Source organism: Providencia sp. PROV261 (assembly GCF_028477945.1).
Classification (GTDB): Bacteria; Pseudomonadota; Gammaproteobacteria; order Enterobacterales; family Enterobacteriaceae; genus Providencia; species Providencia stuartii.
Genome location: NZ_JAMPMC010000014.1, coordinates 1 through 57671, shown reverse-complemented (window position 1 = coordinate 57671; position 57671 = coordinate 1). Strand labels below are relative to the sequence as shown.

The 57671-nt window shown below is 44.9% G+C and carries 53 protein-coding genes (1 of these 53 running past the window's edge); 19 read left to right on the top strand and 34 right to left on the bottom strand.

Annotation, left to right across the window (positions count from 1 at the left end; translation table 11 throughout):
- On the top strand, nucleotides 1-711 hold the 3' portion of the coding sequence (gene robA, locus PR675_RS09900) for an MDR efflux pump AcrAB transcriptional activator RobA (protein WP_004926707.1). 186 nt of this gene lie to the left of the window's left edge; only the last 711 of its 897 coding nucleotides appear in the window; the start codon falls outside the window, past its left edge; it ends in the stop codon at nucleotides 709-711.
- Nucleotides 712-884: 173 nt separating this feature from the next.
- Here the strand turns inward: robA and gpmB are convergent, their stop codons facing one another.
- Nucleotides 885-1532 (bottom strand): 2,3-diphosphoglycerate-dependent phosphoglycerate mutase GpmB, encoded by a 648-nt coding sequence (gpmB, locus tag PR675_RS09895; protein ID WP_060560955.1) that lies wholly within the window; start codon nucleotides 1530-1532, stop codon nucleotides 885-887.
- Between the two features lie 52 nt (nucleotides 1533-1584).
- Here gpmB and yjjX point away from each other — a divergent pair, with 52 nt between their 5' ends.
- On the top strand, nucleotides 1585-2121 hold the full coding sequence (yjjX, locus tag PR675_RS09890) for an inosine/xanthosine triphosphatase (RefSeq protein ID WP_004926699.1): 537 nt from the start codon (nucleotides 1585-1587) through the stop codon (nucleotides 2119-2121).
- A 182-nt stretch (nucleotides 2122-2303) separates the two neighbouring features.
- On the opposite strand, the gene trpR is transcribed toward yjjX, so the two are convergent.
- Nucleotides 2304-2624, bottom strand: a complete 321-nt coding sequence (trpR, locus tag PR675_RS09885; RefSeq protein ID WP_004926695.1) for a trp operon repressor — start codon at nucleotides 2622-2624, stop codon at nucleotides 2304-2306.
- 70 nt (nucleotides 2625-2694) lie between these two features.
- The gene (gene sltY / locus PR675_RS09880) at nucleotides 2695-4611 is read right to left on the bottom strand and encodes a murein transglycosylase (protein ID WP_060560954.1); all 1917 of its coding nucleotides are present in this window, start codon (nucleotides 4609-4611) and stop codon (nucleotides 2695-2697) included.
- Nucleotides 4612-5399: 788 nt separating this feature from the next.
- Here sltY and PR675_RS09875 point away from each other — a divergent pair.
- Nucleotides 5400-5927 (top strand): bactofilin family protein, encoded by a 528-nt coding sequence (locus PR675_RS09875; RefSeq protein ID WP_014656822.1) that lies wholly within the window; start codon nucleotides 5400-5402, stop codon nucleotides 5925-5927.
- Nucleotides 5928-6850: 923 nt separating this feature from the next.
- The gene (gene ettA, locus PR675_RS09870) at nucleotides 6851-8518 is read left to right on the top strand and encodes an energy-dependent translational throttle protein EttA (protein WP_060560953.1); all 1668 of its coding nucleotides are present in this window, start codon (nucleotides 6851-6853) and stop codon (nucleotides 8516-8518) included.
- Between the two features lie 81 nt (nucleotides 8519-8599).
- Here ettA and nadR read toward each other — a convergent pair whose 3' ends face one another.
- The 3 genes from nadR to serB form a co-directional block, all read right to left on the bottom strand.
- A complete protein-coding gene (nadR, locus tag PR675_RS09865; RefSeq protein ID WP_004926682.1) occupies nucleotides 8600-9832 on the bottom strand; it encodes a multifunctional transcriptional regulator/nicotinamide-nucleotide adenylyltransferase/ribosylnicotinamide kinase NadR in 1233 nt (410 codons plus the stop codon).
- 79 nt (nucleotides 9833-9911) lie between these two features.
- Nucleotides 9912-11300 carry a DNA repair protein RadA gene (gene radA, locus PR675_RS09860; protein WP_004926679.1) on the bottom strand — a complete coding sequence of 463 codons (1389 nt, stop codon included), beginning with the start codon at nucleotides 11298-11300 and terminating at the stop codon, nucleotides 9912-9914.
- 134 nt (nucleotides 11301-11434) lie between these two features.
- Nucleotides 11435-12412 carry a phosphoserine phosphatase gene (gene serB / locus PR675_RS09855; protein ID WP_004926677.1) on the bottom strand — a complete coding sequence of 326 codons (978 nt, stop codon included), beginning with the start codon at nucleotides 12410-12412 and terminating at the stop codon, nucleotides 11435-11437.
- 96 nt (nucleotides 12413-12508) lie between these two features.
- Here serB and PR675_RS09850 point away from each other — a divergent pair, with 96 nt between their 5' ends.
- Nucleotides 12509-13288 carry an AhpA/YtjB family protein gene (locus PR675_RS09850; protein ID WP_004926675.1) on the top strand — a complete coding sequence of 260 codons (780 nt, stop codon included), beginning with the start codon at nucleotides 12509-12511 and terminating at the stop codon, nucleotides 13286-13288.
- A 43-nt stretch (nucleotides 13289-13331) separates the two neighbouring features.
- On the opposite strand, the gene PR675_RS09845 is transcribed toward PR675_RS09850, so the two are convergent.
- Complete coding sequence (locus PR675_RS09845) at nucleotides 13332-14114, bottom strand: energy transducer TonB (protein WP_272582734.1); 783 nt, start codon at nucleotides 14112-14114, stop codon at nucleotides 13332-13334.
- Between the two features lie 179 nt (nucleotides 14115-14293).
- Between PR675_RS09845 and PR675_RS09840 the strand changes: the two genes are divergently transcribed.
- From PR675_RS09840 to PR675_RS09815, 6 genes are all read left to right on the top strand, one after another.
- Nucleotides 14294-14830 carry an RNA polymerase sigma factor gene (locus PR675_RS09840; RefSeq protein ID WP_036941906.1) on the top strand — a complete coding sequence of 179 codons (537 nt, stop codon included), beginning with the start codon at nucleotides 14294-14296 and terminating at the stop codon, nucleotides 14828-14830.
- A complete protein-coding gene (locus PR675_RS09835) occupies nucleotides 14830-15816 on the top strand; it encodes a FecR family protein (RefSeq protein ID WP_004926667.1) in 987 nt (328 codons plus the stop codon). Before PR675_RS09840 ends, PR675_RS09835 begins: the two co-directional genes overlap by 1 nt.
- Nucleotides 15817-15933: 117 nt before the next feature.
- Nucleotides 15934-18702, top strand: a complete 2769-nt coding sequence (locus PR675_RS09830; RefSeq protein WP_036941908.1) for a secretin and TonB N-terminal domain-containing protein — start codon at nucleotides 15934-15936, stop codon at nucleotides 18700-18702.
- A 48-nt stretch (nucleotides 18703-18750) separates the two neighbouring features.
- On the top strand, nucleotides 18751-20457 hold the full coding sequence (locus tag PR675_RS09825) for an ABC transporter ATP-binding protein/permease (protein ID WP_004926661.1): 1707 nt from the start codon (nucleotides 18751-18753) through the stop codon (nucleotides 20455-20457).
- Complete coding sequence (locus PR675_RS09820) at nucleotides 20447-23236, top strand: M16 family metallopeptidase (RefSeq protein WP_060560952.1); 2790 nt, start codon at nucleotides 20447-20449, stop codon at nucleotides 23234-23236. Before PR675_RS09825 ends, PR675_RS09820 begins: the two co-directional genes overlap by 11 nt.
- 159 nt (nucleotides 23237-23395) lie before the next feature.
- The gene (locus tag PR675_RS09815) at nucleotides 23396-23899 is read left to right on the top strand and encodes a GNAT family N-acetyltransferase (protein WP_169342152.1); all 504 of its coding nucleotides are present in this window, start codon (nucleotides 23396-23398) and stop codon (nucleotides 23897-23899) included.
- A gap of 92 nt (nucleotides 23900-23991) precedes the next feature.
- On the opposite strand, the gene deoD is transcribed toward PR675_RS09815, so the two are convergent.
- The 10 genes from deoD to PR675_RS09765 all read right to left on the bottom strand — a co-directional run bounded on the left by deoD (nucleotide 23992) and on the right by PR675_RS09765 (nucleotide 35677).
- The gene (deoD, locus tag PR675_RS09810) at nucleotides 23992-24708 is read right to left on the bottom strand and encodes a purine-nucleoside phosphorylase (RefSeq protein WP_004926652.1); all 717 of its coding nucleotides are present in this window, start codon (nucleotides 24706-24708) and stop codon (nucleotides 23992-23994) included.
- A gap of 157 nt (nucleotides 24709-24865) precedes the next feature.
- A complete protein-coding gene (gene deoB, locus PR675_RS09805) occupies nucleotides 24866-26089 on the bottom strand; it encodes a phosphopentomutase (RefSeq protein ID WP_014656829.1) in 1224 nt (407 codons plus the stop codon).
- Nucleotides 26090-26150: 61 nt separating this feature from the next.
- A complete protein-coding gene (gene deoA, locus PR675_RS09800) occupies nucleotides 26151-27473 on the bottom strand; it encodes a thymidine phosphorylase (protein WP_004926646.1) in 1323 nt (440 codons plus the stop codon).
- 53 nt (nucleotides 27474-27526) lie between these two features.
- A complete protein-coding gene (gene deoC / locus PR675_RS09795; protein ID WP_004926644.1) occupies nucleotides 27527-28306 on the bottom strand; it encodes a deoxyribose-phosphate aldolase in 780 nt (259 codons plus the stop codon).
- A 477-nt stretch (nucleotides 28307-28783) separates the two neighbouring features.
- The gene (locus tag PR675_RS09790; protein ID WP_169342151.1) at nucleotides 28784-30058 is read right to left on the bottom strand and encodes a NupC/NupG family nucleoside CNT transporter; all 1275 of its coding nucleotides are present in this window, start codon (nucleotides 30056-30058) and stop codon (nucleotides 28784-28786) included.
- 304 nt (nucleotides 30059-30362) lie between these two features.
- Nucleotides 30363-31145 carry a TatD family hydrolase gene (locus PR675_RS09785; protein WP_060560950.1) on the bottom strand — a complete coding sequence of 261 codons (783 nt, stop codon included), beginning with the start codon at nucleotides 31143-31145 and terminating at the stop codon, nucleotides 30363-30365.
- Nucleotides 31138-32292, bottom strand: coding sequence for a patatin-like phospholipase family protein (locus tag PR675_RS09780; protein WP_036941918.1), 1155 nt, complete (start codon nucleotides 32290-32292; stop codon nucleotides 31138-31140). The genes PR675_RS09785 and PR675_RS09780 overlap by 8 nt, the downstream gene beginning before the upstream one ends.
- A gap of 201 nt (nucleotides 32293-32493) precedes the next feature.
- On the bottom strand, nucleotides 32494-32904 hold the full coding sequence (locus tag PR675_RS09775) for a BON domain-containing protein (RefSeq protein ID WP_004926633.1): 411 nt from the start codon (nucleotides 32902-32904) through the stop codon (nucleotides 32494-32496).
- 279 nt (nucleotides 32905-33183) lie between these two features.
- Complete coding sequence (prfC, locus tag PR675_RS09770; RefSeq protein WP_040132808.1) at nucleotides 33184-34773, bottom strand: peptide chain release factor 3; 1590 nt, start codon at nucleotides 34771-34773, stop codon at nucleotides 33184-33186.
- A gap of 256 nt (nucleotides 34774-35029) precedes the next feature.
- Nucleotides 35030-35677, bottom strand: coding sequence for a LexA family protein (locus PR675_RS09765; protein ID WP_000854920.1), 648 nt, complete (start codon nucleotides 35675-35677; stop codon nucleotides 35030-35032).
- Nucleotides 35678-35794: 117 nt separating this feature from the next.
- Between PR675_RS09765 and PR675_RS09760 the strand changes: the two genes are divergently transcribed.
- The 7 genes from PR675_RS09760 to eexS are packed head-to-tail and all read left to right on the top strand — an operon-like array spanning nucleotide 35795 to nucleotide 39470.
- Entirely contained in the window at nucleotides 35795-36046 is a 252-nt protein-coding gene (locus PR675_RS09760; protein ID WP_024015942.1) for a helix-turn-helix domain-containing protein, read from the top strand.
- A gap of 55 nt (nucleotides 36047-36101) precedes the next feature.
- Nucleotides 36102-36971, top strand: a complete 870-nt coding sequence (locus PR675_RS09755; RefSeq protein ID WP_024015941.1) for a hypothetical protein — start codon at nucleotides 36102-36104, stop codon at nucleotides 36969-36971.
- Nucleotides 36958-37620 carry a DUF6475 domain-containing protein gene (locus tag PR675_RS09750; RefSeq protein WP_024015940.1) on the top strand — a complete coding sequence of 221 codons (663 nt, stop codon included), beginning with the start codon at nucleotides 36958-36960 and terminating at the stop codon, nucleotides 37618-37620. Before PR675_RS09755 ends, PR675_RS09750 begins: the two co-directional genes overlap by 14 nt.
- A gap of 28 nt (nucleotides 37621-37648) precedes the next feature.
- The gene (locus tag PR675_RS09745) at nucleotides 37649-38155 is read left to right on the top strand and encodes a lytic transglycosylase domain-containing protein (RefSeq protein WP_430442094.1); all 507 of its coding nucleotides are present in this window, start codon (nucleotides 37649-37651) and stop codon (nucleotides 38153-38155) included.
- Nucleotides 38152-38451 carry a flagellar transcriptional regulator FlhD gene (locus PR675_RS09740; protein WP_000210563.1) on the top strand — a complete coding sequence of 100 codons (300 nt, stop codon included), beginning with the start codon at nucleotides 38152-38154 and terminating at the stop codon, nucleotides 38449-38451. The genes PR675_RS09745 and PR675_RS09740 overlap by 4 nt, the downstream gene beginning before the upstream one ends.
- Nucleotides 38448-38981, top strand: coding sequence for a FlhC family transcriptional regulator (locus PR675_RS09735; protein WP_000566755.1), 534 nt, complete (start codon nucleotides 38448-38450; stop codon nucleotides 38979-38981). The genes PR675_RS09740 and PR675_RS09735 overlap by 4 nt, the downstream gene beginning before the upstream one ends.
- 57 nt (nucleotides 38982-39038) lie before the next feature.
- Nucleotides 39039-39470, top strand: a complete 432-nt coding sequence (gene eexS, locus PR675_RS09730) for an entry exclusion protein EexS (protein ID WP_024015938.1) — start codon at nucleotides 39039-39041, stop codon at nucleotides 39468-39470.
- 32 nt (nucleotides 39471-39502) lie between these two features.
- Here eexS and PR675_RS09725 read toward each other — a convergent pair whose 3' ends face one another.
- From PR675_RS09725 to PR675_RS09645, 17 genes are all read right to left on the bottom strand, one after another.
- Nucleotides 39503-43072, bottom strand: a complete 3570-nt coding sequence (locus PR675_RS09725; RefSeq protein WP_064497034.1) for a conjugal transfer protein TraG N-terminal domain-containing protein — start codon at nucleotides 43070-43072, stop codon at nucleotides 39503-39505.
- Between the two features lie 3 nt (nucleotides 43073-43075).
- Entirely contained in the window at nucleotides 43076-44464 is a 1389-nt protein-coding gene (locus tag PR675_RS09720; protein ID WP_064497420.1) for a conjugal transfer protein TraH, read from the bottom strand.
- A 2-nt stretch (nucleotides 44465-44466) separates the two neighbouring features.
- A complete protein-coding gene (locus PR675_RS09715; RefSeq protein WP_053410251.1) occupies nucleotides 44467-45411 on the bottom strand; it encodes a thioredoxin family protein in 945 nt (314 codons plus the stop codon).
- 92 nt (nucleotides 45412-45503) lie between these two features.
- Nucleotides 45504-46208 (bottom strand): hypothetical protein, encoded by a 705-nt coding sequence (locus PR675_RS09710; RefSeq protein WP_024023022.1) that lies wholly within the window; start codon nucleotides 46206-46208, stop codon nucleotides 45504-45506.
- An 89-nt stretch (nucleotides 46209-46297) separates the two neighbouring features.
- Entirely contained in the window at nucleotides 46298-47371 is a 1074-nt protein-coding gene (locus PR675_RS09705) for a DUF7146 domain-containing protein (RefSeq protein WP_024023024.1), read from the bottom strand.
- Nucleotides 47372-47462: 91 nt separating this feature from the next.
- Nucleotides 47463-47804 (bottom strand): hypothetical protein, encoded by a 342-nt coding sequence (locus PR675_RS09700; RefSeq protein WP_024023025.1) that lies wholly within the window; start codon nucleotides 47802-47804, stop codon nucleotides 47463-47465.
- On the bottom strand, nucleotides 47804-48301 hold the full coding sequence (radC, locus tag PR675_RS09695; protein WP_000797298.1) for a RadC family protein: 498 nt from the start codon (nucleotides 48299-48301) through the stop codon (nucleotides 47804-47806). Before radC ends, PR675_RS09700 begins: the two co-directional genes overlap by 1 nt.
- Nucleotides 48302-48383: 82 nt before the next feature.
- On the bottom strand, nucleotides 48384-50039 hold the full coding sequence (locus PR675_RS09690; protein WP_053410252.1) for a VWA domain-containing protein: 1656 nt from the start codon (nucleotides 50037-50039) through the stop codon (nucleotides 48384-48386).
- 69 nt (nucleotides 50040-50108) lie between these two features.
- Complete coding sequence (locus PR675_RS09685) at nucleotides 50109-50549, bottom strand: hypothetical protein (protein WP_024023027.1); 441 nt, start codon at nucleotides 50547-50549, stop codon at nucleotides 50109-50111.
- A gap of 61 nt (nucleotides 50550-50610) precedes the next feature.
- Nucleotides 50611-51564: a DUF3150 domain-containing protein gene (locus tag PR675_RS09680; RefSeq protein ID WP_000027441.1), complete on the bottom strand. Its 954-nt coding sequence runs from the start codon at nucleotides 51562-51564 to the stop codon at nucleotides 50611-50613.
- Between the two features lie 98 nt (nucleotides 51565-51662).
- Complete coding sequence (locus PR675_RS09675) at nucleotides 51663-52292, bottom strand: hypothetical protein (RefSeq protein WP_425288171.1); 630 nt, start codon at nucleotides 52290-52292, stop codon at nucleotides 51663-51665.
- A 137-nt stretch (nucleotides 52293-52429) separates the two neighbouring features.
- Nucleotides 52430-53389: an AAA family ATPase gene (locus PR675_RS09670; protein WP_024015927.1), complete on the bottom strand. Its 960-nt coding sequence runs from the start codon at nucleotides 53387-53389 to the stop codon at nucleotides 52430-52432.
- Nucleotides 53390-53598: 209 nt separating this feature from the next.
- A complete protein-coding gene (locus tag PR675_RS09665) occupies nucleotides 53599-54615 on the bottom strand; it encodes a YqaJ viral recombinase family nuclease (RefSeq protein WP_024015926.1) in 1017 nt (338 codons plus the stop codon).
- Between the two features lie 60 nt (nucleotides 54616-54675).
- Nucleotides 54676-54819: a hypothetical protein gene (locus PR675_RS09660; protein ID WP_015066581.1), complete on the bottom strand. Its 144-nt coding sequence runs from the start codon at nucleotides 54817-54819 to the stop codon at nucleotides 54676-54678.
- Between the two features lie 82 nt (nucleotides 54820-54901).
- Nucleotides 54902-55720 (bottom strand): phage recombination protein Bet, encoded by an 819-nt coding sequence (bet, locus tag PR675_RS09655; RefSeq protein WP_000414662.1) that lies wholly within the window; start codon nucleotides 55718-55720, stop codon nucleotides 54902-54904.
- Nucleotides 55721-55799: 79 nt separating this feature from the next.
- Nucleotides 55800-56219, bottom strand: coding sequence for a single-stranded DNA-binding protein (locus PR675_RS09650; protein WP_012368368.1), 420 nt, complete (start codon nucleotides 56217-56219; stop codon nucleotides 55800-55802).
- A 15-nt stretch (nucleotides 56220-56234) separates the two neighbouring features.
- Nucleotides 56235-56561, bottom strand: a complete 327-nt coding sequence (locus tag PR675_RS09645) for a hypothetical protein (protein ID WP_048608521.1) — start codon at nucleotides 56559-56561, stop codon at nucleotides 56235-56237.
- A 366-nt stretch (nucleotides 56562-56927) separates the two neighbouring features.
- Here PR675_RS09645 and PR675_RS09640 point away from each other — a divergent pair, with 366 nt between their 5' ends.
- Complete coding sequence (locus PR675_RS09640; RefSeq protein ID WP_048608523.1) at nucleotides 56928-57530, top strand: hypothetical protein; 603 nt, start codon at nucleotides 56928-56930, stop codon at nucleotides 57528-57530.
- Nucleotides 57531-57671 lie beyond the last annotated feature (141 nt).

Genomic DNA, 57671 nt, shown 5'->3' with positions numbered 1-57671 from the left:
GCTGTAGCTTTACGACTGACCAGCCGTCCGATTCTTGATATCGCGTTACAATATCGCTTTGACTCACAGCAAACTTTTACCCGCGCGTTTAAGAAACAATTTAACATCACCCCTGCTTACTATCGTCGTAGCGATGAGTGGTGTGCCACGGGTATTTGTCCACCTATTATTTTAGATGAACATAAACATTTAGATTATGAGTTCGTCGAGATGCAGGAGCAGCCTTTAGTGGGGCTTGAGCAAAGCTGTTCTTATGCGCTAGAAGAGTGGTCAACCGCCTGTTCACAGATGCGCCAAACTTTCTGGCACTACTATTTAGAACATACAACCTCGATTGCCTCTGAGGTCTTCGGCTTACACCACGCGATTCATAACGCCGATAAAGAAGATGAGCAGACGGTGTTCTATACCACCGCAGTAAAACCTGAAGATGCAAGTTTTAACAATGCAGAATATAGCCATCTCACTATTCCCGCTGGAGAATATGTGAAGTTTAGCTTTAGCGGTGAAGCAACGCGCGCAGCAATGCAAGAGTTCTTATATCAGATTTATGGCGTCTATCTGCCTAAGCTCAATATCACGCGCCGACCTGGCTATGATATCGAACACTATAAACTCAAAAATGTTGAGTTACGTCATATAGACCATAAAAATGATGACCCGAAATCGCATGTTGCGGCCTTTGATTACTATGTGCCGATAAAACGTTAATAATTTGGAGTTTCAATGGCTCGTTATCTTTCCAAGCTGTGGCATCATGGACTGTCCTAGCTAGCCGAGTCACATATTATTTATGTTCCCGACTATCTCCGTTAGTCTCCTAGCTGCAACTCGAATAAGTTAGAATCTATCATTGTTGGAACTCCAAATTTACACGGTCTCAACTACGCTTGCTGTTCATCTAACGCAGGCTGAGTAAGGTGGGTAACCTCACCAGTACTTTCAACGATCCAACCATTTGCGAGCCAAGGGCTGTTTTGGTAATCCACGCGTGAAATTGAGCAATTACGTAAGCGCAAGCGGCGTTCTGAATAAGCAGGAACCCCTAAAATACGGCTAACTAGCGTACTCAATGCGATCCCGTGGCTGACTAAAAGTGGTCGACTCCCTTTTGGTAGATCGAGGCAACTGTTGAGAGCGGCATACATGCGCTGATACAGCTCTTCCATCGATTCACCGTTTGGAATACGCCCGCCTTCTGTGCCATCAATAAGGCTTTTACGCCACTGCTCTTCTTGCTCTGTCAGGCTTTCTATTTCGCGCTGTTCCAGAATCCCCATATTTAATTCACGAAGACGAGGTTCTATGATAATTTCACAACGGCAAACATCCGCAATTATTTGTGCAGTTTCGCGTGTGCGTCCCATATCACTAGTGATAATATGAGTAATGCCTTCTGATTTCATCCTTTCGGCAACTTGCCTTGCTTGCAGACGTCCAGTGGCCGTGAGTGGGCTATCAGATTGGCCCTGTATACGACGTGCCACGTTCCATTCGGTTTCACCGTGGCGAACAAGATAAACCTGTAACATAGATGTGTTCCGTTATTACTTTGCGAAATATGTGTTCAAAGGAAAATAATTAATGTACCAAGTTATAGCTGCAACGACTAATCCTGCCAAAATTAAAGCGATTCATCTTGCTTTCGATGCTGTTTTTGGGCCAGGCACTTATCAAGTAGAAGATATTAACGTTGATAGCAGCGTTCCACAGCAACCTATCGGTAATAATGAAACCCGCACAGGCGCAAGGCAACGTGTAATGGCATCAAGGCAAGTTCGCCCAGAGGCCGATTTTTGGGTCGGGATTGAAGCTGGCATTGATGAAGATATGACCTTTGCATGGATTGTTATTGAACATAAACAGATCCGTGGTGAATCACGTTCAGCGAGTATCATGATCCCAGAAAAAATCCTTGCGGGTATCCGTGAAGGGCGTGAGCTTGGTGACGAAATGGCAGATTTAACTGGCATCGATAACATCAAACAACAAGGCGGTGCCATCGGCTTTTTTACTAACGGGGTACTAACACGTACCAGTGTCTACCAACAAGCACTGATACTGGCGCTGGTTCCCATTAAGCATGAAATTTATAAAGAGCTAAACCAGATAGAAGATTAATTATAACGAAAAAATAACAATAGGGGCAGTCTTTGCCCCTATTTGTCTATATTAATGACACAAATCACACAATTAACACTGACAACTCATCATCTTGAGTCAGTATGGACTGATGCTCAACTCGGCTCCCTGTCATGGAGTAACGTGTATAGAGTGCTCTGTGTTCAATGAATATGCAGTGGCTATTTTAGCAATTGCGCTTCTAACCACTCTTTTACAGGCTGAGGTGCCGATTTTAAACTATTTGAGCCGCGTGTGATGGTAGCGATACCCACCCCAAGTTCATTTTTTAATTCCCTTTGGCTCATTTCACCACGCATCAACTCTTGCACAATTCTGACTCGAGTCGCAAGCGCCGTTCGTTCATCGGGTGTCAGCAACAATTGTAATATGGGATGTTGTAAGTCTTGCTCAAACGCAAGCTGTAGCAATTTAACAAAGCGTTGCCAATCATCGTTCTCATCGGTAGTGAGTGCTGGGTCATTCAGGTGATTTGCAGTCATGTTATCCAACCATACTATTTAACTAGTACAAATGATAACACACTATATGGCAAATCACCTGTAAAACCTACTAATACTTCATTAACCACTCGTTATCGGTCAATACAGGCCCATGTTGCCCCATAAAGTAACGGTAGAATACGTCATAAGAGAGCACATTTTTCACATAGCCTCGTGTTTCTGAAAAAGGAATACTCTCGACAAAGGCAACAGCATCAAGACGACCGCTACTATTACCTAACCAACGCGTGACCCTTGATGGCCCAGCGTTATAAGCCGCACTTGATAGGATACGGTTATTAGAGAACTGCTGATAAACATCATCTAAGTAAGCCGTACCGATTTCAATATTCTTAACTGGGTTCACCAATTGGCTGGTATTGACATAACCATCAATTCCTTGCTTCTGTACCGTATGCTTCGCCGTCGCTGGCATGAGCTGCATTAGCCCCGTCGCCCCAACAGGGGATTTGGCTTGTGGGTTCCATGCACTCTCTTGACGAGCAATCGCCATGGCATAACTTTTAGAAATCGTTTTACCTTTTGTGTAGTGTTCAAACTCTTTTTCCCACGCTAATGGGAAACGTTCTTCTAAATGATTCCACAACTTCGCTTGGATAGTTGCTTGCACACTTAAATCCGCCCAATTGTTATCAAACGCATAACGGGCAAGCTGCTCTTGCTGATTTGGTGGTAGTGAAGCGACTAAACTTACCCATTCGGTACGAGCAAGATTGTCCATTTCCCAATACATTAATTCACGTACACGCTGGATTTCCGCTAACTTATCTAGCTGTTGGCTATCCGGTTTTTCAGCCGTTTTTATATACAGAGGGTATTCCGTGTTTAATTTTTGTGCTGCCACCATTGGGTAGAAGCCTCTGCCCTCGATGAGTTTGCGTAGAATAGCTTCACCTTCTGCTTTTTTGCCTTCATTCATTAAGGTGATGGCCTGCCAATATTGCCACTCATCTTTATGCCGTGCATCAGCGGGAAGCTGTTTCAGCCATTTTGCCACTCCTGCTTTATCCCCAACACCAAGTGCTAAGCGAATACGGCGCTCTTTTAGGGCTGTTGAATCAGTTTCACTGATCACCTCATCGCGCCAGTTTTCTTGCTCAGGTGTGACCGCCCCCATATATTGCCAAGCAACACTATCTTTTAATTTTTGAGTTTCGGCAAAATTCATTTTTTGCGCGTTACTGATCCCCTTTAACGCGGCTCGAGCCTGATCTGGCGATTGGCGCGCATAACGGCTAAATGCAGCTATCGTGGCTTGACGTGAAAAATCGGTCGGTGTCATCGTCTTAGCAAAAGTGGTAACCGATGCTGGATCATTTTGCAGCTTCACTAATGCATCACCAATCGTCCTATAACTTGGTGGCAGACGCTTCGCTAAATAGGTAGCCATTGAGGTATTACCTGCATCAATGGCAAGGTGGATCCGTTCAAGGATCATTTCCGGTGTTAAATGGCCGGCTTTTTCCCACTCATTAAACAATTTATCGCAAGCGGCAGGCATTGAACGCCCATTAAGCCAAGATTTCTCCGCCCCTTGCCAAGCGAGCGTTTTATTGCCTGTAGCCCAATTAGCATAGAAATAGTTACATTTCGCCTCCGCAGGCATAGGCTCTTTAGGGCTGAATGCCAGCAAAGATTGCCACTCTTGGCGACGAGCAAGTTCATTCACAAAGCGATTTTTTAACGTTTTTGCGACTGGTAATGTCGGGTGAGCGTCAATAAATGCTTGTACTTGACTCGGCGAAATAATATCGAGGTCTTGCGTTAACTCTCGATATTCTAAATAAGGGTACAATGGATACGTTTGTAATGTCGGCAATAAACGTTCAACTTCATCCATTTGCTTGGCATCCCAAGCTTGTTTGATGGCTTGATAACGCTCTCGTTGAGCCTGTAAAGAGTCTGCCCATACCGTCGTCGATACCAACATCATGGCAATCGGCACTGCCATCAAGAATTTTTTCATACTGACTATTTCCCTATTCCCGCGCTGCTCTAAATTTTTCGCTTCTATAACTATACTCGAAATTATTCGAGTTGCATGTAGGTGTTCAGTGAAGTTTTCCCAAAAGCCCCCATCAACTCATCGGTTTGAGTCACTAAACACAACTTGTATTGATATGGCCTGAAATATAACGCGTATCAGGTGGATACAACTTTGTTAAACGATTTTTATCAATATAAAATCTTTAGGTTGAAAGCAACAGGAGTGTTCTTGAAATTAACGCCTTGATAGAGAGCAGCCTCTTTCTATACGTCAAAACACCTAGTAAAATAGTGGTTAATCCACCGAATAGACTACGCTGAATCACGTAAAATGATGGATTTGATAATCGTCGGCTTTATGGCACATCGTTGAATAACATGATGAGTTATCTATAAAAATGGTTGTTAAATAGATAAAAATCAGTGAGCCATGTTTATTAATAGGTATGAATGCTTAAATTACTCAATATTGATGTATTATTTTCAGTAAAAATAGACAAATCTTGATCTTTACTGTTAAATAATATCAGTGGATGTAAAAACTATTTAATTTTGTCAATATGATGAAGCTCATTTGGAATAATCTAAACTCCCTTTAAAATGAGATATGATATGGATTTCAAAAATTTATTTTTTTCTATTCTTGGGTGCGGATGGGCATATCTTTTAATATACACATTAACAGATATTCACTCTTCTCTTGTATCTCTGCCTTTCCTAATCATATTCTTCATTGTTTTTTATATACTCTCTACAAGGAATAAAAGGATGTTTGCGAAAAAAAGTAAAGATAAAGATAACGTTATCGAAGCGGCAAAAACGCATGAGTTAACGCCCGAAAAAGAAACGGTTGAAATTAAAGAAGAAAAAGTGCTTTCAACACCTTCAGCACGCAAGAGCACTTCTATTTCAAGTAGTTGCAACATTTCCGGTGACCTTGTTTTAGATGAAGACATCCAAATATTCGGTCATATAAAAGGGAGTGTTCGTAGCAATGACGGTATTGTCACGATCCAAAAAGAAGGGGTTGTTGAAGGCGAGATTTATGCTCAAACCATTTCAATCAACGGCATTATGAGAGGCTTATGTGTCTCTGAAAACTTGGATATTCTAGAAAATGGTCAGCTCGATGGGATCTGCCAAACTAAAAACCTAACCATTAAGAAAGGTGGGGTATTCACCGGAACCTCTGAAAGAACAGATAAAAAAATACAGGCCAGTGATGTACAAAGAGAGCTTAAACAGAAAAAACCTGATATCGTTAAGTTAGAATCAGCGCCTATTTCTAATCAATAAAATCTATTTATTTTCAGGCTTTAATGATATTAAAAATTAATTCTATAGTGGTCATCGCTCTGCTATAGAATTAATATCATCTAAAACATATTTAGATGTCGATTTATTATGCTAATAATTTACTAATAATCTATTTTAATCGCTATGTGATTTTTAATATTAATCGCTATTTAAATATTAATATCAAATAATAAGCTCTCAGTAATCTTCAAAACATAAAAACAGGAAAACCTATTTTATTGAACAGTCGCCGTTTGCTGCATCTTGCAAATGGTTAAGCGTCTGCTTTACACGCTGGTTCTTGGGCTTTGATAGGCATCTTTAGCTTATCGTCAAAATCATCTTCACAAAATTTAGGTAACTCGGAAGAAAAAGTAATAGAGGTAAAAAGTATTAACCCTAAATAATCTTTTTTATATCAGATTTATTAATGAAATATTAAATGGCATGTCACTCTACCATGATCCAATAAATACCTTCATCAAAGCCAAACAAAAAGAAATTTCCATTAAGCCTTAAACTAAATTCACCCTAACAAGACTAATCGATATGTTTATCTATAAAACAAAACAGCCCCCGTATTAAAAAATAGCCAACACCCCCCGTTCCCCCCTGTTAATGATTATTTTTTGTTTACAATGTAAAAGGTCATTTACCCCATGATGAAACATGCGCGTTTTTACTTAATTTTGATCCCGTCTTAAGTGGGGGTTAATTCACAAGAAAGTATCGGAAACACACGCAACTATTGACTTAGAGTGAGGAACAATTAGAGTGAAGCTCAGAAAAATTTTAAGATAGAAAGTAACGTTTACAGCAGCAAAAGTCGCCTAAGGTATAATCGCGTGATAAGACGGTCATATGTCTGCTAAAAACACTATCAAATATTGAACTTTCGTTTATAAAACAATAGGTAAAAAAAATTGGCTCAATATGTTTATTCTATGCTCCGAGTCGGAAAAATTGTTCCACCGAAGCGTCATATTTTGAAAAATATCTCTCTGAGCTTCTTTCCTGGGGCGAAGATTGGTGTTTTAGGTCTTAACGGTGCGGGTAAATCAACCTTATTACGCATCATGGCGGGTATCGATACGGAAATTGAGGGGGAAGCACGCCCTCAACCCGGTATCAAAATTGGCTATCTACCACAGGAGCCTAAGCTCAACCCTGAACACACTGTTCGTGAAGCGGTTGAAGAGGCAGTCTTTGAAGTTAAAAACGCATTAACGCGTTTAGATGAAGTTTATGCCGCTTATGCCGATCCTGATGCGGATTTCGATAAGTTAGCTAAAGAGCAAGGCGAGTTAGAAGCCATTATTGCTGCACAAGATGGTCATAACTTGGATAACCAGCTAGAGCGTGCTGCCGATGCACTGCGTTTGCCACCTTGGGATGCTAAAATCGAAAACCTATCCGGTGGTGAGCGTCGCCGTGTTGCTATCTGCCGTCTTCTGTTAGAAAAACCGGACATGCTGCTCCTTGATGAGCCAACTAACCACTTGGATGCGGAATCCGTTGCTTGGTTAGAACGTTTCTTACATGACTATGAAGGCACTGTTGTGGCGATCACCCACGACCGTTACTTCCTTGATAACGTTGCAGGTTGGATCCTCGAACTTGACCGTGGTGAAGGTATTCCATGGGAAGGTAACTACTCTTCTTGGCTGGAACAAAAAGATGAGCGTTTAGCGCAAGAGGCTTCAACGGAAGCGGCAAGACGTAAATCGATTGAGAAAGAGTTAGAGTGGATCCGCCAAAATCCAAAAGGCCGTCAGGCGAAAGGTAAAGCACGTCTGGCTCGCTTTGAAGAACTTAACAGCGTTGAATACCAAAAACGTAATGAGACCAGTGAATTATTTATTCCACCGGGTCCACGTTTGGGTGATAAGGTTATTGAAGTTGAAAACCTCAGCAAATCTTACGGTGACCGTGTTCTTATCGACAACCTAAGTTTCTCCATTCCAAAAGGAGCCATTGTCGGTATCATCGGCCCTAACGGCGCGGGTAAATCAACCCTATTCCGTATGATCTCAGACCAAGAGCAGCCAGATTCAGGCACCATCACCTTAGGTGATACGGTGAAGATTGCCTCTGTAGATCAGTTCCGTGACTCCATGGACGACAGCAAAACGGTTTGGGAAGAGATCTCGAACGGACAAGATATCATGCGTATTGGTAACTTTGAGATCCCAAGCCGCGCTTATGTGGGTCGCTTTAACTTTAAAGGCGTTGACCAAGGTAAACGTGTTGGCGAGTTGTCCGGTGGTGAGCGTGGACGTCTGCATTTAGCTAAGCTGCTACAAGTTGGCGGTAACGTACTGTTACTCGACGAACCCACGAACGACCTCGATGTTGAAACATTGCGTGCCTTAGAAAACGCCTTGTTAGAGTTCCCGGGCTGTGCAATGGTTATCTCGCATGACCGCTGGTTCCTTGACCGTATTGCAACTCATATTATTGATTATCAAGATGAAGGTAATATCACCTTCTTTGAAGGTAACTTCTCTGAGTATGAAGATTACAAAAAACGGACTATGGGTGCCGAAGCTCTACAACCTCATCGCATGAAATATAAGCGCATGAGCAAATAAGCCAAGCCTCCTACAAACACAAATACCTCATGATGAGGTATTTGTGTTATTCCAATCTCTCACTTTCAATAACCCATTATATTATTCGTCTAACATCAGCAATTGCTGTACTAACGAAATACAGGTGAGAAAACGGGTATCATAGTCAGGAGAATCAACATGAACAAATTCCACGTTGTTTTTCTTTAGCATTTCAATTAACAAAGATTGAAACTCTTGCCGGTCTTTTTCACTCCCCAAGCTACGTAAACCATCGGCTACCCATGGGGTATTATTTTCTAATAAGATCACCAGATCAAAACGATACTCATCAATCAAGGCCTGTACGAAAGGATGCTCTTTGCCCTCATAGCGCTTACAAAAAGCCTGAGTGGTAATAAAATCAGTATCAATAAAAGCGACCTTATTGGCGTATTTAACCGCGAAATCAATATATTGAGCATGGCCTAATGCAATTTTATCGTAGTCAGAATATTGCAATGCCATTTCATCACCACCAAGATGAGAAAACACATAATCACGCCCAAACTCCCACGCACTGGTGGTATTAAAAATATTGGCCAGTTTGTTGACGAGTGTCGATTTTCCACTTGATTCACCACCGAGTATTGCCACTTTACGTACAAAGAAGGGCTTCACTTCTGTCGGAATATAATCCCAATATCGGAAAGGGGCCTGACGAATTTGATTACCACTGATATTCATGAAGGTCCGTTCAGGATCGATTAAGATAGTTTCTATCCCTAAGTACTTTTTATAGCGCGGTGCATCATTGGCTTCACCCGAATAGATAAAACTTGGGTGAATATTGTGCTTTTTCAAAAAGCCCTTCATTCCCTCACTCCACACTTCCCAACCGTGTGGATAAGGTTCGATACCTTGCTCATCGAATGAATGAATATGAATATTTTTTTGATATTTGAATGTTTGTAATAACCAACGTAGACGGTCACTGACTGTCGGCTGTTGTGACATGGAGCTATTCACGAATAGGTCTTTATCACGCGGCTCATCATGGCAAAGAATGACATGTAACTCATCAACTTGACTACAAGCACGCTGGATCAAGTAGATATGACCTGTATGTAAGGGATAGAATTTCCCGAAAACGACCCCAATGCTTTTTTGTTTATTTGGGTATTCCAGCCCTAAAAAGCGATGAAGTGCCGCGATCTTTTGTGCGCTCGGGCTTTTAATTTTGTTGTTGATAAGCTGGCTGAGATACCCTTTGGTCATATCAGAGGCATCAGCAACTTGCTGTAATGTATAGCCAGCTTGCTTAATTGCATTCTTAAGATAGTCAAATTCAGCCATTTAGTTCCCTTATTTGCTCTCAATAATTCGAAATGTAGCGTTATCGAACGCCACGAAAGTGCGAAATATGACGAGACGATTAATCAAATTCATCCATTACGCTTAAAGCATCTGACAACTTTTTCACACCGTACACTTTCATATCGGGAGGTGATTTTTTGGGCATGTTCGCATGGGGAACAATCGCCCGTTTAAAGCCATGTTTTGCCGCTTCTGAAATACGCTCTTGCCCACTCGGCACAGGGCGAATTTCACCAGCTAAGCCAACTTCACCAAATACCACAAGGTCTCGTGGTAAAGGACGATCCCGAAAACTGGAGACTAAAGAAAGCAATAACGCCAAGTCCGCACTCGTTTCAGTGACCTTAACGCCGCCAACCACATTCACAAAAACGTCTTGGTCTGACATTTGTAAGCCACCATGGCGATGCAAAACAGCCAATAAAATCGCAAGACGGTTTTGCTCAAGCCCTACCGCAACTCGACGAGGATTTGACATCATTGAATGGTCGACCAATGCCTGTATCTCCACCAGCAGTGGGCGTGTGCCTTCCCATACCACCATGACGGAACTACCCGATGTGATTTCATCACCACGACTTAAGAAAATAGCCGAAGGATTATTTACCTCTTTCAAACCCTGTTCCGTCATCGCAAACACACCTAGCTCATTAACCGCACCAAAACGGTTTTTATGGCTACGCAAAGTACGAAAACGGTTATCGGCATCCCCATCCAACATAATCGAACAGTCGATACAGTGCTCTAGCACCTTAGGACCAGCTAAAGAGCCATCTTTCGTCACATGACCGACCATAATGATAGCGACACCGCGCGTCTTGGCGAAACGCGTCAAGTAAGCGGCGGTTTCACGCACCTGAGCCACACTGCCGGGGGAAGATTGGATATCAGCCATATGCATGACTTGGATTGAGTCGATCACCATTAATTTAGGTTGCTCTTGCTCTGCCGTTAAACAAATTTGCTCAATGCTGGTTTCAGATAGCATATTTAGCGAATCCGTCGGCAAACCAAGGCGATGTGCACGCATAGCAACCTGTTGCAGCGACTCTTCCCCTGTGACATACAGTGTTTTCATTTCGCGTGAAAGTAAGCACATGGTCTGTAGTAGCAATGTACTTTTCCCAGCCCCTGGGTTCCCGCCAATCAAAATCGCGCTCCCCGGTACGACGCCACCACCAAGTACGCGGTCAAACTCCTTAAATCCTGTGGTAAAACGCGGCAGCTCTTCAAGGCTAATTTCTGATAGCTTTTGCACACGGCTTACGCCAGCAGCATTTCCGGCATACCCCGTTAAGCGATCATGACGTGGCGATGATTGACTTGAGGCGAGGCGCACTTCTGTAATGGTATTCCATGCATGACAGGCACTGCATTGCCCTTGCCAGCGCGGATAATCCGCACCGCACTCATTACAGACAAACGCTCTTTTTGCACCTTTCGCCACAATATTGCTCCTATTAACCCTTTTTTAACTAACTGCCTTTAATTCAAAGTATATGCTATTCAATAATCCGCATAGTTGGTGCCCGTAATACTTAAAATACCCCGTCACTTTACGGCTGCTCTGTATGATGAATATTACCGCTCTTCGTGCTTAAGCCCCCCGCTCAACACGCACATAACCCCCATTAAATCAGCATGACGGATAGCCACTTTGGCACGTGCGTAGACTTTTGGCTTCGCGTGATAAGCTATTCCTAACCCCGCCTTACGCAACATTTTCAAGTCATTTGCGCCATCGCCGATTGCCACGGTTTGTTCAATCGGTATTTCTAAACGCTCTGCTAACTTAACCAGCGTTTGTGCTTTAAATTTGGCATCGACAATTGGCCCTTTGACTTTACCGGTGAGCTTACCGTCTTTGATTTCTAGCTGATTCGCAACAGCGGCGACCAATTTTAATTGTTGACGTAAGTTATCGGCAAAGAATGTAAATCCTCCTGATGCAATCGCCACATGCCAATCCATCGCTTGTAATTTACGAACAAGGCTGGTTAAGCCAGGCATCAATGGCAGCGTATCCATGACTTGCTGCAAAATCATCACATCGGCCCCTTTAAGTAACGCCACACGCGCTCTTAAGCTTTCCGTGAAATCTAACTCACCTTGCATGGCTCGTTCAGTTACTTCCGATACTTGCTCGCCCACGCCATACAAACGTGCAATTTCATCGATACATTCAATTTGAATTGCCGTAGAGTCCATATCCATTAACAGCAGGCCCGGTGAACGTAAACGGGGAATTTGCCCTAATGGAACAACATCTAATAAACTTTCATCGGCTAATTTTTTGATGCGAGGAGTAATGCTTCCCGCAATTCTGACCACTTGATAGTCATCGATTCGCCATGATGAAACGATCACTATCGCTATCCCCAAACGCTGCTGAAAATCGCTGATCCGTGCCTTATCTAACCCTCGTCCATATAATAACCAACCACTGTCGCCAGCGCGGTAATCTAAAGGCATGACCTCTTCACCGCTCAATGACAGCGGTAACCCGGGCCACTTTTGAATTTCATCGGGTAAATAGCAATAGGTCAAACTCGTTGACATGAAAATTAGCTCCTGTAATCGACTCAACGTTTTATAATAAAAATATGCCCCAAAACTACCTTATCTGTACAAGCTCTGGCAACATGATGCCAGAGAATGGATAAAGAGCACTTAGTGATTTCTATGAAACTGACCTTTAAGCTTCACAAAACAGTGATAATTATTATCTGTGTCGCATTAATCGCCCTATTAATGCATGGCATAACCTATTTAGGTAACAGCCAAAACCAAAACAGAGTCGAACAATTTAAACAGCTAACTCGAGTTTTGGCCGAACAAGTGGCTTTCAGCTTATCCGATTATATCGTTTCCGGCAGCAAAGATTTTAATCGAGAACGCATTATCGCCAATTTAAACAATGTCACCAAAGACAAATACATTTTGGATGCCAGTATTTATTCGGCGGGAGGAACCTTAATTGCGAGTGCGGGAGAGTCAGTTCCGGTACGTGAACGCCTTGCCATTGATAGCAAACAATCAACACAACCTTTTCAATATCAACTGGTTGTACCTATTCCCGGAAAAGAAGAGCCAAAAGGTTATTTACGGCTTACCATTGATACTGAGCTACTAACCACAGAAATTCAGCAAGCTGATAACAGTACCAATGTATTACGTTTCTTTATTTTATTAGCGCTCTGTATTGGGATTGTGCTGGCAAATACCTTATTCCGCACCAAGAAAAAGAAAGGCAAAAATGTACCGCCTCAGCTCGTTGTTGATGAAGACAGCGGCAATGAAGATGATGAAAATATGGCACCAAACATTGCCAAAAAACCTCATTTTGACCGGAAAAGAAGCGAACATCGGCCTTATCGCCCTAAAAGACGTCGTGCTAAAAGCAAGCCGAATAAGCCCAAACCCCCTGAAAATTAAGCCACGAACTCACACCGCTGAGGATCTCCCCTCAGCAGTTCAATTACATGGAATAAGTGTCAAAAACAATCGGTGCAACGAATTCGACTTTGCCATCCACTAATAGCGTTTCAGGAGGGGCTGGGAATGGCGCTGCGCGGTTTATGGTCGCAATCGCCTCTTTATCTAACAGTTTGGTTCCAGATGAATTAATCAAACTGGCACTAATCACCTCACCGTGACTGTCCACCATCACTTTGACCTGAGAGACACCGGTTGAACGAAAACGTAGCGCCGCCCTTGGATAACGTTTCGCTTTTGCTAAACGCTGATGAACCTCACTGTGCCAACCTTGATGACCACTCACCGCCACCGAGGCATTACTGGAGAAGTTCGCACTGCTACTTGCTTCACTCCCCGCTGCTGGTGCCGAAGTCACTGCTGACTCTTGCGTACTGAGAGGCGCCTCTTCAACGACTTTTTTGACTTGTGTAGGTTTCTTTTTAGGTGGGTGTTTCTTTTCGCTGACCTTGGTTAAGGTTCCATTATTAACTAACGGTGTTTCGGGTAGTTTTTCTGTTTTTTCAACTAATTCAGGTAAAACTTCCTCATGTGTCGCCATCTGCTGTTTCGCAGCATGATTCACTTCAGGCTCTGAATGCTGCTCAAGCTGATAAACGCCTAGTTGTAATGATATTGCGGGTGGCAATACCCCTGTTGTCGGTATTGACGCCGTAAACCAGCCAATAAATATCACTGCGAGTGTTCCGTGGAAAAGAAGACTTAAAAATGAACCGCCCAGTGGACGGAAAATCGGGCGCTCTAACTTACCCGCGATACTGCTCATATTCTGCCTCACGACTTTATTTTTTGCAGATTATAGGCATAATACAAACAAAAATGATATTCATTATTATTAATAACATTCTAAAGTTAAAATAACTATTTGAAATAAAACAATAAAGCGATTTGAGCAAATCTTTATCACGCCTAAGCGTGTAATTTAACTTTTAACACCAGCGAAAAATGACTATTGATAAATCCCTTGCCCGTAAAATTAGCGGCGCATATCAGTCAACGTATAGCCAACTTGTCCGCTTTTTCCGCAATCGGCTAGGTAATAGTAACGATGCTGATGATTTATCTCAGGATGTGTTTACACTATGGCTTAATCGAAAAGAGCAATCTCCGATTAAAGAGAGCCGTGCTTATTTGTTCAAAATCGCCAATCATGTGTTAATTGACCATTGGCGACGTCATCAACGCCAACCCACGTCTGAAACAAACATTGATGATGCTTTACTTGAACAGCAGCTCGAAGAGACACAAGCTGATCCCAGTGAAATACTGGAGCATCAACAACGTATCCAGTGGCTTAGTGAGGCGATCGAGTCGCTCCCTCCACGGCGTCGCGAAGCTTTTTTGCTCTACCGATTTGATGGTTTGTCACAAAGTGAGATTGCTGAACGAATGGAAATTTCCATTAGTATGGTCGAAAAGCATATAGCAGCAGCTTTGGTACATTGTAAAAAACACCTTGATAATCAGAGCAATAATAATTAATGACACGTACAACACACTCTGAGCCGGATACATTAGATTCTATTGATGAGCAAGCAGCGCTGTGGTTCACCCGCAAGCACAGTCAGCAGATGAGCGCTGAACAGGCAAAGCAATTTGATATCTGGTTACACGCATCTCCTGAGCATGCGAAAGCCTATGAAGCGATTGCAGGGGTTTGGCGCGAGTTCGATTCAATGCCACGGCCAGCGTCTATTGAACTCCCCCCGAAAAAACAGCTCTTTTTCCGGTTATGGCGCCCATTGGGAAATACCTTAGCAGCGCTATTTATTGCCGCTATTTTATTCTTACCCTATAGTCAGCTACCCTCAATGTTGTTCAACAATATGACTCTCGTCGCAACTAATATGCCAAAAGAGGTCACTCTATCAGATGGCTCTGCATTATTTCTCAATCGCCAGACACGCGTGCGGGTAGCCTATGAAACAGAGGTTCGGCGGATATATCTAGATGAAGGCAACGCTTATTTCAAAGTCAAATCCAATCCTTATCGGCCTTTTGTGATTTTAGCCGATGAAAGGCGCATTCAAGTCATTGGCACTGAGTTTGAAGTCGATAGACATCAGCAACAAGTCGCTGTCCGTGTTAGCAAAGGGATAGTGAGTCTGAAAACAGGGCAAGAGCAAGCAACGACTTACCTGTTTGCTGGGGATAGCGCGACTAGCTCTGCCATCAATAGCCCTGTCAAAATGAATAAAATTGCGCCTCTTGATGTGGCAAGGTGGCGTTTTGGTGAGTTGAGCTTTACTGATAAACCATTGGCTGAGGTGCTCTCTGAACTTAACGCTTACTCACCCGTCAACATTGAATTATCACCGCCTTCTTTAGCGCAAAGTAAAATCTCTGGTCGGATCAATTTACGTCAACCTGAGTCATTTTTCCAAGCACTTCCAATGCTTTTACCTGTACAAGTCGTTTATCAAGACAAAAATAACATATTGATTATTCAAAATAAAAAAAATAAATGAAAATTATTTCGATTTACAGGTGAGGATAATTCTCATTTCTCCCTCTACTTAAGCAGTTGTTATTTATTTTGCCATTTTTAGCACACTTTTTGTGCCGCTTAAGAATAAGGGATACTCATGTCTATTCGATTCACCCACAAACGGTTTAAGCCGCTTGCACTGTTCGTTGCCGTTAGTAGCGCAATAGTTTGCCAATCTGCTGCTGCGCAAGAAGTCGCTTTCTCACTTCCAGAACAAGCACTAGCCACTTCTGTGGCACAGATAACCCAGCAAGGAAATATCCAATTACTGTATGACAAGAGCCAACTCAATGGCCTACGCGCGCCTGCATTATCAGGTCACTACACCGCACAAACCGCATTACAAAAAATACTTATCGGTAGCGGATTAGAGTTAGTCAGTGATAATGGCATCTTCGTGATCCGTTCACAGAACCTTAATCAAGGCACATTAGTCCTCCCCGAAACACAGGTTTCTGGGGTCGTACAACAAAATCACCCAGCGACAGATGTTATGTCTGCGCCACAGTATGTGACATCGGAAGAGATCAGCCAACGTAACACGGGCGATGGCAATATTACGGATCTGATGAAAACCAACCCTGCCGTTCAATTTGCTAATAATGACAGCAACTCAATGAACCAAGGGGAAATAAAGCCTTCGCGTATTTCAATTCACGGCTCCAGCAGTTATCAAAATGCTTATCGTCTTGATGGCGTTAGCTTCAACAATGACTTTGACCCCGCAGATAATGGCCTTGGTGAAACAGCAACCCGCTTAAGCAGTAGCGATCAGGGGATCTATATCGATAGTCGTCTTATCGATAGTATGGCGGTCTATGACAATAATATTCCTGTCGAATTTGGTGGCTTTACGGGGGGAACCGTTGAGGTTAATAGCCGCCGCTGGCAAGGTGAAAACAGCGCACACGCCTATTATCGGTTAACCCGCTCCGGTTGGAACAATTTATTTCATGACTCCTCGCTTGGGATCGATACGACCAAGAATGACACCGCTAACCCTGCTCGTTTCCAAAATCGCTACGATAAAGATGATTTTGGTGGTTGGTTCGAATTAGGTGTCAGTGAAAATTCAGGTATCGTATTTTCAGCATCACGCCGCAGTTCCACGATACCAATGACGGTAACTGGCGGCGATTCCGTTATCTTTGATGAAAATAATCAAGTGGAAATGGTTAATTTCGCTTCAGGTGAAAAGAAGCAGCACCGTACATCGGATAACTACTTCCTGAAATATTCGCTCGACCTATCAGATAAAAGCACATTAGATCTCTCAGCTAACTATGCCTCTTACGATAGTCGTCTATTTTCTGCTTCAGTCATGAATTCAGGTTATGATTCAACCCATGATGGACTGGGTTTTACCGCGGTTTTTAAACATCAATTTGATATTGGCCAATTCGAGTTAACCGCGAACACCCAAACACTCAAAGATGATCGTACTGATGACCAAAAATATTCACTCACAGTCCGTGCTATTGACTATTCCACCTATCAAACCACGGAAAGTAGCAGCGGCGGTTTAGGCGATCTCACCTCAAAACAGAAAAATCATGGGTTAAAGGGGGTGATGCGTTTTAATACCATGGAAGATGGCATAGGCCTCACTCATAAACCCACTTTAGGCGCAGAGCTCAATTACACCAAAGGCACTTATCGACGAGATAAAGACTACTTCCGTTATACATACACAGGTAGCATAGATGACAGTGGCATGTATAACGGTTACCTCAGTAATGTCACTCGATTCCAAGCAGGAAGCCACGCTGCGGACTACACTAATTATGCTGTATTCCTTGATGACAATATTCAATACGGCAAGTTAACCATTCGTCCGGGGATCCGTTTAGATCGCGACGACTTCGTTAATCGTACCAATATAGCACCGCGTTTATCCGGTAACTACGACGTCTTTGGCGATGGCAAAACACAGATTATTGCAGGTGCGAACCGTTATTACGGTCGTTCAATGCTCACCTATGCCTTATATGGCGCACAAAATGATGGGATGCAATTATGCAATAGTTATGATGGCTGCTCCCTAGATCCTAATAAAAACGATTGGGATAACAAAAAAGATTATGAAGGACTTGATTCACTTAAAACCCCTTATAACGATGAGCTAACCCTTGCACTGCAACAGGAGATCTTATCAACCACATGGCGCCTACAATATGTCCACCGTGAAGGTTATGATGAGGTAAGAACGCGTACCAAATACGACACTCGTGATGCAAGTAAACGTAGCATTCGCACCTTTGATAATGGCGGTCGTAGTTCACATGACACCGTGACACTTTCCGTTAATAACAGCCAACCTTGGGAGTGGGCAGAAGCTTCTCATGTGATGACCGCTTCACTGACATGGCAGCAAAGTGAAAGTAATACGCCAAAAGATGCAGGCTATAACTCGTTTGATCCTGCCAATAAAGTGAACCTCAACAAGGTATGGTATGACGGTAAAGTCATTGATGCCTCGAAACTGCCATCCACCAGTTTCAACTCGCCATTCAAATTAAACTTAGAACTGACCAGTGTTTGGGATGATTACGACCTAACTTGGTATAACCGCCTGCAATGGTGGGGCGCACGCGACCAAGCTGTTCGCTATGACAATGCCTACGCATTTGATCCCGAGTATGGGCAAGTTCGTAAATACACCAAACAGCACTTCTCCAGTAAATACACATGGGATACCCGCCTTGGCTGGAAACCTGATTTTGCCTATGGCTTTGGTTTCTCTGTTGAAGTGAACAATATCTTGAATAACAAAAATATCGCAGACCGCTTTGTGTTCGAAGATAGGGTGTTGAAATCTTACGATCCAGGTCGCCAATTCTGGCTACAGGTCAATTACGACCTTTAAATCTTGTTAGCAATGTGAGCAATCTACAACAACAATACGAAGAACGTCATGAAGACACTGAAACAATTTTTCTATTTAGTTAAACCTTTTTGGGGGCAGCGCGCTGCCCTTTTCTGCTGGCTACTGCTTGCCGCCTCACTGGGGCTAACCCTGTCATCGGTCTGGTTCAATGTCAAAATGAACATGTGGAACGGTGATTTCTATAATGCGTTACAGAAACTGGATGGTCAGGCACTCTATGGCCTCTTGCAATATTTTGTGGTGTTAGTAAGCGGATTAATTTTCGTGGTCGTTATGGGGAACTATCTCAAGCAAATGCTGATCATTCGTTGGCGTAAAGGCATGACAGAGTTAGTGCTCAATCGCTGGCTTTCTCCAAACAGTAAACACTACATGCTACGATTAACCTCACAAGAGCCAGATAACCCTGATCAACGTATTGCAGAAGATATTCGATTACTGATTGAATCGACACTGAATCTGCTGGTCACCTTCCTGCACTCAATGTTAACACTGGTCTCCTTTGCCACTATTCTTTGGACACTGTCAGGTAGCCTCTCATTCAACTTGGTGGGTACTGATTGGTCTATCCCCGGTTATATGTTTTGGGCCTGTATTATTTACACCCTTATTGGTATCGCCTTAACGCAATGGATAGGTTTCCCTCTACGTCGCTTAAATATGGATAAGCAGCGCCGTGAAGCCGATTACCGTAGCGCCTTGATCAATTGTCGTCAGCATGGCGATGCAATAGCAGGGCAACGTGGTGAGACGCAAGATAGAAAAGAGCTCATGCAGCGCTTCGGTGAAATTATTCGTAATTGGAACCGCTTAATTCGTTGCGAACGGAACCTCTCTTTTTACACCGTTGGCTACCAACAAGTGACCGCTCTCGCCCCTGTATTATTGGCGCTGCCCAAATTCCTCGCCGGCGAAATTATGTTAGGCGGTTTGATGCAGTTACGCCAAGCCTTTAGCAGTGTTGCCACTTCATTAGGCTGGTTTATTTTCGCCTATAAAGAAATAGCGGCATGGCAGGCTACCGTCTCACGTCTATATAATTTTGTGATTTTATTGGAAAATGATAAAGCGGCTGAGGTAGAAATCACCGAAGAACCACCTTTACTTGATGCCGCTGTTAAAGTGACTACCTCAGATAATCGCACTTTAATTGAGCATGTGCATGTCGTGGCTAAACAAGGGGAAGTCACTTTAATTTCTGGGCGCTCCGGCATTGGTAAATCAACCCTATTACGTACTTTAAGTGGCCATTGGCCATTCTTTGAAGGTGCGATTAAACGTACAAACCACCTAATGTGGATCCCACAACGCCTTTATCTTCCTATCAGCCGTTTAGACAGCTTACTGGCATACCCTCAAGATGCTAAGCAATTTACAGAGGCTGATTTTAAACTCGCACTTAGCAAAGTGGGTCTAGAGAAACTGCACTATCAATTAAGTTTAGAGACAGACTGGCATAACCGATTATCAGGTGGTGAGCAACAACGCATTATGTTTGCTCGACTTCTTCTGAATCGCCCTAAATTATTACTTTTGGATGAAACCACTTCAGCACTTGATGAAAATAGCGCCCTTGAGTTAATTCAACTCATTAAACATGAACTACACGATAGCGCTATTGTGTTGGTTACCCATCAACGTTTCCTATCACAAGTTGCCGAACACACTCTTCCGCTTCAAGAAGCGCAAACTCGCGCCAATATAACCACAGGATTGCCTGAATATGCTTCGTAAAATATTACTCGCCGCTTTTATTGGCCTCAGCCTCACAGGCTGCGGGGTGTCTGCTTCATCCAGTACGATGGGGCAGAATTTATTGCCTATCCGTACTGATTTGCAACATTATCAATTAGATAATGGCCTAAACGTTTACCTATTACCGCGTTCTCAACCAGGTGTTGAGCTACGCTTATTAGTGAAAAGTGGCTCGTTGCAAGAAAACGAACAACAGCTAGGATTGGCCCATTTTACTGAACATATGGCCTTTAAAGGTACAAAACATTTTCCAGGCACAACAGGCTTTAAACAGTTAGAACAGCAAGGATTGAAGCTTGGCAGTCATGTCAACGCGATCACTAGCCTCAATTCAACCTTATATAAGCTATCACTCCCGAACGCCACACCAGCACAAGTCTCAACAGCCCTACAAGTGATGGCGGATTGGGCATCCAATATCTCATTTGATCAACAAGCGTTTGAAAAAGAGCGCCCAGTGATTATTGAAGAGTGGCGTTTGCGCCAAGGAATGGGCTATCGTGTTAATGATAGCCTTGAGCATTTACGCTACCACGGTAGCCGCTATGCAGAGCGTAACCCAATAGGGGAACTCGATATTGTTCGCCAAGCACCGATTGAACTGGCAAAAGAGTATTATGCGACATGGTATCAGCCACAACGTATGACCCTGCTGGTGATTGGGGATTTCAATCAATCTACAGTACGTGACGAAATCAATACGCTTTTCGCCATACCAAAGCCAGAGACCTTGTCTCAAGACAATCCAGAATGGAAGCAGTTTGCTCACTCTAATTTGCTGTTAGTTCAACCAGTGTTTGATAAAGAGCAAGGCGCTCGTTATGTTCAATTTGCTTTGCAAAAAGACATTATCGCCCCTCTCAACACACGAGAAGGGCAATACGAAGATTTAATGGATAGCTTATGGCTCGCCATTCTAAATCAACGTTTCTCTGTCTTAGTGGATAATGGCGTATTACCCGCCATTAGTATTAATGAGCAAGGCTCGATGTTAGATAACCAGCGCTTACAACAATTAATGATTATCCACCCTAAAGGAGATGATTATATTGGCGCCACTCAGGTTTTATTTACTGAGCTACAGCGATTAGCGACTGAGCCGGTAACACAAGAAGAGCTTGATAGCGCTCGTCAAAATCTATTGAAAAAACTCAGCCAGCAGGCCGCCGCTGAACAGCGCTATGGCAATGATTATTTGGCAGGTCAATTAACCACCGCGCTTGAATATGAGATGCCAATGTGGAATAAACGCCAACAATTGGATAAGAGCTACCAACTGATTGGAAAAGTTAAACCGCACGATTTACAACAGCACGTTGCTAACTTTTTAAATGAAGCTTCACCACGCTTAGCCCTAATTGGTCCTGATACTGACGCAAATAAAGTCAATCATGCAGACTTTAGTGAGCAGTGGCAAAATACCCGCCTAAGTTCACCGGGGCCATTCACCTTACGCTCTCAAGCGATCACTCTGCAATTGCCTAAAGTGGCTAAAGGCACAATCACTGAGCAGACTGCACTTCCTGTCGCAAAAACCGAACGTTGGCTACTTAGCAATGGTATTCAGGTCATCGTCAAAGCTGATAAAAATCTTAAAGAAGATATTCAGTTTAATTTACAGCTACCCGGCGGCCGTTCACTTGAAACCATGCAAACTGCGGGGCTAACAGATTGGGCATTAAAGCTACCAGAAAGTAGCGGTTATGGTGAATATAGCGCACGTGATTTGGCATTATTAGCGAAACAAAATCAGATTTCGCTTCGCCCTTATAGTGAATTGCTCACTCATGGTTTCCGCGGTAAGGCCCCTGTTGATAACCTCGAAACCGCCCTGCAATTACTGCACTTAAAATTGACAGTTCCGCAATTTAGCGGTGAAAAATTAGAGCAGCAGAAACAGTCATTTGCGTTGAACCTTGCCAAAACACCTGTTGAGCGCACCTTCCTTGATAATATTAATAAGGAAAGCTACCAGCACGGTGAACTGTTAGTCATTAACCCACAAGGTGGCTGGAAAAATTTCACCGCGGGCCAATTACAGCAAGCTAACCGCCAGTTACTCACTTCAACGGCGAATATGACACTGGTAATTAGCGGAGCAGTGAATACCCGTGACTTAAAACCATTATTAGAACAGTGGGTTGCTTCTATCCCTGCCAGTCATCATCAGCTGGCATGGCGTGATCAGGGGATCATGCCTAAAATGGCGAGCTTCAATAAAAATTACCCGATCAGCAGTAGTGATAAAAGTATGGTCAGCATCCAATTTGCTGCCCCTGCACAATGGACACAGCAAGATCAGTTAGCAATGCAACTGCTAGATACCATTGTGAGCCAACGTCTACGCGGCGAACTACGCGAAAAAGCCAGCGGTATCTATGCACTTGGTTTTTCACAAATGCTGGCGAAAAAACCGCAGCCTTACTATTTTGCACGCCTCAACTTTACCACCTCACCAGAACGTACTGAGGAGATGTCACAGATCGCCCAAAAGACAATTAATCAACTACGTCACTCAGGGGTAAATAGTAAAGAATTAACTGAAGCAAAAAATATTTGGCTTACGGAAAATGCACAAATAACCGACAGTTCAGGTTATTGGACCGAGGCGTTAGCTCAGGTCGCTGCCGATGACCAACAATATCAGCGTCTAAACCAAGAGCGTGCCATTATCCAGCAACTTACGGTCAATGATCTCAACCGTATCGCCAATCAATATCTGGGGCAAAACCCGAAAGTATTTACGATGACACCATAACCGTAGCTATTGAAGGGGGTTAATCCCCCCTTTTTATTCGCTTAAAATACGGTCTGATAAAACGCTGCCTCACGAAAATACGATCATTTAATTATTTGACGTTCACTAGGCTTATATGATTAATGATCGTGTTTTCAAATAAAAAAGAGAAATAGCATGATGAACGACATCGTTATCCGTAGAGCAACCTTAGACGATATTCCCGCCGTCACTCAAATGCATATTGATTATTCGGCATACGCTAATACATTACAGCTACCCTACCCATCGACAGAAACTTGGGAGGCGCGTCTAGCTACCAATGATCCTCTCGTCACGCATTTTGTTGCTACTCTTGATAATACTGTCGTTGGGATCCTCACTCTCCATCAACCAAGTCAACAACGGCGTAAACATGCCGCGAGTTTTGGCATTACGGTCAGTCAAATGCACCAAGGAAAAGGTATTGGTTCGAAGCTTATGCAAGTGATGGTCGACTACTGTGATAACTGGTTAAACATCCGCCGTATTGAATTAGAAGTGTATGCCACTAATGACAATGGCTTGGGGCTCTATAAAAAGTTTGGTTTTGAACAAGAAGGTGTGATGCGTGATTACGCTTTCCGCGATGGCCAATATGTCGATGCGATTATGATGAGTAGGATTAATAAAAATCGAGGGTAATCAAACCCACTTGGGTCCATGAGCTTCATTTTTTCCCAATAAAAATGCCACGTGATGTACGTGGCATTACTCAATTAAAAATCATTTAATGATTATTTATCGCCTAATAGCACTGAATCCAATGCGATTTCAATCATTTCGTTGAACGTTGTTTGGCGCTCCGCTGAGGTTGTTTGCTCACCTGTTTTAATATGGTCAGAAACAGTACAAATGGTCAGCGCACGAGCACCGAACTCCGCAGCCACACCATAAATACCCGCAGCTTCCATCTCAACACCCAGAATGCCGTATTTTTCCATGACTTTGAACATGTCTGGATCAGGAGAATAGAACAGGTCAGCAGAGAATAAGTTACCGACACGAACATTAACATTTTTTGCCTTCGCAGCTTCTACCGCATTATGAACAAGTTCATAGTCAGCAATTGCCGCGAAATCGTGATCTTTAAAACGTTGACGGTTTACTTTCGAATCAGTACATGCCCCCATGCCGATCACAACATCGCGCAGTTTCACATCATCCATTACCGCACCGCATGAACCCACACGAATAATCACTTTTACACCAAAATCAGTGATCAACTCTTTTGCATAGATAGAGCAAGAAGGGATACCCATACCGTGACCCATCACGGAGATCTTACGACCTTTATAAGTACCAGTGAAACCTAGCATACCGCGAACATTATTCACCTGACGCACGTCTTCGAGGAAAGTTTCAGCGATATATTTTGCACGCAGCGGGTCACCTGGCATCAATACGACGTCAGCAAAATCACCCATTTCTGCATTAATATGAGGAGTTGCCATTATTATTATTCCTTATAAATCATTAAATTAAAGGGTTTAACATCATTACCTGATAATAGTAGCGACTGATAATACTCGCTGTCTACGGCAAATGACCCAATACTATCAACAATAAATAAGGCAGTTTCCTGCCTTATTTAGTTTTTATGTTAACCAATTACAGCATTGGCTTGCCGTATTCCATCGGTGATAGATCGAAATATTTAGCGACTGTCTGACCGATATCCGCGAATGTTTCGCGATGACCTAAAAAGCCTGGTTTGACTTTCGGACCATAAATCAGAACAGGAATGTGCTCACGGGTATGGTCAGTACCATGCCAAGTTGGGTCACAACCATGGTCTGCGGTTAAGATCAAAATATCATCTTCTTTGACCAGTTCCATCAGTTCTGGTAAACGGCGGTCAAAGAGTTCTAACGCTGCTGCATAGCCCGGTACGTCACGGCGGTGACCATAAGCGGAGTCGAAATCAACAAAGTTAGTAAATACAATAGTCTTATCACCAGCCAGTTTCATTTCTTTCACGGTTGCGTCGAACAGCGCATCAATCCCTGTTGCTTTGACTTTCTTAGTGATACCTACATGTGCGTAGATATCCGCAATTTTACCGATAGAAACCACTTCACCTTGTTTTTCTTCAACTAATTTTTGCAGCATCGTTGGTGATGGTGGCTCAACGGCTAAGTCATGACGGTTACCGGTACGCTCAAAGCTACCAGCTTTATCGCCAATAAATGGACGTGCGATAACACGACCAATGTTATAGCCGCCGTTTGTCAACTCTTCACGAGCGATTTCACATAGCTCATACAGTTTGTCTAAGCCATAAGTCTCTTCATGGCAGGCGATTTGGAATACGGAGTCAGCGGAGGTGTAGAAAATCGGTTTACCCGTTTTCATGTGTTCTTCACCCAGTTTATCCAAAATAACCGTACCTGAAGAGTGGCAGTTACCTAAGTAACCCGGCAAATTAGCACGTTTAACAATGATATCTAACAGCTCTTGTGGGAAGCTATTTTCTTCATCCGCGAAATATCCCCAATCAAAGAGCACAGGCACACCCGCAATTTCCCAGTGGCCTGATGGTGTATCTTTACCAGACGAAATTTCGCTCGCGTAAGCATAAGCACCGATAATTTCTGAATTGGGATCAAGGCCAGCAGGGAATTTACCGCAAGATGCTTCAGCCGCTTTACCTAAACCCAATTTGGTTAAGTTAGGTAAATGCAGTGGACCTTGACGACCTTTGTCTGCATCACCACGTGCACAGGCCTCTGCAATATGACCTAATGTGTTTGAACCTTCATCATTAAATTTGTGCGCATCACCGGCTGCACCAATCCCAAAAGAATCCAACACCATAATAAATGTACGTTTCATAACTTCTCTCCTGCGTCATCTTTCCTAATTAGGAAGTGCCACTGATAAAACTGTTTGTCAATTATTCACTAATTTGGCGATAAACCATTGGCGTCGTTTCTGGTTTTTGATCACCAATAACCATGGCTGCACGCACCTCTTTTGCCGCTTCTTCCCACGATTTCTCGCTATTAGCATGAATAATTGCTAGTGGAGTTTGATTATCAACCGAAGTACCTAACGCGGCGATATCGCTCAAACCAACACTATAATCAATCGGATCCGTTGCCTTACGACGACCACCACCTAATGTCACAACAGACATGCCGAGCGCACGTGTATCCATCGCGGTAATTATACCCGCTTTCTCTGCATACACCGCTTTGCTCAGTACAGCAGTAGGCAAATATTTGTTGTAGTTTTCAACAAAGTCACTTGGGCCTTTTTGAGCCGCAACCATACGACCAAAGACTTCCGCTGCCTTACCGTTATCTAAGACTGCTTGTAATTTTTGGCGAGCTTCTTCTCTATTTGCCGCCAATGAACCAGACACCAGCATTTCAACACACAGCGCCATCGTCACTTCATACAAACGAGGGTTACGGTATTCGCCCGTTAAGAACTGAACGGCTTCGCGTACTTCAACCGCATTACCGGCACTAGAAGCGAGTACTTCATTCATGTCGGTTAACAGTGCGGTTGTTTTACACCCCGCACCATTAGCGACTTTAACAATGGACTCGGCCAGTTGCTCTGATTTTTCGTAGGTTGGCATAAATGCACCTGAACCCACCTTAACATCCATGACTAGAGCATCAAGGCCCTCTGCCAATTTTTTACCTAAAATAGAGGCGGTAATCAGTGGAATAGAGTCAACCGTTGCAGTGATATCACGTGTTGCGTAAAAGCGTTTATCCGCAGGTGCGAGTGAACTCGTCTGCCCAATAATTGCAACACCAACGTCACGAATAATGTCACGAAAACGCTCATCATTAGGGAAAATATCGAAATTAGGGATCGCTTCAAGCTTATCCAGTGTGCCACCGGTATGGCCTAAACCACGCCCCGAAATCATCGGAACATAGCCGCCACATGCCGCTACCATTGGACCTAACATCAATGAGGTGACATCACCAACGCCACCCGTAGAGTGTTTATCGACGAGTGGGCCATTTAAGTTTAATGATTTCCAATTTAAAACAGTGCCTGAATCACGCATTGCTAACGTCAGGGCAACACGCTCAGCCATGGTCATATCATTAAAATAGATGGTCATTGCCAAAGCGGCTATTTGACCTTCAGAAACTGAATTATCGCGTACACCATTAATGAAGAAACGAATTTCTTCTTCGCTCAGTGGTTTGCCATCACGTTTTTTACGGATAATTTCTTGTGCCAGAAACACGGTATGCTCCTTAATTCAAACAGAATCTAGGTAATCGCTTAAGCGCGGTCTAATTAATAACTACTGCTTGATTTTTTAGTTTCAAAACCAAGCGTATTCAGCAAATTAGCTAACAGGCTTGATGCACCAAAACGGAAATGGCGAGCATCAACCCAATCTTTACCTAAAATTCTATCTGCTAATGCTAAGTATTGAGCAGCTTCTTCAGCGGTACGCACACCACCAGCCGGTTTAAAACCCACTGTTTTTGCTACGCCCATATCATGGATCACTTGCATCATGATCTCAGCACTTTCAAGGGTGGCGTTAACAGGTACTTTACCTGTTGATGTTTTAATGAAATCTGCTCCTGCTTTAATTGAAATTTCAGAAGCCTTACGGATCAGAGCCGGATCTTTTAGCTCACCCGTTTCAATAATGACTTTCAAAAGTACATTTGCAGCAGCGCAAGCCTCTTTACAGGCTTTCACTAAATCAAAACCAATTTTTTCGTTCCCAGCCATTAATGCACGATACGGGAAAACCACGTCAACCTCATCTGCACCATAAGCGATAGCCGCACGCGTTTCAGCCAGTGCAATATCAATATCGTCATTACCGTGAGGGAAGTTAGTCACTGTTGCAATACGCACTTCTGGCGTACCTTGCTCACGTAGTGCTTTACGGGCAACAGGGATGAAACGAGGGTAGATACAGATGGCAGCCGTTTGCCCCGCAGGACTTTTCGCTTGATGACACAGTGCAATCACTTTCTCATCAGTATCGTCATCATTCAGGGTGGTTAAATCCATTAGATTTAGTGCGCGTTGCGCAGCTACAGTTAAATCAGTCATAAAAACTCTCCAACTTTGTGAATTCTGTCAGAACAACACGTTCTTTGTTGGCGAGCGGGCTTGGTTCCTTAAAGATGCTACTCGAAAACCCGAATGTAGCAGCTGAATTCCTTCTCACCGCACAATGCCCTAGAGTGTATGCACTCTGAGAACTAGCAGTCCATAGCAGCTAATTTATACCTATTTGACCATGGAACTCGGCTATTTTATGTGCCACAAATCACATTAATTACCTGAAAGTTACATTGTTAAATACATATTTGTGAACAATGTCTCAATTATACGCTAATTAGTCTCAATTTTATTCTCTCAAATGGCTTTTTATGACTTTTTTTGTCACTTCACGCCATAAATACACTTGATTAAGCGTAGTTCAAAAATAGAAGGATGAAATAAAAAGTAAGAAAGAATATAGCTGAAAATAATGAAATAATAATGAAAGAGAAAGGGCATTTGCCCTTTCTCAAAGATTTGAGGTTATATAATTGCGAGTGTTAGGAAGAAACCAGCAATTGTTGCACTCATTAAGTTAGAGAGTGTACCCGCGAGAACCGCTTTCATACCTAAGCGTGCCACATCACCACGACGGTTTGGCGCCATGCCCCCAAGCCCCCCAAGTAAGATAGCCACAGAAGATAGGTTAGCGAACCCACACAGTGCAAATGAAATAATGGCTTTAGTGTGATCAGACAGAACTTGCTTACCGGCTGCAAGTACATCCGCATCGGCTTTCATGTATTCACCAAAGTTCATAAAGGCCACGAATTCGTTGACAACAATTTTCTGTCCAATAAATGAACCTGCAATTGTTGCTTCACTCCATGGCACACCGATCAAATAAGCAATCGGAGCAAACAACCAACCTAGAATTAATTCAAGAGACAGTTCAGGGTAATCGAACCAGCCACCAATACCACCTAAGATACCGTTAATTAGGGCGATTAAAGCGATAAATGCCAGTAACATCGCACCTACGTTCAAGGCCAATTGCATACCGGAAGCAGCACCTGAAGCGGCTGCATCGATAATATTTGCAGGGCGCTCATCTTCAGCAATCAGCTCTGTCGCATTGACATTATCATACGCTTTTTCCGTTTCTGGCACTAAGAGTTTAGCAAACAGTAACCCACCTGGCGCCGCCATGAATGATGCTGCAATCAAGTATTCCATTGGAACACCCATTTGAGCATAGCCTGCCAGTACAGACCCAGCAACAGAGGCCAAACCACCACACATTACTGCGAATAACTCAGAGTTGGTCATGGTAGAGATATAAGGACGTACAACTAATGGTGCTTCCGTTTGCCCAACAAAGATATTCGCTGTTGCAGATAGAGACTCCGTCCTTGATGTGCCAAGTACTTTTTGCAGACCACCACCAAGAATCTTGATAACCAGCTGCATAATGCCAAGGTAGTAAAGAACGGCAATTAAAGAAGAGAAGAAGACAATAATTGGCAGTACACGTAGTGCGAAAATAAACCCGCCGCCGCCGAATAGTTCAAACATTTTGTCAGAAACAAGGCCGCCAAAAATAAAGTTCATCCCATCTTGGCCATAACTGATGACTTTAGAAACGCCATCAGACATCCCTTGTAATACGCTACGACCTGCTGGTACATAAAGCACGAATGCACCGATAACGATTTGGATAAGGAAAGCCCCGCCAACGGTACGGAGTTTAATCGCTCGACGATTGCTGGAAAATAGTACGGCAATACCAATCAGTACTGCCATCCCAACCAGACTCATAATGAGTTGCATGGAAGTATCCCTGTTCACTTAATGCTAGATTGATGTAGAAAGAGAACCCATAAGTTCCCTTGACTCTTTGTGCGATGATTATACCTAGTCCCTTCCAAGAACCCGCAACCTACGTCACAAATACGCAGTGTAAAAAGTAACAAAAATTCAGTTCTTGTGACCAAAATCACATTTAATTATCAGTTTAGTCTGGAAAGCATCGTAGAACACAAAAAATAGGTGAAAAATCGAACGAGATATGCCGATGGAGGAATATAAACCAACTGTTCACTTAAGTGAATTTTGATGGCCTTTATTTGAGCAGATTAAATAATGATAGGCTATTTATGTAAAGTTGCTGCGCAATTTCATCTGGACTTTCGTGGCGTAGTTCACATAACGACTGAAAAATCCATTGAATGCACTCAGGGCGATTGGGTTCGCCTTGAAAACCAGAGACAGGCATATCTGGTGCATCCGTTTCAAACACCAGTGAAGTAAGAGGTAACTGAGCTATCGCTTGGCGAGTTTTATTAGCTCGTTCGTAGGTGATGGTGCCCCCTACTCCAATCGAATAACCCAATTTAATAAAGGCTTGAGCCTGAGATAAGCTCCCCGCAAACCCGTGAATAACCCCACATGCAGGAACAGGATAACGGCGCAATATTGCCGCTAATTGGTCATGGCTTTTTCGCGAATGTAAAATAACAGGTCGATCATATTGCTTCGCCAATTTTAGCTGTGCAATCAAGACACGTTGTTGTAAATCAAACAAGGGCTCTTGCATATAGAGATCAAGACCGATTTCCCCTACTGCAACACATTTTGGGCTATGTTGATGGAGATATTCAGCCAATGTTTCCAAGTGGTGTTCTTGAAAAACATTTAAATACAAAGGGTGCAAGCCGATAGCGGCATGCAGTTGTTGATGATCATGTGCTAACCCCCAAACACGCTCAAAATTATCGGCACTGACAGCAGGAATAATAATATCAGTGACCCCTGCCGCTTGAGCAGCCTCTAGGCTTTTATTGATATCACCAATAAAAGGTGGGAAATCAAAATGGCAATGTGTATCAATAAATCGGTTAGTCATTTTTCTCGTTGATCTGTTGCGCCGGCTCCTCATTGGCTGCCACAATTGCGCCCGTCATAATGGCTTGTGCTGTATCGGTCGCTTTTTTCGCTTTACGTTGAGCGACTAATTCACCATCATGCTGCGCATCAGATATCGCCTCTTCATAATCTTGGAGGATCTGCATCTCTTCATGGGCTGCACTTTCAAAACTAAAGCGATTGACGGCATCATTATTCATTGTAAAGCAGTGACCCAATGCGGCAATAAAATAGCGCCCACAACGACGACCGACATGATAATCCTGATTAAGTGCTGATAAGCGGCTTCCTAATGCACTACTTTTTAACGGTGTCGGTGGATAAATTTCAAAAATCTGTAAATCACCCGGTGGATTTTCAATAAACTCTTGAGTACGACGATAACTTTTCAGATGAACTTTTAGCATGGTTGCCATTCGTTGTAGACCATACTTTTCACCTTCTAGCCAGCGAGTCATTCTCTTGACCCATTCAGGGGTAAAGTACATTTGTGAAGGCACCGTACGGATGACGACAATCGTGTCAGCGCCCTGACGATATGCCTCTTCAACCGGTATCGCCGCACTGATCCCACCATCGTGATACAAAGTCCCTTCAAACTCAACCCCCATGCGATAAAAACCGGGGATCGCACTGGATGCCCGAATGATATCGAGCCATGTATCCGCATTAGGCTTTAAAAATTCGGCTTCAAAATCATCGCTACGGCTTGCCCCCATATAAAACTCACGCCCCGCCTCCATTAACTCAATGCCAGAGGAGATTTGCAGAGGAAACTCTTTCGAGGTGCTTTCCACTAACCAATCTAAATCGATTAAATGCCCCCCTCGAATAAAACGCAGTGGGTTGAAAAAGAGTGGGCTTGTCGTATAACGCGTGATCACTCGCCTAGCATAGCCATATTGACCACAGATATAAGCAGAGAGATTTTGTGCTCCCGCCGATGTGCCAATCATGATATCAAAGGGGTTAAAGCCTGTTTTTAAAAACTCATCCAAAACACCGGCCGTAAAAATACCGCGTTGCCCTCCACCTTCACAGATAAGCGCTGTTTTTCCTTTATTTAGCTCATCATAAAAAGCCAAAGGCTCAATACTGCCAAGTGTTACTGATACATGTTTTCCCATCTTCGTCCCCTGACAACCTTCTACACATAGCGATAGGATGCCTATGTATAAACACAGCCCCATAAAGTAAATTGTCACGAATCAACAATGTAAAAACTGAACCTCTCAGTGAGGTTCAGTTTTTAACTTTGAGCAAATTATTTTAGTCGCTCAACTCACCCAATATGTGCTGACTTGAGCTATTGTGCTGGCCGTTATCGATTAATTCGCCACAACTAAACCATTTTGTACTGATTTTACACCTTCAACCATCGAGACAACCTGAACAATTTTATCGACTTGGTTATTCGATTTCACAAACCCAGAGAGGTAAACAACGCCGTTGACTGTCTTCACCGAAATCGAATTACTGTCGATACCACTGGTTGTTAGCAGCTTACTTTTGACCTTAGCAGTGATGGAGGAATCATCCATATAGTTATCGACACTTTTCGCGCCACTGGATATCGCTTCGCTGGTATCTTTCCCTGCAATATCTGCTGTTTTAACTGCGCTATCCCAAGTTTCAGCAGCTTGCTCTTTCAATGGGGAGTTTGCCGATGAGCTACACGCAAATAAGGTCCCACTTAACCCAATAACAATTAAAGAACGTAAAAGTGCTGAATGTTTCATCGGTACCTTCCTTATCAACTACTGTTTTAAGTATTGAAATACCCATTGTATCGCCATAATCGACGTCATACGCCATATGCCTAAGCGCTGTCGCTATTTCAATTGATAACTATAGACTATGGGAAAAGCCCCTTGAAATAAAGTATTCAAACGCAAAAGACAGAGTAATCTGCAATATTTAGATAAAAAAACAGGAGAGTATTCGAAAATGGATGGTTAATTTGGGAAAACCCACTACAAAAAAGGCCTTTCTGTAGTGGGCTTAGCCTGAAAATAAAATTAGTGTTCGCGGGTTTTACGGAATTTGACTTCCGGATAACGCTCACTGGTCAAGTTTAGGTTAACCATGGTTGGAGCGATATAAGAAAGATTATCGCCGCCATCAAGTGCTAGGTTCTGCTCGTTCTTACGCTTAAATTCTTCGAATTTCTTCGCGTCATCACACTCAACCCAACGTGCCGTTGATACGTTAACCGCTTCATAAATGGCTTCAACGTTATATTCACTCTTCAAACGAGATACAACGACATCAAACTGCAACACCCCCACAGCACCAACAATCAAATCATTATTGGTCAGTGGACGGAAAACCTGTACAGCCCCTTCTTCTGACAACTGAACCAACCCTTTAAGCAATTGTTTTTGCTTTAATGGGTCGCGCAAGCGAATACGACGGAACAGCTCAGGTGCAAAGTTAGGGATCCCCGTAAATTTCAGATCTTCCCCTTGTGTGAAGGTATCACCAATTTGGATCGTACCGTGGTTATGTAAACCAATAATGTCACCCGCATACGCATTTTCGACATGAGAGCGATCACCTGCCATAAAGGTCAGCGCATCAGAGATGACGACATCTTTTTTCGTACGCACCTGACGCAGCTTCATACCTTTTTCATAAGTTCCTGAAACAATACGCATGAAAGCAACACGGTCACGGTGTTTTGGATCCATATTCGCCTGAATTTTGAAGACGAAACCGGTAAATTTCTCTTCTGTAGCTTCAACTTCACGCACATCAGTTTGACGAGGCTGAGGCGATGGCGCCCACTGGACTAAACCATCTAACATATGATCCACACCAAAGTTACCAAGTGCAGTACCAAAGAAAACCGGAGTCAATTCGCCTTCAAGGAAAGCATCATGATCGAACTCATGAGAGGCCCCTTTTACCAACTCCAACTCATCACGTAGCTGAGCCGCTAATTCGTCACCGACTTCTTTATCTAAATCAGGGTTATCTAACCCTTTAATAATACGGACTTCTTGGATTGTATGACCTTGGCCTGTTTGATAAAGGATCGTTTCATCACGTAATAAGTGATAAACCCCTTTGAACAACTTACCGCAACCAATGGGCCACGTAATTGGGCAACATGCGATATTCAGCTCATTTTCAACTTCGTCCATTAACTCCATTGGGTCACGAATATCACGGTCAAGTTTATTCATAAAAGTCAAAATCGGCGTATCACGCAAGCGAGTGACTTCCATCAATTTGCGAGTTCTATCCTCAACCCCTTTACCGGAGTCGATGACCATCAAGCAGCAGTCAACCGCCGTTAAAGTACGATAAGTATCTTCAGAGAAGTCTTCGTGCCCCGGGGTATCCAACAAATTAACTAAACAATCATGATAAGGGAATTGCATCACCGATGTGGTAATTGAGATACCACGTTGCTTTTCCATCTCCATCCAGTCTGATTTTGCGTGTTGATTTGAACCGCGGCCTTTTACCGTTCCCGCACGCTGAATCGCTTGCCCAAATAGCAATACTTTTTCAGTAATGGTGGTTTTACCTGCGTCAGGGTGAGAGATGATAGCAAAGGTCCTTCGCTTATTGATTTCATTAAGAAAATCTTGGTTTGCCATGTATAAATTCTTTTAGTTTGTACACGGATTTGTACACACTTTTGGAAGTACTCTCTTTTCAGTTCTTCGCTTGTCAAATCCGTCGTGTTAATCGTAATTGGCCGCTATTTTCGCTGATCTTGACTTTATAAACAATCAATGGTTATCTAATCGGTTACCATTTACTCTCAGCGTGCACCAATGCTCAGTTGTAGCTGTTTGCAATCGTTGCTTCTTCAGCTAATGAACAACTGTGGCTAAACCACAAATTCCTTCGCTACCAGAAATCGATGATAGCTTGTCGTACTACACCGATGATGGTGCAGTTGCCGTTGATCGGTATTGCAGGGTATTGCGGGTTCAAAGGTTTTAGATACTTCTGTTCACCATCAATAACCAACTGCTTAAAGGTTGCTTCTTTCGAATCATCCAAACGCGCAACAACCAATGAACCTGAAGAGTAAGGTAACTCAGGATCAACAACGATCACTGCCCCCTCAGGTATGGATTTTTTTCCGCTTGGATTTTCCATACTGTCGCCTTTTACGCGAAGTGCGAAACAACCCTCATGTGCTTTCCCAGTGACTTCACGCCACTCCTCAGCATCTTCATGGGCAAATCCCTCCGCTATTTCAGTCCAATCACCGGCCTGAACCCAGTTAATGAGAGGAATTCTTCCCTTAATATCAGGCCCGACTTCTACATTACCGACCCCCAAGCCAATCTCGCCATCACCTGTGGCGAGCCAATGAGCATTCACGCGAAGCGCCTCCGCGATCTGCATGGTGTAACGAGACCTAGCCGATTTACCAGAGCAAATCTGGCTGATCGACTGCTGTTTGATACCAATGCGACGAGCCAACTCAGACTGAGTTACCCCAGTAAGCTGCAAGGCATGGTTTAGTCGTTCGGATAAAGTTTTCATAAGCCCGCATTCTACAAATAAAACTGTAGTCTTTCAACAATTTTAACTGTTGACTTATCTACAGTTTAAACTGTAACATTCAATCTTGTAACAGTTATTATTGTAATAGGAGACGGTATGGAAGTGTTCAAAACGACACAAAAACATCTCCGCCGTGCCATTGACTTGGTCGGCGGGCAATCAGCATTAGCAAGAGCCATCAACTCAAAACAGCAAAACGTCTGGTTTTGGTTGAATAAATCAGGGCGTGTTCCCGCTGAATTCGTTTTACCCATCGAACAAGCTACGCAAGGACAGGTAACCCGATCTCAGTTAAGACCGGACATCTATCCCGAATGCCCAAGCGAGCTGAAAGCCAGTAACCAGTAGGATTAAGGGCAAGTAATGGTCAGCATTTTACGTAAACACAGAAGCGAGTACCTCCATGCGTGATTATGGCAAGGTCTATACCCGCTTTTGGCTAAAGCAAAACGTTTTGTCCTGGAGTGACTCTGCGAAGTTGCTAGGACTGTATTTGCTTACATGCCCACATTGTAATTTGCTTGGCTGCTTTCGACTGCCGATTGGTTACGTTGCTTCTGACTTGAACTGGGATGAGCAACAGGTTGCCAAGGCGTTAAGTGAGTTAGAACAAGATCAGTTCCTGATTCGTTGCGAGGGATCTGGTTGGACTTTGATTCGAAGCTTTCTGAAGCACAACCCAATCGAAAACCCAAACCAAGGTAAGGCAGCCTTTCGGTTGCTTAAAGATGTACCTGCCGACTTCGTTGGTATGGCATCGCTTTTGAAATCTCTTGCCGCTTTTCAAGCTCGGCTTCCAGAAGAATTTTCATCATTGTTTATGCCTGATGGCAACCCGGTAAGGGACTCTCAACGGTCGGATGACTCTGAGAGAAGCAATAAACCAACAGTTAAAACTGTTGACCAGATACAGTTTGAAGACTTCTGGGATGTACAAATACGCAAAGAAAAAAAAGCGAAAGCCAAAGAAGAATGGCTACGCATGGGCCTCAATGAAGACCATGAACTCGCCTTGGAAGTGCTAACACGCTGGAAAGAGCAACGAGACAACCGATTGCAGTATCAAGATCGGACTAAGACCCCTATGCCACATAACTGGCTTTTAAACCGGCAATGGGAAGACGAGTACGTTCGCATTGATGAAGTACAGCAATCATCGACGAGCCTAAAGGGCAGCAATCACCAATTGAATATTGAAGAAAGCAATCGCCGCATTGCTGAAAGCTGGGCCGGACCAGGTATTCGGGAGGTTCGTTCAAGTGCAGGAGGTTGATAAACGCGAGTTTGCTGAAATTTGGGGAGCAGCTTGGGCCATGTATGGCAAAAGCGTATCACCGCAATTGCTATCCATCGCATTTGAAGCCCTTCGTGCTTATAGCATTGAAGAAGTGCGAATCGGTCTGACTCGGCATATTCAATCACCGGATACTGGGCAATTTTTTCCAAAGCCCGCTGACGTCATCAAGCATATCGACGGCAACTCAGGTTCAAGAGCCATGGTTGCTTGGAACAAAGTTGACAAGGCTGTTCGTCAGGTTGGCGCTTGGACATCCGTGATGTTTGACGATGCGCTTATCCACCGCGTGATTTCAGACATGGGTGGATGGGTTGAACTCTGCAAGGTTGATGACAGGGAATACCCCTTTAAGCAAAAAGAGTTTTTAACACGCTACCAGGCTTACTTGCTGCGGGACGAAGTGGGTGAATACCCAAGGCTATTACAGGGTATTGCAGACCATCAGAACCAGCAAAAAGGATTTGATATGCAAGCGCCGGTTGCCGTAGGCGACTGGTCAAAAGCGGCACAAGTTTATACGAGAGGCATCGCCGACTTTAGCGCAGTGCCATTAAAAAGAATAAGCCCGAAAGCCATTCAGGCGCTTCTCGGAAATCAATTAGAGGACAAAAATGAAAACGATTAAAGCAAAAACCATTGCCCTAGTGATAGCCATGTCCGCAAGCACTTCAGTCTATGCGTTTCCGGGCTATCAGTGGGAAAAAGCAGCACATAGCGTTGGTATTGATCCAGTCATGCTCTACGCCGTTGCCTTGGCTGAGTCGGCCTCACATCGTGGTCTCAACATGACCAGTCCATGGCCATACGCAATTCGCAATGGTTCAAACGCAACCTACGCCAAATCTAAGACAGAAGCAGAGCAACTGTTAAACCAGGCACTGCAAGAGACTGAAAAATATCAGCTCGATATTGGCCTTATGCAAATCAATTTGCATTGGCATGGGCATCGGGTGAGCTCAGCAGCGGAACTGCTAGACCCCATCACCAACCTTACGGTCGGCTCAAGTATTTTGGCCGAAGCAATCAAGTCTTCACCAAATGATTTAGAGCTTGGCATAGGCCGCTATCACAGTTGGAACGAAGAGCGTGCACGCTGGTATGGGCAAAGAGTGCTTTCTATCTATCGCAATATTTTACATGAACTGGAGGTCCGTCAATGACAACCAATCAACAAGACTTCTATCAATTAAATTTGGCGTACCTACACGCAGCACGAGAATTGGCGCGAATTGATCCGCAAGAGGCCGTCTTGCGCTTTGGACTTACACGCGACGTGGTTGATGCTCTGATTAATGCTGGTGTTGACGACCTGCAACGAGTGGCGACCTCATCATTCATGCTGTTTCAACCAAGGGGTAACCAAAGCCAACTGATTGAGATGGTGAAGAGCAAAGGCACAGGTATCCCAAGAATCGCTTATTTATTATCAACCCTAAACAACAAGGGGGATGCATGATTGATAACCTGTCCAAAAGTGAGCTATTTACCCGAGCCTCGCTGCTTATTAAATACGGATTTCGAACAACCATTATCGCGCTCGATACAGGTTTGCCAATCCACATTATCAGAAGGCTCCACAAAGAAGTGACTGGCAAGTCACCTTGTCCTGGTCAATTGCCAGAATCTGATGCCATCGTCAAAAGCAGAAGAGCATTAGTTGAAGGCTCCCTGCTTATGGCGCTTTATGTCAATATTGGTGGTGATAATGTCTACAAGCAATTAAATATCGATGCTTTGATGAAGGCTTACGATGCGTATTTGGTTGCAAGAAAAGAAGCAGATCTTCCAGCTGAGATCCCCTGGAAAAAACTGACCATCAATGAAGGTTGGGTTCTAGCTCGTGATTTAAGATCACAGCTTGCATCCTTACACCGGTGTCGATGCGGCAGTCTGTATTTGACGGTATCACAACAGCGCATTCAGCTTAAATGTCCTGTGTGTGAGATTATGGCCGAGCAAACCACTAGAGCACTTTTTGAGAACTAACATGCAGATGCATGATTTGATTGTGCACCTCCCGTGCACTTTGAGAGTACTAAGAAGATGACAAACTTACTTAAATCTTTACCAGCACGCTGCTGGTTTATATCACTGGGGCTTTTTCTGGCGACTTTGGCTGCGGCTCATTTCTTTCCTTCAGAAATATTAACGGCATCTGCCAAGTTAGCGGCTTTGCCATTTCTGTTCTGCACCGTCGTTTTTTTCAGCTACTTGGGTTTCAAAGCGACCTGTAATCCCATCGGACTTATAGCCATAATCACTATGCTTGTAGCAATCGCATATTGGCAAGCGAGTTGGACAATTGTTGGTTTGGGACTCTCTTTCTTAGCTATTTGTACTGGAATTAGATTCTTGAGTAGCCAAGTTAAAGATTCGGGTAGAACTTTGAGCATTGAAGAAAAATGGTATTGGTATAAGCTCCATTCGTTTTTTGATGGCTTTTATCCAAGGTATCCCAAAAAGCCAAAAAAATAGCCAGCCAACCACAAGCTGGCTACCTTCTATTTTCAGTTCCTTCCTGATGCCTGGTTATAAGCCCTAATATCGATCAAGTTGTTCTGAGCATAATCTCCCGCAAGCGATGCATTTGAGATCACCGCTATCTGCTTATCCACAAATGCTTTATCTTCTTCAGACACACTGTCAGGGATGTAAGCGCCACTCTCATCCTTTTGACGATACTCATTTAGCATTTGCTCCCTTAGACCTAGCATTTCAGGCGACCAACTCGATGAGTCTTCAGAGTTGAATACGCGTCCCGCCAAACCTTCATTGAAAGCTTGAGCGAACACTTGACTTTGAATCGGGGTCAATCCCATTCTCTGCCCTTCGCTGTATGCTTCCTGTTTGAAATCATCGGCATACTGTTCTAAGAACTCACCATATCGATTGTTAACTGCCGCACCAAATGCCCCCGCCAACATGGCTTCAGACTTAGTGCCCCAGTTTACTTCGGAGGCATACTGCGAACTCGATCCACTGTATGCATCATTAAACGCCGTCAATGGATTTTCCAAAGAGGTTCCGGCATCAACGGCGGCTTTTAACCCATCCCAGGTTGATTTGCTGGCCACCGTTGCGTTGTGCAAGAAACCTCGTGAGCCAGGATCTTCAAGCGCTTGTTCTTTGTAACTCTCATAGTCTTCGCCAAAGTGATTCAAGGTATGCAGAGCTGCATCAGTATGCTTGCCACTGAAATCACCAATAGCACTGGCGCTGTTGAAGAACATTTCAGCACCAGAAACTCCGCTATCATCAGCCATAATGCGTGATCGCCACTGAGATCCAGCTTCACTGTTTAGTCCAGATTGATAGGTACTTGTGTCAGTAGCTACGGCCTGCTGAGCTTGCTGCTGATGCGCATTCAACTGTCCATCTATACCAGACAGATTGGTTTGGTAAGCCGATTGAGCTGCGTTGAACTGAGTTTGAACTGTTGCTGCATCCTCGTAGCCGCCCAATACACCCGATTCAACTTGGCTTTGAGTACCACCAAAAGTAGGTGCAGTTGATGACAAGCCTTCATTTGAGCGCGGCTGAATTGATCGTAAATCGGCTCCGGTAGCCATGGCCATAACCGTCATTGCAGCTTGATAATCATTGTCGCGTTCAGCGGGCGTTGAAGAGTTGCTATAGGTTAAAGACTCCATAGCTGCCGCTACATACGCCTGATTATCATCAGGTAGCAAGCGCTGATACATTGGAAGGTTTTCACGTAAACGGTTACCTGCTTCAACATGCTGGTTCATATAGCGACCTAAATAATCCATGACTTCAGGATTGTCCGCCGCTAATCGGGTTAACGTCGCACCATCAGTATTTCTTTGTCCTGATAGACTGTAGCTGGCCTGATCAAGCTCACTAAAGCGATTTGATGCCGTGACAACGTCTTGTGCTGAACTCTGAAGTGACTGATAGTCTTGGTTAGACAACGACATTTCAACGCCAGAACGTCTTGAATCTGAAAGGTCCTTAACCATCGCATCGCGATACTCAGCACGTCGTGAATCACTTAATGCCAAGCTTTGCATCTCCCCAGTGAGCGTATTTGCGGTCGTAGATCGAGAACTGCCTTCTGACGACTCAACTTGGCCACTAAAGTTACCACCTAAATCCAGCCCTGCTCGTACCCTTGATAGTTTTGGTACACGAGATGAGTCTGGCTTATCGACTCCTGGCAAGTTGCCCTGTGGAGAATCATTGCCGCCAGTACCAAGAAGCCTTCCAAGAAAGCCCTTATCAGCAACTTCTTTCTCACCGGGATTAGTAATGGTTCCATCGCCACCGACCCTTAGGCCTCCCGATAGCACGCCCGATACCAAGCCACGTACAGCATCTTTTTTATCGTCTCCAAAACCATACCGAGTTTGCAGGTCATCAGTAACCTGATTAACAACGGCGCTAGATGCGGAGTTAGAAGAACCAATCTGACGTCCAACCGAAGAAAGGTTGTCGTAACTTAGCTTTTCACCAAAGGTTCGACTCATGGTATTGCCAACCTGACGGCTAAAGGCTTGAGTTGCCTGAGTCATGGATTCTTTTGCAGAGCCGACCATTGAACCCACTGCGTTTCCGACAGAGAAACTGCTTAGTAGGTTTGACGCGCCGGTCATAGCAGAACCAGTGAGGGCTGAATTTTGGAACATTGACTGTGATTGCATTACCGGGGCATTTTTCGCGACATCTGGACTTGCCAGCTTTTCATCAATGGCATCACCGTTTTGTAGACGCCCAGCCAAGTGGGTAGCGGTTATTGCTGAGCCATAAACGAGCATGAGCGAAATCGCCGGAACACTCGACGCCAACATGCCGCCAGTAGCTATCCAGGTTTGCAGCACTGAATCCATCTGCATCATCCCAGCAAAAGATGGCACTTCTGTACCTGCAAAGGCATCAAGAGCAGACATTTTCCCTGCAACGGTTAAATGAATATACAGGTTAATGATGGCCATGACAGGCATCCAAAGTTGAATCCAAAGCAGGATTAACAAGTACTTCCCAGCCATTCGCATCCCGATTTGGCCAAGGGCTATCACAAAGGCCATCAATGGGGTGATGGCGTAAATGAACCCCTCAAAAAACGTCATCATCGGACGAACGATACTCTGGAACAGGGTCTGCTCCGCCGCCCATTGCGTATTACGCTGCTCAATCGCTTGGTTAACCATAACGGCTGCGGTGAAAGCTTGATCATCCATATACTTGCCCGTCACGCTTTGCTCATAAATAGGCAAAAGCACTGACGCGGTCATATACTCTTGGGTGTTAACCGAAGCCAAACCAAGGTTATTCAGTGCATTTCGGATCACGTCATCAGTGTCCGTTGCTGACGAAGTCCCCAATGAGGCTGACAGAACCTGTTTAAGCCTTGGAATGAAGGTTGATTCTGTCATGAGTTTCAGTTGGCTATAGGCATCGGTGCAGTCCAGATCGCTACTGCTACCACTGAGCATGATTCGAGTGCCATAAATGCGCGAATCAAACCTAATCGCTGTCATCGGGTTAGGATCACTCAGCACCTGATCGAGGTTCTTTTGGCCGATGTCGATACCAATCAAGGTGCACTCTTTGATGTAGTTAAACCACGATTGCTCGATGTCCGAGCCGCCGACACGATTTGCATCACCCAACCCAGAGCGATCCATCACCTGTTTTCTCACTTTAATCAGTGACTGTAAACTGGATGCAAAGCCGTATTCCGTCATCGCGGGAGTTGAGAAGGCGGTTTCAAACAATCGCGTGATTTGAAAGCCAACAGTCGAAATCGTACTACCTGCGGCAGCAACACCGATGGGCACATTATCAACCACTCGAACTTGTCCGGTGTACGCATCCTCAATGCTCACTCGGGTACTGGGTCCAAACATGGTTGCAAAGACTAGCCATGAGACTAAAACGTGTTGAAAGTTAATCCCACGACCGCCTTGCATTAAGGCCTGGACAGAGACCATCAATACCCCAATGAGCAAGCCAATGCGAACCATTGAAGTAAAATCGCCTGTACCAGTGATCATCGCGACAGCGTTCAGGACCTGCTCTAAAAAAGCCGAATCCCCGATGGAATAGATTTCCCACATGACCTATTCCCCCAGCGCCGTAGATTTAACGGTGTAATAACGCTGTTTGCGAATGGTCTGTATCACCTGGTTAAAATGTGCCAGCAACTCTTGCTCTGAGCCGTATCTTCGCTGCAACGCGGCGTACTCCTCATTGATTTGGCGACGTGCACGTTCAAGGTCTTCCGTTAATAACTTCGCATAGGCATGATCTTCCACACCGGAGGTACTTCTAGCTGCATTGAGCATGTCTTCAACTAATGCTCGGGCCATCTCAACAGCAATAAATGGTGCCGCTCGTGAAGCAAACGACCTAGCGGCCCCTTCATTTAATGCAGAAAGAGTTCGAATCATGCCCCCAATGCTGGCAGGAGCCGAGGTCATAAAAGCCTTTTCGGTGGCGCTAGCAGCCCCTGTATTTCGAGCAAACTTAAAAATAATGCCGTTACTAGAACCTGTACCAAGAAGTAAATTTTCTACCTGAGTTGATAACCCGGTAAGAGTCACGTTAGTGATTATTGGGTTCAGACAACCGTCTTGCGTCACTGTGTCACATCGGTACATAGCGACGTTACCGCCATGAATTAGATGTTCAATAGTCACTTTATTGCCATTCAGTCTGGTCAGTTTCGGGGCTTTACCTTGACCATCAGCCGCATTCGCTAAATCACCAACGATGATCGAGCCCGTCACGGACATAACCGCTTCAAGAAAACGGTCATCCCCCGATGCAAACCAGCTTGATGCCGAATGACGTTTCAGTGCTCGCCAAACCAAATTACCTTTAATCGTTCTGTTTACATCAGATGCCGCGACACTCGAAGCGTTCTCATATGGGTTCTTACCATTGGACTCACTCCAACTGGTAAAAATGTCCCCAGCCCCTTTAAGTGAGCTCAACATGCTGGCTTCTGTTTGCCCCTTTTTACCAAAAGCAGCCAGGGTATCGTTCACGACTCCCTGAGCCATTTGACAGGAATTACCAAAATACTCGTTCAACTGCTGGATTTTCTTTTGCAGTGTCTCCATGTGCTGAGAGCATTTCTCACACATAGCACTGAGCGCCAATTGGAATGCATACCCCTTGGCGTTTGCAGCAACAGAGCGAAGTAATTGAACAAACTGATCCGCGTTAACAAATGACAAACTTCCCGCGAACATATCAATGCCGCCACAACCGGCTTGGAATGACGGTGGCACCATAGAGACGAGGTTCTCGTTCATGATCCTGTTACGAACAACAACGCTTCCTCCAGATATAACGCCACGCCGCTGACTCTCGAATACACCAGGCGCAGTGGTGTTGGTCATTGAACCAAACAACTGGTTCATCTCCTGTTGCAAGCTTGCTTGGCTCATAGATGAAAAACCAATCGCACAGGCGATTAGCGATACTCGGATTACTTTTTTCATTGTTATAACCCTCCTTGTGCACGCAGATAGCGAACAAGGAACTCAGGGTCCTGTAATATCTTTTCGTTAAGCTCTTGGGCTGACATCGCGAGTGACACGCCGGGTTGAACAGGTCTGGTGGCATAGTAAGTTTGATCGTCAATCCAACCGGCTTGATGGGCTGCGAGAATGATTCGATTATTGAGCTCATCAAGGCTCATTGCGCCTTGTCCAATCGGAGTAATAACGTTAGGCGGGTCAACTAAGAACACGGCAGGGACAGTCGTAACGGACAAGGATTGGGCTTGTCCTGAATCGACTTTGTAATTGGGAAACTCTCCACCGGGTAAAGGCAAGCCATCGACAGCAATAGCAAACACCTCGAACCCATAGTTCAAGGCCATAGATTCGATGATAGGCGCTTGAGCATGGCAATAAGGGCAATCCGAACGATAGAAAAAGAACAAACCAGCCCGCTTCGCTACTTCACCTAAAGCTACATCACGTTGAGTGCCAGCTTCTCGATCCATCCGATTGGCAGCATAGGTCGCCAAGGGTCTGCGACTGATTTCATCCAAAACAGGATCGCCCATGACCACCTGCTGACTAACATCAGCAAACTGTGAGCCCTTATCCATCATGACGCGCTGGAGATACAGATAGGCTCTGACGTTCTCATTCGTCGGCTCATCAATTGCCTTGTCCATGAACGACTGCATGTGCTCACGAAACCAGGCAGCACTGAAAGGCTTTAGCCCGTCCTTAGTGGGCTCCACAACACCAGATTTCGGCTTCATTAGGTCTTCAGACTCGGCTGGCTCGGGAATGACCTGATACCAAAACCAACCTTCCTGACCACGCTGATAGAATTGCCCATCACTAGCATAGGCGGGCAAGATGAATAGAAAGAAAATAATGATTGGGATGGTCACCCATAGGATGAACCAAGGTAACAAAGGCGTTCTCATTGTCAGCTCCAGAAATTTCACAGAGCTAACATGCTAAAGATCCCCGTAAGAGCGATTGGCCAGATAGATGAAGGAATCGTGTGTGTTTCTGACTATCTATTAAACACTGTTACTAACGTAAGTGCTTTGGCTGATGGCACCATCACAAAGTGCATACCAGAGCTCCCATGACACCAAAACTCTGCCTGTACGAAATATTTTTTTGCTTTCTTTGAAGCTATACATTCTGGCAATAAAGATTTTGCCAATTCTGTGCTACACAATTTAGCGCACAAAGCCTTCCAAGGATGCTTAGGTACACCGCCTGAAAGCCGTTCCACAAACCTTTCCAGTGCATGACGAGTCACCACGACAGGCCCAATGTTCGGAACGTTGATGACCTCATCGATTTCTCTCACGGTAGCATTATCGACGCTGTATTCTTCGAAGGAATATGAGAGCCAATCTTCCCGTTTCTCTACCGATATCTGTGCTTCCTGGTATCGAGTGAGCAAAAACCTAGTCAGGCTGTAAAGTGAATGCTGAGTTGAGCGTTGTTTCTGTAACTTTTTGATAGCTCCTTTACTGACCCGGATTTGAAGCCCATTACCGCTTCGGTTACTCCCCATCACCTCTTTCACTGACAGTAGGTGATGAATCGCATAGAGCTCAGCTGCAATTGGCTTTTGCTGCTCAGTTAGCTTGTCGTATTGCTCACCTAAATCGACCTTTAGTTCACCACCTCTTCGAAGGCCGGTCTTCCAGTAAACCGTAAACTCACCATCAATCTGCTTTGTTAACAGGGTTAATACCATCATGTTTGTTTCTCCTATTGGTTATCTATTTTTCATTCTCCATGATTTTTCAAATATGCAAGGCGCAAAAAAAGGGGCCGAAGCCCCTTAGATCAGATATGAACTTTCGGAAAGCCCATGGCTCCGTAAACATTCAGCACATCATTCCAATCCCAACTTTTCACGCCAAGTGACGTTGGTATCGGAGGGATCAGAACTTGTGTCAGAATGCCTTTTTGCCAGGCTTTTTTCTTGAGTTCATTCGCTGCATTCAGGCCGGTCTCAGAGAGATCGTGATCTGCCCAGATGTACAGCATTTTCACATTACTTGGTGGTTCAAACCTAGCCAGTAGCGTTGCATTCACAACCGACCAACATGTCTGTCCCGTAGCTCTGGTAACCGCTAAAGCTGTTTCGATGCCTTCAGAAACACCTAATACCTCACCAGGCTCACCTATCGGAATGGCACCACCAGTGATTGTTCTGTCACTTGGTATCGGCATCATCTTTTTAGGCTTTTCAACCGGCGCTTTGAATCCATCTTCACTTAGGTAGATCCGATGAAACGTGGCCGAACGCCCTTGCTGAGTAACGATTTTACCTAGCAGCGCTGGGTAGCTATCGATAAACAAGCCATCTTCATCATGGTAAGGCAAGTTTGGATGATACCTCAGCACCGAATCCCATTCAGGACGAAGCCGGGTAACAATGCCACGACGATGCATGTAGTTCCAAACTGGTTGCGCACGAGTATCTGCAAGAGAAAACGTTTCTCCCCAGGTTTGATTCAAGCGATGGATAATCGCTTTGTCCTCGTCCTGCTTTCTAGCCTTCCAATCAACTGCGTTACTCGGTATTGGCCGAATAGGCGCTTGTATTTGTCCGGGTTGAATACCAAGAACCTGGCCGATTGCTTCAATAGACTGAGCAAAGTTCCATCCATTAATCCAAGACAACAGTTCAAAACCATCATGAAAGATACCGCAGGTGTTACAAACGCCACCTCCGGTATATTCAGCATCTTTGAATAGCCTAAAGCCATCACGACCGCCATGAACAGGACAAGCCACATGACGGCCCTTTCGAGCAATGGCGGCATCAAGTTCTGGCACCAATACCGCTAATACTTGAAGCCATTGGCCATTAAGATATGGCCTTACTGTTTCAATTTGTAAAGGTAACGCCATATAACCTCCTTAAGTAAAAAGCCGACTCCTACCACTGGTGGTAAAAGTCAGCTTGGGTCCTGCATTGAGCCGTTTGGTTAATGCAGGAACGTTAGTCAAGCTGGATACCATGTCGTCTTAATAGCCACATGATGGAATCACGAAGCACATCAGGATCGACAACCGCAGCCATCGCGCAAACACGAAAGCAAAATGGCGTTAATTCGTCATTTTGAATCCACGACAACACATCCCTTCGCAATCGAGTACTGACACGACCGTCCAGCAATACACGGATCGCATCCAATAGAATGCCTTCGCGTAACTGCCAGATTTCCGTGTCAGACCAAGTGACTGGGGCATCATCAAACTCAAATAGAAATTCGAGCTGTGATGACGTGTGTTGATAGGACTGCTTTTGTGATGAAGGAGAATGGGCAATGCGCCCATTCATTAAAGATAACCGCGTTCGGCAAGCGAAACGCAGCCCTCGGATGCGACCACGACATGGTCAAGCGTTCGAATATCAACAAGTGACAAGGCGTCACGGAGTCGATGAGTGATGCGTTTATCAGCTTCACTGGGTTCAGGATCACCCGATGGATGGTTATGAACCAGTATCACTGCTGCCGCATTAAGTTCTAGCGCTCGTTTTGTTACTTCCCTTGGATAAACGCTCGCTGCATCTAAAGTGCCTTTGAACAGCTCTTCAAATCGAATAACGCGATGCTTTGTATCAAGAAACAGTACGCCAAAGACTTCGTGCTCATACTCGTGCATCAGTGTTTGCAGGTATGAGAACGCCGACGATGGCTGTTCAATTTTTCGACCTTTACTCAATCGACCACGGGCAAGCTTGAGCGCCATATCTAAGATATCCGCTTCAGTCACTTGCTCAGGAACGATGTAAGTACCGGCTTCTTCGCCAGCTAAGAACTTTCTGTTTTTCATAGGAGTCTCCAAAAAAAACGGAGACGAACCCATGCCCAGGCGGGGACGGAATCGTCCCCGCAGGGTGGTAAAATGGATGTGGTTACTGAATTATCAGTTGTTGTGTTACTTCGAATAACTCACGCTTCAGATCTTTGACGTCGTTAATCACGATGCTTCGAGGAAAGAATTTCTCAACACTGCGTGTTTGAATCCCGATCCCCAGCAGCTCAAAGCCACTGCGTCTGCACCGGTCAACAATGTCATGCGTGGCAGCCCAATCATCTGGGTCACCATCCGTTAGCACTATCATTAGCTTTCGCTTCTGTTTTTGTGCCAACAAACTGTTTGCCGCAAACCACATAGCTTGTGCCATAGGCGTACAACCTCTTGGTTTTTGGTCAAAACAGGCGGCCCGATGTCGAACCGATTGCTTGGGCAATAACGCGATAGAAACTTCCTGATGAATACCAGGAAAATAACTGACCGCAGGTACAACACCCGGTATACCTTCCAATGCCATGGCTAAAGCCAAAGCGGCTTCATTGGCAACATGAAAATACTTGCGATTACCTTCGCCAATGGGCTTACCCATTGAGCCCGATATATCGACAAGCAAGTGCACAGCAGCATTAGGCGCAATGCGGGGCTGCCTTTGAATAAACAATCTCGACTCACCTGCTTGTGAAGCGGCAAGACGATGAGTTGCCACTCGAAGACCGTACCGTTTGGCATGATTCCGATTGTCCTGACTGGACTGAACCATGCCCCTAAGTCGGGCTCGAATTTGAGCCGACTCAGACGCCGATAAGGTCAAGATAGCCTCATCACCCAACATAGCTTGCTCTGCTTGGGGCAAACTGAGTGGAGTGACGCCCTGATGTCCTTCTGCTTGTTCCGACAACACTTCTGCCACTTGTGCAAAGGTATCGGGTTCAAAGTGAGCGGCACTGGCCTCTAAGGCTTGTCGCAAATTATCAGCTTGATCAGAGTTATCTGAATCACTCGTTTCAGCAGCATCCCCTGTTGCAGACGAACTTGTTTCCGGGGTTTGACTGTCACTACTGCTATTGCTGTCATTACTCGCATCTTGTCCAATGTCATCACCGCCATCAGCATCAGACTCATCCTGTGGTGGACGAGATTCTTCTTCCAACATGGCAACGATGGCATCGACAAGTTTCAGCACTTCACCTGTAGATGCCAGGCTAGGCACTGCTGTCAGCATGGCGCTTAACCGGCTCATCGCTGCGGCAGGAAAGAGTTGTCTCACTCTTTCATCAACAGCTTGATACAAAGGCGTCAGCGCTTTCTGGCCCAGAAAATGGCATCTCAAGCGAAACAACAACCAGGCTTGCAAGTTAGATGCAGGCTCAGGCTGTTCAGGTACACACATTTGCTGTGTGTCCACCATGTACTCAATCACTTGCGAAATACTGCGCCGGGTTCCGGGGTAATCCTTTGCCAATTCGTTTTCAATGCGCACATCCTCAATAATATTGAGAAGTGCCTTACGGATCGGCTTAGACGACGCCTTCTTCACCATGTCAAAATTGGTATGCCGAATATGCGCCGCTTCATGAGCCAGATAACCCCAAGCTATTTGTTGATAGTGTGGGTCGTCTGGGTTTGCTGTTGGGATCACAATCCGCTCACCATCGGTAAACGCATCTTGTCCTTGAATAAGCACCTTCACACCAAACTTTTCGCCATAAGCGGCGGCAACGATTGGCAGTGCATTTTTTAATGGATGATTCATGGGAGTCTCCTAATCATTAGGGGGAATACTCCCTCAGCGGGAGCGTTTCCCCGCTGGGAATGTAAGTGTTTAAACCTGTGCTTTTAGCTTAACCAGGTCGTATTTTTGACCTAACCAAGCCACCAATTGAGCGGTACTCTCGTGCTGCTCAAATGACGTTTTAAGCTGGTCTAAACTCAGGATGTCATCCAATGTCAGACCATACTGGTCTTGTAACTGAGTAGACACCTCGTGTTGATATTGCAGCCAGGCCCGCTCATGAGCGGTTTGCTGCAATGCCATGTTTGGAACAAACACCATGGCCGTTACCCAAACACCTTGCCCGTCCGCATCTGCGATCAATACAGGGTTCTTGGGGATCACGACACTATGTGTTGAGTACGATCGTTGTACTAACGTTCGACAACACGCCACTTCTGGTATCGATTCACTTTCAACCGCATCAGTCACACCACGAAAATGCGGTTCAAACTGGTTCAGTTGGCTGGGGTTATGGATGGTTGATTGCATAATTTCCTCTTACATAGTTCAGAGGACATGCGCCCTTAAGGGCAACATGCCCTCAAGGACGTTAGAAATAAAATGAGTTTGGTACAGTCGAACCAAGGTTTGGTCTGACGGTTGGTTGTGGTATTGCACGTAAGTTATCTGCCTGAGCAGATACTGGCTGTGCGGGTTTAGGTTCAGGTTTGGGCATCAGTTGTCTGATATCCAATTGACCTTCACCGTGCATTCTCATCTTGTCTGGATCAGACAAAATTAAAATGGTCGCCATCAGTTCGTGATAGAGATTGTCTGTCACAGGGCCGGTCTTCGGCAGACGAACAAATAAATTGTCCATCGCTTCAACCATCGGCTGAACTCGATGATCCAGGAATGACAAACCATCCAACTTGTCTCTTAATCGCTTGAGAGGATTAAGGGCACGCTGACTGATTTGATTCTTTCCTGCAACGGAACGCTCAAACAGTTCATTAGCATCACGAGCCACCTCCCTAAATAGGGTGTGTCCCATGCCATTGACCTTGTCATCTAAGCCACCAGCTTGTTCAGCCGGTTGCATTCGATAGATGGCATAATCGAACTGAAGCCGTTGTTCCACGTCTTCGATGGGTGACAGCGCACGCCGAATTGCATCTGCAAATTCCGGGTGTTTCGCAACCCAGTCAAACGTCACCTGATCATAGTTGTCCAAGAACAACTGCTTGCACTGCGCAAACTCCTGACCGATCCTGTCAAGCTCTGGAACAATCTGATCAATTCGGTCTTCAGGGACGGCATAGCCACCTAAAAACCGCACACCGACTTGCTCACACAAGCGCTGCGCTTCTTTCTTAAGCCTTTCAAAGTTCGCCAATGCCTCTGGGTCGCAAATTTTTTTACTCCCTAAGCTGGCAACATCCTTCGGTGGAAGTTGGCTGCCATTGGCTAATCTGAAATCTTCAGGCCTTAGCTTTTTTCTACCGCTCCAGATGGAACAGTCGATGTGACAAATCAACAGTTTGTCGAGGGTTTGAATACTCATAGTGCATCCTCATGCGAGATGGGGACGCACCACTCCCAACAGGAGCAATGGCCCCCGTTTGGGTGGTAGTAGTTGACGCGCTAATGGCAATACCACTATCAGAAATAGTAATTTTGCGAATCAGGCGACGATTGGTTGAGATCGATTTTCACAGGCATTAAGTCCAGTGCTTCAGCTATCGGGCGAACCCGCTCTAAATCACTGCCTAGCAACCGCAATACATCTTTTTCCAACTTCAGTTGGTCGGATACTTCTATCCCTTCAGGACTCGCTACTGTGAGCGAACACAGTGGTGGTAATTGACGCTTAAAAGCCAGTAACAGCAACAATGGCCACGGGCCATCATCAGTGTTAACAATGCCAGCGCCTTCACCTGACACCATGCTGATTTGATTGGTACTAGGTAATCCGCTTTTGCAAAACCCTAATGACCATTCTCCAATCCTGACTTGGTTATCATCAATAACAGCCAAGCCATAGGCTTCAAGCAGCTTTGCCATATCGAACAACGCTTTTTTCGCCAGCGATATTTGGCCATTGACGTCCTTGCGAGTACGAAACTCCCAACTGACGTTATTGACGCACGCGACACTATCTAGCGCATTTGAGAGTTCAAATGGCCGCCCTTGATGATCAATGCCGACTTGTCCAACCAATCGATAACCCTTGTTGATTTTCTCATTGATTCGTCGGTCTGCTTCAGCGTTAGGATCAGTCGAATCAATCAATCGCTGCTGCGACAATTGACCGGCTTTTCCAAACCGAACTTCAATCTCCTGGGTATCCGATCCAACGTAAATGGCCCATTCTTTGGCTGTCCCATCAGAATGACGGTAACGGTAAAGAGCAAAGCACTTATCCATCATCAATCCTCCCAATGGTCACCGAAGACATCAGCGGCAATACGGTGAATGGCTTCTCGTTGCTCCAACTCAGCACGAGCCGTCAAAGACCGAACCAGTGCATACTCCACTGCGTTAGGAGCGCCTTTAAAAGCAAGTGTTAACTTTGCCCAGCGCACCAAGGTCCGAGTGGACATAGTGATACTAAGCTCAGCACCACCATCCGCGCCCCCAATAAAGAGACGACGAATGTCACCAGCCACTTTCACCATTTTTTGGCGAAAGACTTCTGGCAAGCCCGGCGCAACGTTCTCCAGAATGGCTTCCTCTACAGAAGGCTCTGCATAGGTCGCTTCGATGATTCTAAAGCGATCAAGAAAAGCCAAATTCTGTTGGAGCACACCTTGATACAAGCCCGTTTGGTCACCGCTGCCCGCACTGTTGCCGGTAGCGATAAAACGAAACTTGGTATGTGGCATGATGATCTCACCGCCATTTTGTGCGATGACCAACGGGGCACCTTCCAAAATGTCATTGAGCCCAGCCAGTTCAGCAGGCTCAGCAAGATCCATTTCATTAATGATCAGCAAATGGCCATGCTTGACAGCCAGTGCCAGCGGCCCATACACAAAGGTCATGTTGCCATTAACCAGTGTGTGGTGACCGATAAGATCGGACAACTCCAATCGACCGTGCGCAGTAATTTGCTGAACAGGCCAATTCAATCGAGAAGCAACTTGGCAAATTAGCGAGGTCTTACCGCATCCAGTGGGGCCTGTAATATACAAACCGTCACCGTCTGGGTGAGACAAGAACGCCAATACGTCACGTAAGTCTTCTTTTCTAAAAACATACTCGTCCTTGCGAACGGGAATGTTTGGATGGGTAGTGTCGGCACTAAATCCTTCCAGAACGAAAGCATCAGGAGCCGGGACATTAAACGCTTGATTCACTTGAACCAAAAATGGGGATTGTTCTGTCATGGTAAACCTCATTAGTTTTAACGAGGCCCCATGCCCCAACAGGGAATGAAGTCCCCGTCGGGTGGTGTGTTGATTGTGGTATGGCTGTGTATGTAAGAGTTCAGCTCGCTCTATCATTCGTACCCAGCATTGGCTACGAGTGAAACTGCTTTCTGATGCACTCGATGTAAGCGCATGAGAAAGGAGCCGAAATCGGCTCCAAGTGAACGTTAAAAGTAAAATGAGCTCGGCGAGTCACCTGGCAGAACCAAGTTATCTTGCTCAAGACTGATTTTGATTGGTGTTTCAACGGGCTGCTCTGGCTTATTGGTGCTAATGCGCAACCGCTCTTGTGGCGCTTTTCGGTAAGCGGCTAAAACCTGTTCATCCAGCTCGCCTAACTTATCGGTGGCCAATTGCTTATAGTCCACCGTGCCCGCCATCATGTAGCGGCTGAGTTTGACCCCAGCATAGTCGGCATGAGCGTAGTTACCCATCATGGCGACCAATTTTGACTGGGCGTCTCGCATTTCCTCTTTCAAAGATTTAATGTGATTTTCCAGTCGGACCACTTCGGCATGTGCTGAGCAATACTGTCGAGACAGCGATGTCCAACGGTATTGGGCTTCACCCTTGGGAACAAAACAATCTTGCTCAGGGCATTTTGACGGCTCTTTTTTGGTCTGTACTAACTCCCAAAACTGAAGCGCTGTTTCTTGCAACTCAGTTAAGAACGCCGCGTCTCGCTGTATTTCAAACTCAATCAGTTGATCCTCAAAATAGAAAACCAACCAACCTCGCGTGCTATTGGCGACCAGTATTTGATGCTGTACTTGCACCCAATACAACTGGTACGCCTCGCTTTGTTCTCGGTGAGCTTGCACATCCTCAAAAACTGACTGGCAAGGACATTTCAGTTCAACGGGTTCGCCCGCATCGTTGATGCCATCAAAGCTGGCTCGAAAGATTGCGTTATGATCGGCTTCTGCACATGACGGCAGAAGAAAGTCATTATGCGCATTCTCAAATGCTCGCCTTGCTTGAGGCTCCAACCTTATACCACGAAGCACATTTGGATTATTCGACAGGTCTTCCGGTAATACGAATCCGGTTTTTTCTGCCCATAATCGCCAAGGTGTTTTGTAGGGTGAACGCCCCATAATAATTGGGGCTTCAGATGCCGTAACCCCTGCAATGCGCCACTGGTGCCATGCAGGAGTACGTTGTGATAGGTCGATAACCTTCATATTGCCTCCTTTGAAGGGAGACTCCCCTGAAGGAGAGAACTCCCCTTCAGGGTTAAGTGGTTACTTTGCAGCTTGTGCTAACGCTGTTTGGTGCTGAACAACACTTGCTTGAACCGAATCAATTGCCGCTTTACCGGCTTGAATCGAACCTAAGACAAGGGCAACAACCAATACCAAGCGAAAAAGTGAGGCTGATTTAGTCATGGAAGATCTCCAAAAAAAAGACGAGACCTTCCCCCTGACGGGAGAATAATCCCGCCAGGGTTAGTAAAATGAATGCGTGGCGCTAAGAAGCTAAAGGCTGTGTGAGCGCTTTGGCTGCTTGTTGCTGAGCATTAAAGATTTCTTGCTTCGCAAACGTCAGCTCAACACCTTGAAAATGTTCATTGGCATATTCCAATGCACTATTCCAAGCGTTTGAAGCTTCCGCCCGCTCGATAAGCTTGTAAACAAGCCCTCGGGTTCGATCATCAACTTGCTCGGGTGGAATCACAGATGGCTCAACAACGTGTGTTGCTTGGCCTTCGATAATTCGCTCCGCTTCGTCTTGATCGAAAATTCCCACAAAGCCAAACGCAATGCGGGAACACTGGATCATGGATTTATGTCTTAGCATTCGCTTAGTGTGCGTCTGCCATGGACCATCTACACGGTAAGGGCCATTTTTGCCATTACCTTCAAAAGGCGGTCGATAGACTTCATCCAGATACTCAGTGATTTTGACTGGGTGCGAACGGTCGCGCCGATAGATGATGCATTCCATCCATTCAGGGCATTCTTTCGCGCCATCCAGTGAGACTTTGTTTTCTGAAGTCTTGAACTCCATGCCATCAAACTGGTCGTGTTGATTGATGATGCGAGACCATCCATCGACACCTACCACTGGGATAATCCCAGCTTGTTTATCAGGGAACGCAAAAATCTCTTTGGTGAAAGGGTTCAAACCGTACTGATCTGCAACCACCAAGAGCGCCATCATCTGCTCATTGGTCGGTGCACTACCGTCACGTTGCTTGAATGCTGTTGCTTTTAGGGTATCGAACAACTTGTTTGGATCGACACTAAAGCGCTCAGCAAAGCGTTGGATTAGCTTTGGTTTTTCCATTATGGACTCCGACAATCAAAGTGGGAGTCTGCCCCTGACGGGAAAGTACTCCCGGCTGGGTTAAAGCGTTATCGCTCGGTTAAAAATCTGGTTCAGGATAAGTTTGTGCCCAATTAGCTTGGGAGCTCGCATCATCCGCCGGTGATGGCTCAGATGCTTTGTTCACACTATCAAGAAGCAGAAACTCATCCGCGTCCACTTCGGTCAATCGATGCTTAATGCCATCTTTCTCCCATGAGCGCGTGCGCTGAGGCCCTTGAACAAAAAGCTTCGCTCCTTTTTGGATCAAATCTTTTGCTCTTAGCCCTAACTTAAATCCACCACGATCTCGAAAAACGACCCGATGCCATTCCGTATGCTCTTTGAGCTCATTGGATTGACGGTCGCGCCATTTCTCAGAAGTGGCCAGTGAAATGCTGGTCACTAAATCACCTGATGGATAGGCTCGCGTCTCTGGCTCAGAGCCAACGTAGCCTATGAGTGTTACTTGGTTTTTCATGATGTTCTCCTCGTCTTAGTTGAACTCTGTGCACACAGTTGCTTCTACCCGACTGGGCAAAGAAGACTGACGACGCAGATAGGTTGGTATTTCGAGTAAAGCCATGTCGTACTGATGTGGCTCTTTGTAAAACGCAGATGTCAAACGGGGCATACCAGGAGCTTTAGGCACTGCCATTGGACGACGTTTTGATGTTGGTGTGAGCAATCGCTTGATTTGAGTAAGTACAAATCGAAACGGGCGCACGGTTTGACGAGCAAGTAATCGCAAAAGCGACCAGCTCAGTTTTGCAAGCAACATAATGCCTGCGATTTGGATAATAAATCCGAAGATATATTCCATTGGTGACTCCTTAATTTGGTTGTGAAGGAGTCACCCCAACTGGGGAAAACTCCCCCAGTTGGGTGGTGAAAAGGCGAACCGTAAGGAACGCATGGTTGCGCATGTAAAAACATGCAGGCTATTTGTTTAAGGAGGCTAGCTACCTCTTAGTACCACTGAGAAAACTCAGCGGCGGGCTTCCTTTGAGCTCATGCTCTCAGGCGCAGATATCACTGAAACAGATCAGCAATATTTGATAGTCAGTGTAACCGTCTTATCCAGACAGGATAGTTAGAAAGATGCTCAATTCTTCCACCTAGCTGAAAGGCCATTACCGCACAGAGGATTAGGCTAGGGACTGATTATTGTCATATCAGGAGCAAACTTATGGCCCAAGCAAGACCCAATTACTCAAAACCCATCTTTGAACAATCATTCACAATTAATAGCTTACAGGCGCAACGTGTCGTTGACCGTGTTTTTAGACGGACGGTCAGTGCGCTTTACGGAATCGATGTCATCCTGCGCATCATCGGCGATGAGAACGAAATTGATGAAGTGGAACAGATCATTAGCCAGTTGATCGAGGATTGCGCTAAGGCGGTAGACAACGAACAAGCTCGTTTAGACAAATTGATGGAGTCCAACGGTATCGATGAAGTACCTGACTACACCGACCCGATTACCTTCAACGCCAAAATAAGCTCGCCTCAGGTTGGCCAGTTTGTCGGCTTAGTGCGCAAACTCGATGCGTTAATGATCTCAATGGACACTCTCTGGTTGTCTAGCGTGCTTAGCAACAAGCAACGCGTTGATGGCAACTACGCATGGCAACAGCGCATTATCAAACTTGCACGACGCATTATTGATATCGAAATTCGAGCACGAAAATCAGCCCAAGCTAAGGGTAAAGAAGCAGAAGTTGAGCAAGCGGTGCCTTCAACCGATGACGATATCACTGAAGAGGAAACAGATAACCCCGCCAACTAGCCAACTAGGCTCCCATCAACCAGCCCCTCTCGAAGGGGCTCTTCATCTTGCTGTATTTTCTATCAAAATCATTAAAATGAATTTAACTGTCATTTTTGGCCAAGCTACATGAATAGAACTAATTTTTTCGTTACTTTCTTT

Bases quoted from the DNA above. Each gene is read 5' to 3' on its own strand.
- gpmB (WP_060560955.1), bottom strand. From the start codon at position 1,532: ATGTTACAGGTTTATCTTGTTCGCCACGGTGAAACCGAATGGAACGTG.
- yjjX (WP_004926699.1), top strand. From the start codon at position 1,585: ATGTACCAAGTTATAGCTGCAACGACTAATCCTGCCAAAATTAAAGCG.
- trpR (WP_004926695.1), bottom strand. From the start codon at position 2,624: ATGACTGCAAATCACCTGAATGACCCAGCACTCACTACCGATGAGAAC.
- sltY (WP_060560954.1), bottom strand. From the start codon at position 4,611: ATGAAAAAATTCTTGATGGCAGTGCCGATTGCCATGATGTTGGTATCG.
- PR675_RS09875 (WP_014656822.1), top strand. From the start codon at position 5,400: ATGTTTGCGAAAAAAAGTAAAGATAAAGATAACGTTATCGAAGCGGCA.
- nadR (WP_004926682.1), bottom strand. From the start codon at position 9,832: ATGGCTGAATTTGACTATCTTAAGAATGCAATTAAGCAAGCTGGCTAT.
- serB (WP_004926677.1), bottom strand. From the start codon at position 12,412: ATGTCAACGAGTTTGACCTATTGCTATTTACCCGATGAAATTCAAAAG.
- PR675_RS09850 (WP_004926675.1), top strand. From the start codon at position 12,509: ATGGATAAAGAGCACTTAGTGATTTCTATGAAACTGACCTTTAAGCTT.
- PR675_RS09845 (WP_272582734.1), bottom strand. From the start codon at position 14,114: ATGAGCAGTATCGCGGGTAAGTTAGAGCGCCCGATTTTCCGTCCACTG.
- PR675_RS09840 (WP_036941906.1), top strand. From the start codon at position 14,294: ATGACTATTGATAAATCCCTTGCCCGTAAAATTAGCGGCGCATATCAG.
- PR675_RS09835 (WP_004926667.1), top strand. From the start codon at position 14,830: ATGACACGTACAACACACTCTGAGCCGGATACATTAGATTCTATTGAT.
- PR675_RS09830 (WP_036941908.1), top strand. From the start codon at position 15,934: ATGTCTATTCGATTCACCCACAAACGGTTTAAGCCGCTTGCACTGTTC.
- PR675_RS09825 (WP_004926661.1), top strand. From the start codon at position 18,751: ATGAAGACACTGAAACAATTTTTCTATTTAGTTAAACCTTTTTGGGGG.
- PR675_RS09820 (WP_060560952.1), top strand. From the start codon at position 20,447: ATGCTTCGTAAAATATTACTCGCCGCTTTTATTGGCCTCAGCCTCACA.
- PR675_RS09815 (WP_169342152.1), top strand. From the start codon at position 23,396: ATGAACGACATCGTTATCCGTAGAGCAACCTTAGACGATATTCCCGCC.
- deoD (WP_004926652.1), bottom strand. From the start codon at position 24,708: ATGGCAACTCCTCATATTAATGCAGAAATGGGTGATTTTGCTGACGTC.
- deoB (WP_014656829.1), bottom strand. From the start codon at position 26,089: ATGAAACGTACATTTATTATGGTGTTGGATTCTTTTGGGATTGGTGCA.
- deoC (WP_004926644.1), bottom strand. From the start codon at position 28,306: ATGACTGATTTAACTGTAGCTGCGCAACGCGCACTAAATCTAATGGAT.
- PR675_RS09790 (WP_169342151.1), bottom strand. From the start codon at position 30,058: ATGAGTCTGGTTGGGATGGCAGTACTGATTGGTATTGCCGTACTATTT.
- PR675_RS09785 (WP_060560950.1), bottom strand. From the start codon at position 31,145: ATGACTAACCGATTTATTGATACACATTGCCATTTTGATTTCCCACCT.
- PR675_RS09780 (WP_036941918.1), bottom strand. From the start codon at position 32,292: ATGGGAAAACATGTATCAGTAACACTTGGCAGTATTGAGCCTTTGGCT.
- PR675_RS09775 (WP_004926633.1), bottom strand. From the start codon at position 32,904: ATGAAACATTCAGCACTTTTACGTTCTTTAATTGTTATTGGGTTAAGT.
- prfC (WP_040132808.1), bottom strand. From the start codon at position 34,773: ATGGCAAACCAAGATTTTCTTAATGAAATCAATAAGCGAAGGACCTTT.
- PR675_RS09765 (WP_000854920.1), bottom strand. From the start codon at position 35,677: ATGAAAACTTTATCCGAACGACTAAACCATGCCTTGCAGCTTACTGGG.
- PR675_RS09760 (WP_024015942.1), top strand. From the start codon at position 35,795: ATGGAAGTGTTCAAAACGACACAAAAACATCTCCGCCGTGCCATTGAC.
- PR675_RS09755 (WP_024015941.1), top strand. From the start codon at position 36,102: ATGCGTGATTATGGCAAGGTCTATACCCGCTTTTGGCTAAAGCAAAAC.
- PR675_RS09745 (WP_430442094.1), top strand. From the start codon at position 37,649: ATGTCCGCAAGCACTTCAGTCTATGCGTTTCCGGGCTATCAGTGGGAA.
- PR675_RS09740 (WP_000210563.1), top strand. From the start codon at position 38,152: ATGACAACCAATCAACAAGACTTCTATCAATTAAATTTGGCGTACCTA.
- PR675_RS09735 (WP_000566755.1), top strand. From the start codon at position 38,448: ATGATTGATAACCTGTCCAAAAGTGAGCTATTTACCCGAGCCTCGCTG.
- eexS (WP_024015938.1), top strand. From the start codon at position 39,039: ATGACAAACTTACTTAAATCTTTACCAGCACGCTGCTGGTTTATATCA.
- PR675_RS09725 (WP_064497034.1), bottom strand. From the start codon at position 43,072: ATGTGGGAAATCTATTCCATCGGGGATTCGGCTTTTTTAGAGCAGGTC.
- PR675_RS09720 (WP_064497420.1), bottom strand. From the start codon at position 44,464: ATGAAAAAAGTAATCCGAGTATCGCTAATCGCCTGTGCGATTGGTTTT.
- PR675_RS09715 (WP_053410251.1), bottom strand. From the start codon at position 45,411: ATGAGAACGCCTTTGTTACCTTGGTTCATCCTATGGGTGACCATCCCA.
- PR675_RS09710 (WP_024023022.1), bottom strand. From the start codon at position 46,208: ATGATGGTATTAACCCTGTTAACAAAGCAGATTGATGGTGAGTTTACG.
- PR675_RS09705 (WP_024023024.1), bottom strand. From the start codon at position 47,371: ATGGCGTTACCTTTACAAATTGAAACAGTAAGGCCATATCTTAATGGC.
- PR675_RS09700 (WP_024023025.1), bottom strand. From the start codon at position 47,804: ATGAATGGGCGCATTGCCCATTCTCCTTCATCACAAAAGCAGTCCTAT.
- radC (WP_000797298.1), bottom strand. From the start codon at position 48,301: ATGAAAAACAGAAAGTTCTTAGCTGGCGAAGAAGCCGGTACTTACATC.
- PR675_RS09690 (WP_053410252.1), bottom strand. From the start codon at position 50,039: ATGAATCATCCATTAAAAAATGCACTGCCAATCGTTGCCGCCGCTTAT.
- PR675_RS09685 (WP_024023027.1), bottom strand. From the start codon at position 50,549: ATGCAATCAACCATCCATAACCCCAGCCAACTGAACCAGTTTGAACCG.
- PR675_RS09680 (WP_000027441.1), bottom strand. From the start codon at position 51,564: ATGAGTATTCAAACCCTCGACAAACTGTTGATTTGTCACATCGACTGT.
- PR675_RS09670 (WP_024015927.1), bottom strand. From the start codon at position 53,389: ATGACAGAACAATCCCCATTTTTGGTTCAAGTGAATCAAGCGTTTAAT.
- PR675_RS09665 (WP_024015926.1), bottom strand. From the start codon at position 54,615: ATGAAGGTTATCGACCTATCACAACGTACTCCTGCATGGCACCAGTGG.
- PR675_RS09660 (WP_015066581.1), bottom strand. From the start codon at position 54,819: ATGACTAAATCAGCCTCACTTTTTCGCTTGGTATTGGTTGTTGCCCTT.
- bet (WP_000414662.1), bottom strand. From the start codon at position 55,720: ATGGAAAAACCAAAGCTAATCCAACGCTTTGCTGAGCGCTTTAGTGTC.
- PR675_RS09650 (WP_012368368.1), bottom strand. From the start codon at position 56,219: ATGAAAAACCAAGTAACACTCATAGGCTACGTTGGCTCTGAGCCAGAG.
- PR675_RS09645 (WP_048608521.1), bottom strand. From the start codon at position 56,561: ATGGAATATATCTTCGGATTTATTATCCAAATCGCAGGCATTATGTTG.
- PR675_RS09640 (WP_048608523.1), top strand. From the start codon at position 56,928: ATGGCCCAAGCAAGACCCAATTACTCAAAACCCATCTTTGAACAATCA.